Here is a 46,591-nt window from a genome sequence, read left to right as displayed (position 1 = left end):
GGTCCTTGAAGGGGGGAGAAGAGTGAAAGGACCGACGGAAAGCCCGCAGCGGCCGCTGGGATGGGCGCGCCCTCGGCAACAGGCACACAGCGACCGTCGGCGGCGGGCGTGGCGGGGAGGAGCAGCGGGGAGCCCGCAGCAGCCGGCCGGAGACCCACTGCGGCCGGCTGGAGGCCGCGGGCGGGCGGCCGGTGCCCGAGGCTCGCGCGGGTCGCCGTCGGCGTGCGAGCGGCGACCGCGCGAGCCCCGGGACGGCCCAGGGTCAGGGCAGTGGGGGCAGGGCCGGTGGGGTGGCTGCCGGGTGCTGCTCGATGGCGGCGAGGGCGAGCTCGATCGCCTTGTCGAGCTGCGGATCCCGCCCCGCCACCCGGTCCTGCGGCGTGATCACCACCTCGATGTCCGGATCGACCCCGTAGTTCTCCACCCCCCACCCCGGCCCGTCGAGCCAGAACGAGTAGCGCGGCTGCGTCACCCGGGTGCCGTCCACGAGCGAGTAGCGCGAGTCGATCCCGATCACCCCGCCCCACGTCCGCGTCCCCACCAGCGGCCCGATCCCGCGGTTCTTGATGCCCGCGCTCACGATGTCGCCGTCGGAGCCCGCGAACTCGTCCGTGACCGTCACCACCGGCCCCCGGGGCGAGTCGTCGGGGTAGCGTCTCGGCTGGTACCAGCGGGCGTGCGCCCAGCCGGTGACCTTGCGGGACAGCTTCTCCAGCACCAGCTCCGACAGGTGCCCGCCGCTGTTCTCGCGCACGTCCACGACCAGCCCCTCGAAGGCCATCTCGGTGCGCAGGTCGCGGTGGAACTGCGCCCACCCGGAGGCCACCATGTCGGGCACGTGCAGGTAGCCGAGCCGCCCGCCGGACGCCTGCCTGACGTGGGCCCGCCGGCTCTCCACCCACTCGTGGTAGCGGAGCTGGCCCTCGTCGGCGATCGGGCTGACCACGACCCGGCGCACGTCGCCGCCGGAGGCGTGCCGCACGGTGAGCTCGACGGGCTGGTTGGCGGTGCCGGCCAGCAGGGGCAGCGGGCCGCGTACCGGATCGACCGGGCGCCCGCCCACCGCGAGGATCGCGTCGCCGGCACGGATCGCGACGCCGGGCGCGAGCAGCGGCGAGCGGGCGGCGTGGTCGGACGACTCGCCGGGCAGGATGCGCACGACCCGCCACACCCCGTCGCCGTCCCTGGCCAGGTCGGCGCCGAGCAGCCCCTGGCGGCGCCGGGGGTCGGCGCCGGAGCCGTTGGCCACGGCGTAGGCGTGGGAGGTGCCCAGCTCGCCCTGCGTCTCCCAGAGCAGGTCGATCAGCTCGGAGTGGGAGCCGATGCGGTCGACCAGCGGCTCGTAGCGGTCGAGGACGCCCTGCCAGTCGACGCCGTTCATGTCCTCGCGCCAGAAGTGGTCGCGCATGAGCCGCCCGGCCTCGCGGAAGCCCTGCCGCCACTCGGCGATCGGGTCGATCTGGACGTTGATCCGGTCGAGGTCGATGGTGACGACCTCGTCGCCCTCGCTCGCGGCGCGGGTCTGCAGGCCGTTCTTGCCGTTGGTGACGAGCCTGGAGCCGTCGCCGCTGACCTCGAACGCGCGCACCTCCCTGGCCAGCTCGGCCTTGGCGCGCTTCTTGAGGTCATAGCGTTCGAGCACGGTCTCCGCGCTCTGCTCGGTGCCGTCGCCGAGCTGCCCGGTGAGCGGGTAGCGCAGCCAGAGCAGCGCGTCCTTGGCGGTGCGCAGGTTGCCGTAGCCGGCCGCGGGCACGGGCACCGGCACGACGCGGGAGGCCAGCCCGTCGGGATCGACCTCGGTGCGCGGCGGCGTGTCGTCCTTCTTGTCGTCCTTCGAGGGTTTGTCGTCCTCGCCGTTGAACCCGCGCCCCTGCAGCGAGGGGTCGAACGGCGAGGGCGTGGTGGCCTGCAAGGGCACGATGTACGGCTTGCAGCCCTGGGGGAAGGACAGGTCGAAGACGTGCGCGTCGTAGACCGGGTCGAACGTCCGGACCGACAGGAACGCCAGGTGCTTGCCGTCCTTGGTGAACACGGGGTCGTAGTCGGCGAACCGGGCGGGGGTGACCTCGATCACCGAGGTCCCGTCCACCCGCCCCATCCTGATCTGGGTCAGCCGCCGGTGGTGCGGGTGCTCCCAGGCCAGCCACCCGGAGTCGGGCGAGAACGCCAGCCCGCTCACGTCGCCCTCGTCGGTCCGGTCGAGCTCCCTGACGTTCTCGGTGGCGAGGTCAACGACCAGCAGCCGCCCGTCGTGCGTGGCCACGGCCACGTGCTTGCCGTCGGGCGCCGCGACCAGCTCCAGCACCCGCCCGAGCTGTCCGGCGGCCATGGTCCTGACCTCGCCGCCCGGGGTGCCGATCTCCAGCCCGTCCTCCCCGCTCGCGTCGGACACCCACATGGCCTTGCCGTCGGCGTCGAGCACCCGAGGCAGGCGGACGCGCACGCCCGGCTGTGCCCGCAGCGCGCCCGCGGGCCCGTCGCGGTGGGTGACCCAGTGCGCGGTCCCGCGGATCTCCACCGCGCTGGCCCGCCCGGTGACGTCCGGTGAGAACGAGCCGACCCGCGTGGGCACCAGCCGCCTGGCCCGCCCCGGTCGCGGCCCGCCCAGCCGGATCTCCAGCGGGTGGGGCTCATCGTCCAGGCTCTCCAGCAGCCACAGGTCCCCGGCGTGGCCGTAGATCACCCGCTCGCCGTCACTGACGGCGTGCCGGGCGTAGAACTCCTCGTGGGAGCTGTGCTTGCGCAGGTCGGACCCGTCGGGCAGGGCGGAGTAGAGGTTGCCGACGCCGTCGGCGTCGGACAGGAACACGATCCGGTCCCCGACCCAGCTCACCGACCAGTATTGCGCCGTGCTGTCGGCGAACAGCCTGGTGAACTCCCCGTCGCCCTCGGCGTCCACCCAGAGCTTGCCCGCCGTACCGCCCCGGTATCGCTTCCACTGCGAGGGCTCGCGCCAGATCGACGAGACGGTGGCCACCTTCCCGCCGCTGACGGCCGCCTCGCTCACCCACCCGTACGGCAGCCGCGTGGCCGGACCTCCGTCGAGCGGCACCGCGTACGCCCAGCGTCTGCTGCGGGAGCCCTCTCCCGTCGCGCTGACCGCGAGCACGTCGCCGTCCGCGGTCCACCCGCGGACCGAGGTCGTGGCGTCGCCCCAGTGGGTCAGCCGCTCGCCCTCGGCTCCGTCGACCTCGGCCGCGAACACCTCGGGAGCACCCTCTTTGGTGCTGGTCCAGGCGATGCGTGCGCCGTCGGGCGAGAACCTCGGATATGCCACCGGTACGCGGTCGGCGGTGAATCGCCACGCGCGTCCCCCGGCCCGCGGAGCGAGCCAGACATCGTCGTCGACGACGAAGGTGACCAGGTCATCGTGCAGGTGCGGGTATCTCAGATATGCGCCAGTTGCCACAGCTGCACACTAGTGCGAGATGCCAAGAGGAGCCCATGGATTCCTCCCCGGGCGGACGTACGACGGCCCGGGAATGACCAAGTCCGGGATGCGGATGTACGTGCAGGGAAGGGGGGATATGCCCGATTTCCCACCCTGTGAGGAATCATGAAGATCTTCGCCCGTACGCATCAGCTCCCGCCCCGCCTGGCCGCCGGGGCCTTCATCCTGAGCTCCGGGCTGGACCTGGCGCACGCCGACGAGGAGACCGCCGCCTCCCTGCACGGCATGGCCGCGGGCCCCTACCCGTTCCTGCGCCGCATGGACCCGGCCGTCTTCGTCCGGCTGCTGTCGAAGAGCCAGATCGCCGTCGGCACGGCGATGCTGGTGCCGTTCGTGCCGTCGTTGCTGGCGGGGGCGGCGCTGACCGGGTTCGCGGCGGGGCTGCTCGGCATGTATCTCGGCACGCCCGCGATGCGCCAGGAGGGCAGCCTGCGGCCGAGCCCCGGGGGCACCGCCGTCGCCAAGGACGTCTGGCTGCTGGGCATCGGCCTGGGCCTGATGGTCGAGGAGCTGCGCGCCCGCGGCCGCCATTGATCTCCGTTCTTTGACCGCTAACGTTGACAAAGTCGGGTAGCCCGGACGCATGGTACAAATCGGCTACACCTTGATGTCCGAACAGACCCCGGCCCGCGAGCTGGTCGACTACGCCGCCGCGGCCGAGCGGATCGGCTTCGACTACGCCGTCATCTCCGATCACTATTTCCCGTGGCTCGAGGAGATGGGGCACTCGCCCTACTGCTGGTCGGTGCTCGGCGCGGCCGCCCAGGTCACCGAGCAGTTGCCACTCATGACGTACGTGACCTGTCCGATCATGCGCTACCACCCGGCCGTGGTGGCGCAGAAGGCGGCCACGATGGGCGTGCTGAGCCAGGGCAGGTTCACGCTGGGCCTCGGCGCCGGTGAGAACCTCAACGAGCACGTCATCGGCGAGGGCTGGCCGCCCGTGGACACCCGGCACCAGATGTTCGCCGAGGCCGTGCAGATCATCAGGGAGCTCTTCAGCGGGGAGTACATCACCTACCAGGGCGAGTTCTACGACGTGGACTCGGCCAAGTTGTACGACCTGCCGGACACCCCCGTCCCCATCGGCATCGCCGCCTCGGGCGGTCAGTCGGCCGAGATCGCCGCGGAGCTCGGCGACGTGCTGGTGGTCAACGAGCCGATGCCCGAGGTGGTCCAGCAGTTCAACGCCGCCGGCGGGCAGGGCAAGCCGGTCTACGGGCAGCTCGCCATCGCGTACGACACCGACGCCGAGGCCGCCAAGCAGCGCGCGCACGAGCTGTGGCGCTGGGCGAGCGTCGGCGGCTGGAAGGTCATGGCCGAGCTGCCGGGACCGGTGAACTTCACCGCGGCCGCCGGCACGGTGCGCCCGGACGACGTCGCCCAGAACGTGCCCTGCGGCAACGACGTGGACGCCGTCGTGCAGAGCGTCCGGAAGTTCACCGAGGCCGGATACACGCACGTGGCGCTCGTCCAGATCGGGCACGACCAGCAGCAGCCCTTCTTCGAGTGGGCGGAGAAGGAGCTGCTGCCGGCCTTGCGCGAACTGTGACTACGGGACGATGTTGACCAGCTTGGGCGCCCGCACGATCACCTTGCGCGGCATGCCCTGGAGGTAGGGGGCGACCTTGTCCGAGGACAGCGCCAGCTCCCGCAGCTCGTCCTCGGCGATGCCCGGCGGCACCTCCAGCCGGTCGCGCACCTTGCCCGCCACCTGCACCACGCAGGTGACCGACTCCTGCACCAGCAGCGCGGGGTCGGCCACCGGCCACCCGCCGAACGCGACGGACCCGGTGCGGCCCAGCCGCTCCCAGCCCTCCTCGGCGGTGTAGGGGGCCACCAGCGACAGCATGACCGCCAGCGACTCGGCGGCCTCGCGCACCGCCGGGTCGGCGGGCCCGCAGCCGGAGTCGATGGCCTTGCGCGCGGCCGAGGTCAGCTCCATCATGCGCGCCACCGCGACGTTGAAGCGGTAGGACTCGACCAGCTTCGTAACCTCGTCGATCGTGTGGTGGGTCACCTTGCGCAGCTCGACGTCACCGTCCGCGAACGGGACGCCCGGCTCGCTGGCGACCTCCGACATCACGCGCAGCGCGCGGGCCAGGAACTTCTGCGACGCGGCCGGCGACAGGTCGGCCCAGTCGATGTCGTCCTCGGGCGGCCCGGCGAACACCATGGTCAGGCGTACGGCGTCCACGCCGAAGTCGTCGATCTGCTGGCCCAGGTCCACGCCGTTGCCCAGGGACTTCGACATGGCCTTGCCGCCGTTGATCACCTGGCCCTGGTTCAGCATGCGGACGAACGGCTCGGTGAAGTCCACCATGCCCATGTCGTGCAGGACCTTGGTGAAGAAGCGCGAATACAGCAGGTGCAGCACCGCGTGCTCGATGCCGCCGACGTACTGGTCGATCGGGCCCCACTTACGCACCTGCTCGGGGTCGAACGGGCCGTCGGTGTAGCCCGGCGAGCAGTAACGCAGGAAATACCACGACGAGTCGACGAACGTGTCCATCGTGTCGGTGTCGCGCTTGGCCGGCCCGGAGCACTTGGGGCACTCGACGTTGACCCACTCCGTGGCGCTGGCCAGCGGGGAGACGCCCTTGGGCGCCAGCGCCTCGCCGCGCAGGTCGGGCAGCGTGACGGGCAGCTGCTCGTCGGGGACGGGCACCTCGCCGCAGTCGGGGCAGTGGATGATCGGGATCGGCGTGCCCCAGTAGCGCTGCCGGGACAGCAGCCAGTCGCGCAGCCGGAAGTTGACCGCGCCGGCGCCCTTGCCCTCGACCTCCAGCATCTCGATGATCTTGGTGATCGCCTCGGTCTTGGCCAGGCCGTCCAGCGGGCCGGAGTTGACCAGCGTGCCCTCGCCGGGCGTGGCCTCGCCGGTCTCGCCCGGGTCGGCCAGGCCGGTGTGCACGACGACCTTCACCGGCAGGTCGAACTTGCGGGCGAAGTCCAGGTCGCGCTGGTCGTGGGCGGGCACGGCCATGATGGCGCCGTGGCCGTAGTCGGACAGCACGTAGTCGGCCGCCCAGACCGGGATGCGCTCGCCGTTGACCGGGTTGATCGCGTGGCGGCCCAGGAAGACGCCGGTCTTCTCCTTGTCGGTGGACAGCCGCTCGATGTCGCTCAGCTTGGCGACCTCGGCGCGGTAGGCCTCGAACGCCGGGCGCTGATCGTCGGTGACGATCTCGTCGGCCAGCGCGGCGTCGGCGGCGACCACGAAGAACGTGGCGCCGTACAGCGTGTCTGGGCGCGTGGTGTAGACGTGGACCGGCGCGTCGCGGCCCTCGATCTCGAACAGCACGTCGGCGCCCTCGGAGCGGCCGATCCAGTTGCGCTGCATGGTCAGCAGCCGCTCGGGCCAGCCCTCCAGCTGCTCCATGTCGTCCAGCAGGCGGTTCGCGTAGTCAGTGATCTTGAAGTACCACTGCGTCAGCTCGCGGCGGATGACGTCGGCGCCGCAGCGCTCGCACTTGCCGGCCACGACCTGCTCGTTGGCCAGCACCGTCTGGTCGTTGGGGCACCAGTTGACCAGGCCGCCCTTGCGGTAGGCCAGGCCGCGCTCGAAGAAGCGGTTGAACAGCCACTGGTTCCAGCGGTAGTAGTCGGGGTCGCTGGTGTGCAGGCGGCGCGACCAGTCGAAGGCGATGCCGTAGCGCCGGAACGAGGTGGCCTGCGTCTCGATGTTGGCGTAGGTCCACTCGGCGGGGTGGGCGTTGCGCTTGATCGCCGCGTTCTCCGCGGGCAGGCCGAAGGAGTCCCAGCCGATCGGGTGCAGGACGTTGTAGCCCTTCTGCATCCAGAAGCGCGCGACGACGTCGCCGATGGCGAACACCTCGCCGTGGCCCATGTGCAGGTCGCCGGACGGGTAGGGGAACATGTCGAGCATGTAGCGCCGCTCGCGGGTGTCCGCGGCGTCCTCGCTCGCCCGGTAGGTGTCCTGCTCCTCCCATCGCTGCTGCCACTTGGCCTGCAGCGCCTGCGGGTCGTACTCACTCACGGCTACTGTCCTTCTGGCTTGATTCGGACCCATAAGAAAACCCCTCGCGCACACAACGAGGGGTGAAGCCGCGACGGCGAGTGCTCAGGGCCGTCGCGGCCCGCTAAGAAGCAGGGTCGCGGAACGCACGTGTCAAGCCTAGCGCACGTCTTCGGCTGAATGCAGAAACTCGATCGAGGTCCGCGGGCACAATGGTCTCTTCAGGTCCGGTGAGACCTGATGGTGATGTATCCGTTGTGACCTCATTCGTCCCACAAGAATAGCCTTGTCGCCGTGGTATACCCAGCTGAGCCTGATCGACCGGAGGGCGGCCTGCCGTTGCAGGACCCGCCCACCGATCCACATGGCTTCGCTCGTTTCGCTGCGGAACCACCTGGGTCTCCTGGAAAATCCCATGAGATCATGCGTGACACGTCAAATCCGGATATAACGGGACATCCGGACACAACCTCGGGAGGGCCGGCAGCAATGGCAACGGAGAATTCCGGACCTCACCTGCCATCGTCCTGGCCGGAGGCACCACGACGCGACGCGGCGCCCTCCTGGCCGGACTCCCCCCCGGCCGAGGTCCCCACGTCCTGGCCCGAGTCCCCCAGGCCGGCCCAGCCGGAGCCGTCCTGGCCGGAGCCGCCGCGCAAGGACACCTCCTGGCCGGAGCCCCCGGGCGCCTCCCGCACCGGCCCGGCCGGCCCTTCGTCGTGGCCCGACGCGCCCGCGCAGGGACCGTCCTGGCCCGACGCGCCCCGCCAGAACGGGGGCCGGCCCGAGGGCTCGCCGCACGACGTGCCCATCGCGTGGCCGGACGCGCCGCCGCAGAGCACCGGGCCTGCCCCCTGGCAGGACGCTTCCGCGCACAGCACCGGGCCCGCCCCCTGGCAGGACGCTTCCGCGCCGGGCGCGGCGGGGCCGGCGCCCTGGCAGGACGCGTCCTCGCCGGGCCTCCCCGCGCCCCCGCCCGGCCAGCCGGTCGTCCCGGACCCGGTGCCCGCGTGGGCGCAGCCGCCCACCCCCTCCCCCGGCGCGTGGTCCAACCTCTCCAGCCCCGCCCCCTGGCCCCAGGCCGAGCGCGCGGCGGCGGCCGACCCGTCGGCCGAGCACACGATGATGTACGACAGCCTGAACGCCCCGGCCGGCAACCTGAGCCCCCCGCAGGCCGCCCCGCACACCGGCCCGCACACCGCGCCGCCGGCCGCCCCGCCGCAGGACGGGCCGTCCGGTCCCCAGCCGCCGCCCCAGGGCCACCCGGCCGAGGAGCGCACGGTCACCTACGCCCAGCACTCCGAGAACCTGCTGAACGACCGCGCCGTCCCCTCCACCCCCATGGACTCCGCGCACGTCGGCGCGCCTCCCGGCGAGGACCAGTCCGGCCGCCCCGGCTCGAACCTGAGCCGCGACCCCTCCGACCCGGAGCACCGGTTCGTCACGGCCGGCCAGATCAGCGGCTCCCGCACCCCGCCACCCGAGCGCCAGCAGGAGCTCTGGAACACCGTCTTCGGCGACAACTACCAGTCCATGGGCGAGCAGGACTCCTTGGACGACGACGAGCCGGGCAAGCCCATCTGGATCTACGCCCTCGGCGGCTCCGTGGCGATCGCGCTGGTCGCCGCGCTGCTGTGGGCGTTCCTGTGGGGGCCGCTGGCCGGCGAGAAGCCGTCGAGCGCGAACGTGGCGGGCGGCAAGGCCACGGCGTCGCAGGAGCCGAAGACCACCAAGACGTCGACCTCGATCGGCCCGCTGCCGAAATACTCCGGCCGGGCCGCCCCCGTGATCGGCCGCGTTCCCGTCGCCGCCGCCGGGGTCTCGATCCCGCGCCTGGGCGGCACGTGGCAGCTCGACCAGCGCGCCACGGTCAAGGGCACGTACGGCTTCGACAGCCGCCAGTACGTCCAGGTGGCGCCGGAGAAGTACGCCGAGCTGCTGGTCGGCCCGCTGTCGCCGAGGCTGGCCTCGTACTACGAGCAGGACAACCTGGAGCCGGTGATCAAGCAGGTCGTGCTGAGCGCCCGCAAGCGCTTCTTCCCGCCGGACAACAAGGTCCGCAAGATCGCCCAGCAGCCGATCAAGGTGAACGGCCAGACGGGGCGGCTGATCGCGTACTCGCTGACCTCGGAGACCGAGAAGGCCACGATCGTGACGATGGCCGTCAACACCGGCGCGAACGTGCCGGCCATCGTCTACATGTCGATCCCGTCGGACAGCAAGCAGCTCCTGCCCGACATCCGCACGGTGATGAACCAGATGAGGCTGGCCGGCCAGTCCTGACGGCCGCCGCTAGAAGCTGCACTCCATGTGCTTGATCCCGTTGATGAAGCTGGAGTGCAGCCGGTCCGGCCGGCCGCCCTCGATGGCCGGCACGCGGCGCAGCAGCTCGCGGAACATCACCGTGATCTCGCGCCTGGCCAGGTGGGCGCCGAGGCAGAAGTGGGGGCCGGGGCCGCCGTAGCCGACGTGCGGGTTGGGGTGGCGGGTGATGTCGAAGCGCAGCGGGTCGGCGAACACGGCCTCGTCCCTGTTCGCCGCCCAGTAGAACAGCACCGCCTTCTGGCCCTTGCGGTAGAGGTGCCCGTTCATCTCGAAGTCCCTGGTGACCTTGCGGCGCATGAAGTTCACCGGGGAGGCCAGCCGGACGATCTCCTCCACGGCCCCGGGCGCGCGGCCGTCGATGTCCTCCAGCCAGAGCGCGCGCTGGTCGGGGTTCTTGGTGAGCAGGCGCAGGCCGTACGATATGGCGTTGCGCGTGGTCTCGTTGCCGGCCACGACCAGCAGGATGAAGAACGAGCCCAGCTCCTGCATCGTCAGCCGCTCGCCGTCGATGTTGGCGTTGACCAGGGACGAGGTCAGATCGCCGGTGGGGTTGTCGGCGCGGTGGGCGGCCAGGTCCTGCACGAGCTGCTGCAGCTCCATGCCGGCGTTGAGCAGCCGCTCGGCGAGCTGTTCGAGGTCGCCGCCGGTGTATTCGGGGTCGAAGCCGCCGAGGATGATGTTGGAGCGGTCGAAGACGAACTGGTAGTCGCGCTCGGGGATGCCCATCATGTCGCAGATGATCTTCAGCGGCAGCCGGGCGGCGACCTCGGTCACGAAGTCGCAGCCGGGGCCCTTGGCCACCAGGTCGTCGACGATGCCGACGGCCGCCGACTCCACGTCGGTCTCGAACTGCTTGATCATCTTGGGCGTGAAGGCGCGGGAGACGATCCGGCGCAGCCGGGCGTGCCGCGGGTCGTCCATGTTGATCATGGAGCCGAAGTACTCGGCGAACTCCGCCGGCATGTCGGGGATGTTGGTCGCGCCGCCGTCGCCCGAGCAGAAGATCTCCGGGTTGCGGCTGGCCTCGAGGATGTCGGCGTGCTTGACGAGCGCGTAGTAGCCCGGGCCCTGCGGCGCGTACGACATCTCCATCTCCTCGAAGAAGGCCGGGGTGTCACGCGCGCGCAACCGCTCGAACGCCTCCTCGCGCTCGCTCATGGGCTTGGCCCAGAAGTCGCGGTCCGACAGGTCGAAGTCCAGGACGCTCATGACCCAATCATTGGAAAAGCAGCCACTTACGTCAATGGGTGCGACGTACACCGTACGTACGAAGGCGGAAAAAACCTGTGGCTCCCGGTGCCCCGCGTCCCTAAGGTGTCCTCCATGACCTTCTTCTACCTCCGCTAGCGATCCGCCGGCGGGTCGCGGACGACCCACCGCCGGCGATGCGGGACGGCCGAGCGACCGCCGTCCCGGGTCGCGACGTGGGAGAAGGACAGTTGGCTACCTTTGCCGTGGCCAGGGCCGTGCGTGGTATCGAGCCCCTGGTGGCCATGGAGATCAGACGTTCCCGCATCGGCGTGGTGCGCGGTGTGCGCCATCGCGAGGTGTGGTTCGAGGCCCCGCCGGGGGCCGACCTGCTGAGCCTGCGCACGGCGGACGACGTGCTGCTGGCCGCCGCCGTGGTCGACGGGATCGGCCACGACCGCTCGGCGCTGGGCCGGCTGGCCAGGGCGGCGCGCGAGCTGGACACCGGACCGCTGGCGCGGGCGGGCAACGGGCTGGAGGTGTCGGCGTCGTTCGTGGGACGGCGCAACTACACCAGGTTCGAGATCGAGGACGCGGTGGGGACGGAGCTGGCGCGGCCGCTGCGGGTGCCGTACCACTCACGGCGGGACGGCGGGCGGCCGCCGCTGGACGCGATGTCGTGGCGGGTCACGATCGAGGGCGACCAGGCGGTCATCGCGGTCCGGCCGGGACGGCGTCCGCTGCACCGCAGGACGTACAAGACGGCCTCGGTACGGGGCACGCTGCACCCGCCGGTGGCCGCCGCCATGGCGCAGCTCGCCCGGCCGGCCGGGGCCGGGACGGTGCTCGACCCGTGCTGCGGGGCGGGCACCACGCTCATCGAGGCCCGCGCGGTGGCCGGGCCCGGCGTGCGGATGCTGGGCTTCGACCACGACCCGGCCGCCGTCGCCGCCGCCACGGCCAACTCGGGGGAGCACCGGGCGTCGTTCGCCTGGGCGGTGGCCGACGGGGGGCGGATCCCGGTGGCCTCCGGGGGCGCGGACCGCGTGCTGGTGAACCCGCCCTGGGGCCGCCAGGTGCCGCCGGCCGGGCGGCTCGCGGGCGGCCTCGCCCCGCTGTGGCGGGAGGTCCGGCGGGTGCTGGCCCCCGGCGGGCTGGCCGTGGCGCTGGTCCACGACGAGATCCCGCGCGGGTTCGCGGTGGAGGAGACGATCCGGGTGAGCCTGTCGGGGCAGCACCCGGTGATCGCGGTCCTCAGCGTCTCATGAGGCCGGGCCGAGCCAGTCCAGGATGAGCCGGTTGACCTCGGCGGGCCGTTCCAGGTGGAGGAAGTGCCCGGCGCCCGCCACCTGCTCGGCCCGCGAGCCCTCCGGCAGGTGGTCGAGCGCGTTCTTCACCAGCTCGGCGCCCAGGCACCCGTCCTGGGCGCCGTGCAGGTACAGGACGGGACCCGCGACCCCCTGCTCGACCGCCGGGTAGCGGCCCGAGGGCGGCGTGGTGCCGAGCATGGCCCGGTAGTAGCCGATGGCCGCGCTCAGGTTCGCCGGGTCGCCGAGGCTGCGCCGGACGAACTCCAGGTCCTCACTGGCGTCGTAGCCGGGCGACCAGTCGCGCCAGAGGTTGTCGATGAAGCCGGGGGTGGCGGCGGCCGCCTCCGCCAGGCCGGTCTGGAAGAGGAAGATGTAGAACGAGCGCTTGAGCTGCTCGTAGTCGAAGAACACGCCCGCCAGCGAGCCCGGCGGCGGCACCGCGAGCGTGACGGCGCGCCGGAAGCGACCGGCCGTGGCGTAGACCGGGAAGCTGCCCCAGTCGTGGCCGATGACGACGGCGTCGTCACCGCCGTCGAGCTCCTCGTGCAGGGCGCGCAGGTCGGCGACCAGCGCCGCGTCCTCGTAGGCGCCGTCGGCCGGGACCTCCGTGGGCGCGTAGCCGCGCAGGAACGGCGCGACCGCGCGGTAGCCGCGCTCGGCCAGCGCGGGCATCAGGTGCCGCCAGGTGTGCGCGGTGTCAGGGAAGCCGTGCAGGCACAGCGCCAGCGGCCCCTCACCCAAGGACAGATACGCGAACTCCACCCCATTGGCGTGGATAGTCCTGATCTCCATGACTGCGAAACCTAGCATTCGACTCGCTCGGAGGGTGGCACAACACGTGGCACCCGCTGGTCAGAACGTGTAGCGGAGGTGCTTGACGCCGTTGATGAAGTTGGACAGCAGGAAGTCGGGCTCCCCCACGGCCCTGATGTCCGGCAGGCGGGTGAACAGCTCGCGGAACATCACGGTCATCTCCCTGCGCGCGAGATGGGCGCCCAGGCAGTAGTGCGGGCCGGGGCCGCCGAACCCGACGTGCGGGTTGGGGTCGCGGGTGATGTCGAACGTGTCCGGGTCCGCGAACACCGACTCGTCGCGGTTGGCCGAGTTGTAGAAGAGCAACACCTTGTCACCCTTCTTGTACGCGGTGCCGTTCATCTCGTGGTCGCGGGTCAGCGTGCGGCGGAACTGGATGACCGGCGTGGCGTAGCGGACGATCTCGTCGCAGGCGCCGACGATGCGGCCGTCGAAGTCGGCCAGCAACAGCTCGCGCTGGCCGGGGTGGTCGGTGAAGAGCTTGAGCCCGTACGCGATCGCGTTGCGGGTGGTCTCGCTGCCCGCCACCACCAGCAGGATGAAGAACGAGCCCAGTTCCTGCGAGCTGAGCCGCTCCTCGCCGTTGACCAGGAGGCTGACCAGGTCGCCCGTGGGCCGCCGGCGCCGCTCGTCGCCCAGGCGGGCGGCCAGGCGGTTGAGCGAGAAGCCGGCGTGCAGCAGCCTGACCAGGCCGCGGGCGACGTTGACGCGGCCGAACTCGGGGGCGATGCCGGTGTATTCGGAGTCGGCGTTGCCGAGGATGACGTTGGTCCGCCGCAACACCAGGTCATGAAATTTCGCGGGGATGCCCATCATGTCGCAGATGACTCGTACGGGGAGCCTGGCCGCCACCTGCGTGACGAAGTCGCCCGGACCCTCCTCGATCGCCCGGTCCACGATCTCCCTGGCCGCCCGCGCCAGGTCCTCCTCCATCTTCGACAGGATGCGCGGCGTGAACGCCCGCGAGACGATCCGCCTCAGCCTCGCGTGTCTCGGGTCGTCCATGTTGATCATCGAGCCGAAGTAGACGCTCAGCCAGCGCGGCATGTCGGGGATGCTGTTGGAGCACGGCTCGCTACTGAACACGGCCGCGTTCCTGCTGGCCTCGGTCACGTCGGCGTGGCGGACCAGGGCGTGGTAGCCCGGCCCGCCACCGATGAACGGCACCGTCTGCTCCGGCACGAAGACCGGGCGGTCGAGCTCGCGCAGCCTGCGGAAGGCCTCCATGCGCTCGGCCTGCGGCAGCCCCCAGAACGGGATCTGCGACAGGTCGAGGTCCGCGGGCATCGTCATACCGACGAGATTACGCAAGTGACCACTTACGTCAAGGCTTGCTCCCTCTGATCAGGTCGGCCCCCTTCTCGCCGATCATGATGGCGGGCGCGTGGGTGTGGCCGCGGTTCAGGGTCGGCATGATGGACGCGTCCACGACCCTGAGCCCCTGGACGCCGCGCACGCGCAGGGCCGGGTCCACGACGGAGTCCTCGTCGGCGCCCATGCGGCAGGTCCCGACAGGGTGATACAGGGTCTCGCCGCGCTCGCGTACCCACTGGGCGAGCTCCTCGTCGGTCTCCGGCGCCCAGTAGGGCGCCATCGGCCCGCCCGCGTACGGCCTCATCGCGGCGGTGGCGAACACCTGCTTGGCCATCCGCAGCCCCGCGATCAGGCGCCTGACGTCGGCCTCGGCGGTGAGGTAGCCGGGGTCGATCACCACGTCCCTGCCGCTCAGCCCGACCCGGCCGCGGCTCTCCGGCTGCAGCAGCACGACCCCGACGGTGAGCCCGTGGCCGGTCGGCGGGGTGAGGCCGTGGTCGATGAACGGCCCCGGCGCGAAGATCAGCTCGATGTCCGGCGCCGGCTCACCGTCCGAGGTCTTGATGAACGCGACCGCCTCCCCCACGTTCGTGGTGAGCATGCCGGAGCGCAGGACGATGTAGCGCAGCAGGTTGCTCATCGACTCGGCCTTGGTGAGCGTCACCGGCTGCTTGCACTCGATGAACACGCCGCTGGACAGGTGGTCCTGCAGGTTCCTGCCGACCTCGGGCAGCTCGTGCACGATCGGGACCCCGGCGTCGCGCAGCTCGTCGGGCGCGCCCACGCCGGAGCGCAGGAGCAGGTAGGGGGAGCCGATCGCGCCCGCGGCCAGGATCACCTCCAGCCGGGCCTTGATCTGGGCGCCGCCGCTGTGCTCGATGCCCGTCGCCCGCTTGCCGTCGAACGTCACCCGGTCCACCGTGGCGCCCGTGATCACGTGGAGGTTGGGCCGCGAGGTCGCGGGGCGCAGGTAGGCGTCGGCGGAGCTCCAGCGCCTGCCCCGGTTCTGGGTGACGGGGGTGGGGCAGTAGCCCTCGTTGGAGCGGCCGTTCAGCTCGCCGAGGCGGCTGAGGCCGAGCTCCTCGCACGCCCGCAGGAACGCGGCGGTGGTCACGTTGGGGCTGCGCAGCTCCGAGATGTACAGGGGGCCGGTGGTGCCGTAGACGCCGCCCTGGTTGGTGCCGACGCGGCGCTCGGCCCTGGTGAAGTACGGCAGGACGTCGTCGTAGGCCCAGCCCTGGACGCCCCACTGGTCGTAGTCCTGCTGGCAGCCGCGCACCCACATCTGGGCGTTGAGCGAGGAGGAGCCGCCGAGCACGCGACCCCTCGGCCAGTAGAGCTCGCGGCCGGACATCTCGCCCTGTTTGGCCGTGGTGTAGTTCCAGTCGTAGTCGGTCTTGAACAGTTTGGCGAAGCCCGCGGGCATGCGGATCTCCAGCTTGTCGTCCGTCCCGCCCGCCTCGACCAGCGCCACCGACACACCCGGGTCCGTGGATAGTCGGTTGGCCAGCACGCATCCTGCGGAGCCCGCCCCGACGATCACGTAGTCGTACTCCATGACCCCCTCCAAGGGGTAAGTAACTTCCTACTTGCTTACTCGACGTAGGCGGGCGCGTCCATATCCAGTTGTGGCACGCGTTGCCTCCGGTGGTCCGCGTTCAGCGGACCGCTGCAGGTGGCGATGAAATTGCCCCTACCAACCGGTATGCACGGCCTGCGAGGATGGCGCCGAAGCCGTTCAGAGGGAGGAAGGCGTCATGCTCAACTTGTCGGTCGTCTTGGAAGACAGCGCCAGGAACACCCCCGACCGCACCGCGATCGTCTTCGGCGACATGCGGCTGCCGTACTCCATGATCGACACGGTCGCCAACCAGGTGGCGAACCTGCTGGTGACGCGGGGCATCGGCAAGGGTGACAAGGTCGCGCTGGCCTGCCCCAACCTGCCGTATTTCCCGTTCGTCTACTACGGCATCCTCAAGGCCGGCGCGACGGTGGTGCCGCTCAACGTGCTGCTGCAGTCGCGCGAGATCGCCTACCACCTCGACGACAGCGACGCCAAGGCGCTGTTCTGCTTCGAGGGCACGCCCGAGCTGCCGCTGGGTGAGCGTGGCAAGGCCGGTTTCGAGGCGGCGCAGGGCTGCGAGCACTTCTTCGTGCTGCCCGCGACCCCGTTGGCGACCGAGTCGGAGTACGGCGAGTCGATCTGGGCCGCGCTCGGCGGGATGGCGGCGGAGTTCGAGACCGTGCAGACGGCGCCCGACGACACCGCGGTGATCCTCTACACCTCGGGCACCACGGGCCAGCCCAAGGGAGCCGAGCTCAGCCACCAGAACATGCTGATGAACTCCATGGTCAGCGACAAGATGTTCCCGCGGGAGGAGGGCGCGGCCGACACCTACCTGGCGGTGCTGCCGCTGTTCCACTCCTTCGGCCAGACCGTCGTCATGAACACGGGCTTCCTGCGCGGCGCCACCGTGGTGCTGATGCCGCGCTTCGAGCCCGGCGAGGCGCTGTCGATCATGGTCAAGGAGAACGTGACGTTCTTCGCCGGGGTGCCCACGATGTACTGGGGCATGCTCACGAAGATCCACGCCGAGGGTGCGGAGGTGCCGCGCTCGGTGCGGGTGGCCGTGGCGGGCGGCGCGTCGTCGCCGGTCGAGGTGCTCAAGGACTTCGAGCAGACGTTCGGCATCGGCATCCTGGAGGGCTACGGCCTGTCGGAGACGTCGCCGGTGGCCAGCTTCAACCAGCTCGGCCGGCCCACCAAGCCCGGCACGATCGGCACCCCCATCTGGGGCGTGGAGATGAAGCTGATCGACGGCGACTGGAAGACCGTCGAGGGCGAGGGCCCCGGCGAGATCGCCATCCGCGGCCACAACATCATGAAGGGCTACTACGGCCGCGCGGAGGCCACGGCCGAGGTCATGAAGGACGGCTGGTTCCGTACGGGCGACATCGCCACGCGCGACGCCGACGGCTACTACTCCATCATCGACCGGGCCAAGGACATGATCATCCGAGGCGGGTTCAACGTCTACCCGCGCGAGCTCGAAGAGGTCCTCATGACGCACGAGGCCGTGTCGCTGGCCGCCGTGGTCGGGGTCGAGCACGAGTCGCACGGCGAGGAGATCAAGGCGTACGTCATCCGCACCCCCGGGACCACGATCACCGAGGACGAGCTGATCGCCTGGGCCAAGGAAAACATGGCGGCCTACAAGTACCCCCGGATCATCGAGTTCCGCGACTCCCTGCCGATGACGGCCACGGGCAAGATCCTCAAGCGCGAGCTCCGGTAGCCGGCCGGTCTCCGATCCTCGAAGGCGCGGGCCCGGCCCGCGCCTTCTTCCTCGCCGGCCCATGGGATGCTCGCGCGACTCTGGTGGCGGGCCGGCCACGCGGGTGGCGGACGACCCGGAGATGGGACATCGCGGGCGGGCGCGGCGCGGGCCTGCTTATCCAGGTGAAGTGACCCCGGACGGGCCGATAGCTTGCTCGGTATGCGCGATCGGCCGGACGACTTCGACGAGGGGCTGCTGCGGCCCGCACTGGGCGAGTGGGAGATCGAGGCCGCCACGCTGGACTACGCGCCGGTCGGGTTCGGCGACTTCCACTGGGTGGCGGCCGACAGGGGCGGGCGGCGCTGGTTCGTCACGGTCGCGGACGTGCGGCGGCGCACGTTCGACGGCCTCCGGCTGGCCATGGAGACGGCGGCGGCGCTGCGCGAGGAGGCGGGCCTGGACTTCGTCGTCGCGCCGCTGCGCGCGGCCGACGGCACGACGCTGCGCCGCCTCGACCGCCACCGGTACGCCATGAGCGTGTTCCCGTACGAGGACGGCATCCCCGGCCACTTCGGCGACGAGCTGCCCGCCGGCGAGCGTGCCCTAATCATCGACCTGCTGGCCGAGCTGCACGCGACCCCGCCCCCGCTGCCCACCCCCGGCCGCCCGGTGGAGCTGACCGGCCGGGCCGGGCTGGAGCAGGCGCTGCGCGACACGTCCCTGTCCTGGCTCGGCGGCCCGTACGCCGGGCCCGCGCAGGAGCTGATCGCGGACCACGCCGGGGTGCTGCGGCGCGGGCTGGAGGAGTTCGACCGGCTGGCGGGCAGGCCCGGGGAGCCGGTGGTCACGCACGGCGAGCCGCACCCCGGCAACCTGCTGCGCGCCCCCGGCGGGCGGCGGCTGCTGCTGGACTGGGACACGGTCGGGATGGCCGTGCCGGAGCGGGACCTGTGGCTGGTGGCCGGAACCGACGACGACCTCGCCCGGTACGCGGAGGCGACCGGCCGCAAGCCCGACCCCGGCGCCCTGGCGCTCTACCGGCTGCGGTGGGCCCTCGACGACGTGGCGGAGTTCGTGGCGTGGTTCCGGGGGCCGCACGGTGCCACTCCGGACGCCGATCAGGCGTGGCAGGGCCTCACCGGCACGCTGCGCGAGCTGGCGAAACTTTCATCGTCCTGACCGCCTGAGCCGCGCCTCTTGGCAGCTCATCGCCTTCCGTCTCGCCCGGGCGCCCCTGGCTGTTGCGATGCCGAAATTTTCTGTGGACACTCGCAATGTTTCGGCGGACGAGCGAGAGGAACTCGATGAAGCTGAGAGCTCGAATAGCAAGCGCCGTGATCGCCGCCGCGGCACTGGTGGCCGCCGGGCTGATGGCCGCGCCGCCGGCCTCGTCCGCCCAGCTCACGGAAGTGACCGGCTTCGGTACGAACCCCACCAACTTACGCATGCACCTGTACGTCCCCGACGGTGTCCCCGCCCGGCCCGCGCTGCTGGTGGCCGTACATTACTGCACGGGTTCCGGCCCGGCCTTCCACTCCGGCACGGAGTTCGCCTCGCTCGCCGACCGGTACAAGTTCGTGGTCATCTACCCGTCGGCGACCAGGAGCGGCTCCTGCTTCGACGTCTCCTCGCCGCAGGCGCTGCGCCATGACGGCGGCAGCGACCCCGTCGGGATCGTCTCCATGGTCAGGTACGTCCAGCAGCGCCACAACGCCGACCCCGCCCGTACGTTCGTGACGGGCGCCTCCTCCGGCGGCATGATGACCAACGTCCTGCTGGGCGCCTACCCCGACGTGTTCAGGGCGGGGGCGGCGTTCATGGGCGTGCCGTTCGGCTGCTTCGCCACCACCGACGGCTCCAGCTGGAACAGCGCCTGCGCCAACGGCCAGGTCACCAAGACGCCGCAACAGTGGGGCGACCTCGTACGCGCGGCCTACCCCGGGTACACCGGCGCGCGGCCGCGCATGCAGACGTGGCACGGCACCGAGGACACCACGCTGCGCTACCCGAACTTCCAGGAGCAGATCAAGCAGTGGACCGACGTCCACGGCCTGAGCCAGACCCCCAGCCTCACCGACCAGCCCCGATCCGGCTGGGCCCGGACCCGGTACGGCGGCACGGGCACCATGGCCCCGGTCGAGGCGATCAGCCTCCAGGGCGTGGGCCACAGCCTGCCGCAGAGCGGGATGGCGGCCGCGGTGATCGACTTCTTCGGCCTCTCGGAGGGCGGCGACCCCACCACCACGCCGACCACCTCACCCACCCCGCCGACCGGGGCGTGCCGCGTCACGTACACGACGAACGCCTGGAACACCGGCTTCACCGCCGCCGTCACCATCGCCAACACGAGCACGACCCAGGTCTCCGCCTGGAACCTGGCCTTCACCCTGCCGGCCGGCCAGACGATCACCTCGACCTGGAACGCCTCGATCTCGCCGACCAGCGGCCAGGTGACGGCCAGGAACGCCTCCTACAACGCGGCCATCGCCCCGGGGGCGTCCGCGTCGTTCGGCTTCCAGGCCACGCACGGCGGCAACACCGCCCAGCCATCCTCCTTCACCCTGAACGGCACCACCTGCACCTGATGCGCCCCCTCTTGCCTGGCCCGGCGATCTGGTCAGGGGTCGCCGGGCCGGCTCCCTCCCTGAAAACTGCTTCACCTTTACCGGGTTCCCGCTTGCCCCGATGCCGACTGTAGCCATACGGTCACTTTAAGCAGTTGGGAGAGTCTAAGGAGATCACGTGGGCAGGCACGCGAAGCCCCACAATCCCAAGGAGCAGCCGCTGGAGTCACCAGAGGACTCCAGCACGGACGAGCACCATCCCAGCAGGGGGCGGCACGCCAAGGACAGGCACCATCGCATGGCGGCCGGACACGGCGAACAGGCCGATTCCTTGTCCACGTCCGCGGGATAGCGACGGAGCTTGCGTCAACCGCAAGCTCCGTTTCGCTTCAGGCACCGACCCGAGGTGCGGATCGGCGCCGCCTCAGGGCCAGTCGACGGCGGGCCGGAGCGGGACGCCGGAGCGGCCCTGCTGGTCGAGCTTGACGCCCAGCACCTGGTGGAGCTGGACCTTGTTGCGCTCGAAGCCCACGATGCACCCCGCCATGTACAGGGCCCACACCCGGGCCGTGCCCATGCCGACCTCCTGGACCGCGTCGTCCCAGTTGGCGTCCAGGTTGTCGCACCAGTGGCGCAGGGTCTTGGCGTAGTGCTCCCGCAGGTTCTCCTCGTGGCGGATCTCGAAGCCGGTGTCCTCCATCTGCCGGATCAGCCAGCCCACCGACTCCAGCTCACCGTCGGGGAAGACGTAGCGGTTGATGAAGCCGCCCTTGTTGAACGTCTTCTCCTTGCCGGTCGGCCGGGTGATGCAGTGGTTCAGGATGCGGCCGCCGGGCCTGAGCTTGCCGTACAGGAACTGGAAGTACGACGGCACGTTCGCCTTGCCGATGTGCTCCGTCAGGCCGATGGAGCTGACCGCGTCGAAGCCCGACTCCTTGACGTCGCGGTAGTCCATGAAGCGGACCTCCGCCAGGTCCTGCAGCCCCGCGTCGGCGATGGCCTTCTGCGCCCACTCCGCCTGCTGGCGGCTCAGCGTGACGCCGAGCGCCTTGACGCCGTAGTGCTTGGCCGCGTGCATGACCATGCCGCCCCAGCCGCAGCCGACGTCCAGCAGGCGCATCCCCGGCTCCAGGCCGAGCTTGCGGGCCACCAGGTCGAACTTGGCGTACTGGGCCTCCTCCAGCGTCGAGTCCTCCGTCGGGAAGCACGCGCACGTGTAGGCCATGGACGGCCCCAGGACCCACTCGTAGAAGCGGTTGGAGACGTCGTAGTGGTGGTGGATGGCCTCGGCGTCGCGCTGCTTGGCGTGCCGGGAGCCCAGCCTCGCCAGGGTGCTCTGGCGGATCTCCTGCGGTGGCGGCGGCACCCGCATGAGGAGCGGCTTGACGCCCAGCGACCGGACGGCGGCGACCTTCTCGGAGGTCGTCAGGTCGTTGGTGGTGATGTTCCACATCCGGTCCAGCAGCGCGTACAGGTCGCCGTGAACGTCAATGTGACCGGAGATGTACGCCCTGGCCAGGCCCAGTTCCCCCGGTGCCTGGGCCAGGTAGGCCACCGCGATCGGTGATTTGACCTCGAGGGCCAGGTCGGCGCCGTCCGGCCCGGCCTTGCTGCCGTCGTAGGCCATGAACGCGAGGTTCGCTTCCGTGCCGACGATTTTCTCAAAGATGGTTGCGAGAGCCATCAACTCACCTTCCCCGTACACACTTTTCGTACAGGTCCAGCAGGCGACCGTTCGGGTCGTATTCCCGCTTGACCGGCCAATAGGCGTCGCCGTTGTACAGCTGCCAGAACTGCTCACGGGCATAGAACGAGGTCGAGTAGAGCGACTTGTGGCCATCGAGGTCGTGTACAGAAGACTCGATGAGCCGGTTGTAGTAACCGTCGAACCGCCCCCGTGGCAGCGGCACCATTCCCCAGAAACCGAAATTGACGTAGAGCTTGCCCGGCTCGAGCGGGTAGAGCGGCCAGCGGGTCGAGGCCCGCAGCGGGCACATCCACACCGGGGTCATGCCCACCTTGTCGTGGAAGAACTCCAGGAACTCGGCCCCGCGCTCGACCGGGGTCTCGACGTCCTGGATGACCGACTCCTGCACCGGCTGGTCGCGCCACCTGTCGACGCGGGCGGTCAGGCCGTATTTCCGGTCGAGCGCCACCAGGCGCCGGTAGACGTCGGAGCGCATCCAGCGGCGCGGCATGAGCGAGCGGACCACCGGCTGCTGCACGCCGAAGGCGCGCGAGCACCAGAACCAGTCGGTGTCCCAGCGCCACAGGTAGTCGCGGATCGTCAGCCAGTCGCGGCTGCGCTGCCTGATGGACTGGTAGTAGATCCGCATCCCGGTGTAGTCGGAGATGTAGGGAGCGCGCTCGGCGAAGCGGCCGAGCGTGAGGTACATCTCACCGGGGGCGAAGAAGACGCCGTCCACGAAGTCGACGCTCTCGCCGTCGTACACCATGCTGTCGCAGATCTCCTGCATGGCCAGCATGCACTTGCCCGCGTCGGTGAACTTGACGTGGGTGAGATGCACGTACGGCTGGACCTTGCGGAGCTTGATCCGGATGCGCAGGGCGTAGCCGAGCGTCCCGTAGGAGTTGGGGAACGCGCGGAACAGATCGCGGTGCTCGTTGTCGTCGCGGGCCACGACGACGCGCCCGTCTCCGGTGAGGATCTCGAGCTCCTCGACCGACTCGTGCGGCAGCCCGTCCCTGAAGCTGGTGGACTCGATCCCGAGCCCGGTGACGGCGCCCCCCAGCGTGATCGTCTTGAGCTGCGGCACCACATAAGGCATGAGCCCGTGCGGCAGCGTGGCGTCCACCAGGTGCTCGTACGTGGTCATGCCCTGGACCTCGGCCGTCATCGTCTCGGGATCGACGCTGATGACCTCGTCGAGATCCCGGGCCGAGAGCTTGGCCGTCCGCCCGCCGTCGCGGAACCTGAAGAGGTTGGACGTGGACTTGGCCAGCCGGGGCGCGGCGTCGCCGGGGATCGCGGCGTACGACTGCCGGATCTGCTCTACTGCCCGTTGGTGTGTCGACATCGTCGTCGTCACGAAAGCACCCCCTTGAGCTGGTAGAGATCGTCCGTAAGACGGTATCTCCCATGAGCGATCCGGAACAGACCGGGGTCGTTAAAGACACGAAAACTGTTCATCGTGCCAGGTGGATCCCCTACGTGGTAGGCGATTCCGTAAACTTTCGGTTGATCACCGGCGATATTCCGTTAAGCACGCCGTCGACCTCCCGTCCCTCGACGGCGGCGGTCAGATTGTCCAGGGTGGCGGTGAGCAGGCGGCCGGTGGCCTCGGGGGTGACGCCGGCGACGTGCGGTGACAGCAGGACGTTCGGCAGCTCGCGCAGCGGGTCGCCGGCGGGCAGCGGCTCCACGTCGAAGACGTCCAGCGCGGCCCCGCCCAGCCGGCCCTCGCGCAGGGCGGCCACGAGCGCCGGCTGGTCTACCACGCCGCCCCTGGCCGCGTTGACCAGCAGGGCGCCCTGCTTCATGCGGCCGGGGTCGACCAGGCCACGGGTCTCATCCGACAGCGCGATCACGACGACCACGACGTCGCACGCGGACACGAGCGTCTCCAGGTCCTCGAATCCGGGGTCCGGGCGCGGGGTGCGCGTCCAGTAGGACACCTGGCAGCCGAGCGCGCGGAACATCTCCGCGCAGGTGGCGCCGATCGGGCCGTAGCCGACGATGCCCACGCGCCGGCCGCGCAGCTCGTGGGGCTGCAGCCCCTGCTGCGGCCACTCCCCCGCGCGTACGGCGGCGTCGGCGGCGGCCAGCTTGCGCGACAGCGACATCGTGGCGGCCAGGCACCACTCGGAGACCGCCACCGCGCTGACCCCGGGCGTGTTGGCCAGCGGCACCCCGGCCGCGGCCAGGGCGTCCAGGTCGTGGCCGTCCACGCCCACCGACGGCTGCTGCACGAACGCCAGCCGGGGCGCCGCCCGGACCGCCCCGGCGTCCATGACCAGCGTGCCCGTCCAGTCGCCGAGCACGATCTCGGCCTCCGGCAGCGCCGCGAGGAGCGCGTCGCGGTCACGGGAGGCGGGCACGCGCACCGCCACCCGATCGCCGAGCGGCGCCAGCAGGCGGCGCATGACCTCTTCGGGCAGCGGTGGCAGTGCGAGCAGGTTCCAGGGGCTCATGCCCCAACAGTAAAGCTGTTGATCACCTGTCGCATAAGGGCCCGGTTGCGCCGCCACTGGTTCTCGGTGACGGTCCAGGACAGCAGGTAGGCGGTGTCGCCGATGGCGACGGCCCGGCGTACCTCGTGGTAGCGGGTGCCCGGCCGCTGCCACGGCGCGTCGCCGGCCGCGCCCGCCGTCCAGGAGAACTCCCACTCCACCGCCGGCACGCCCTGGTGCGTCACCGTCCGCCGGGCGCGGTTGACGACGTTCTGGGCGGTCTCCGCGAGGGTCTCCTGGGAGTTGCGGATGAGCTGGCTCGGATCGAGGTTGGAGTAGACGGCCTCGACCCCGAGGTGGGCGTTGCCGTCCCTGCGGGTCCACTCCGTGTACGCCTCGGCGCGCGCTCCCCGCCAGCCGGTCGGCCGCATGATCGACCAGCCGTCCCGCGACCTCCACGCCCGCACGGCGGGCACGACCCTGCTCACGCTGGGCGTCGGTGTCGCGGAGGGCGTCGCGCCCTGCGTGGTCGGCGCGGCGGTCGGGGTGAGCGGGGCGGTCGCCGCGGCCGGCTGAGCGGTCGCGCGCGGCGTGCCCTCGGCCGGGGAGGCGATCCTGAAGTACGCGACCGCGCCGCCCGTCAGCACCAGCACCACCGCCGCGGCCGCCGCGAGCAGCGCCCGGCCGGGACCCTCGCCCTTCTTCCGCTCCGGCGGGTCGAGGTCGGCGGAGGCGGGCCTGGCCGCGGCGATGGCCGCCAGCAGCCGGTCGGCCTCCTCGGCGGTCACCCGGTCCTGGGGCTCCTTCCGGAGCAGCCCCTTCAGGATCGGGTGCATGGCCGGCGGGATCCGGCGGTAGTCGGGCTCCTCGGTGAGCAGCGCGTTGAGCGTGGCCATGGGGTCGCCGCGCTCGAACGGCGAGCGGCCGACCATGCACGCGTACAGCGTGGCGCCCAGCGACCACAGGTCGGAGGCCGGTCCCGCGTTCTCGGCGCGGACCCGTTCCGGGGCCAGGAAGCTCGGCGAGCCCGTGACCATGCCGGTCCTGGTCAGCGACGCGTCACCCTCGACCGTGGCGATGCCGAAGTCCATGAGGACGGCGCGGCCGTCGTCCGCCAGCAGGATGTTGCTCGGCTTGACGTCGCGGTGCAGGATGCCCGCCTCGTGGGCGGTCCGCAGCGCGGACAGCACCTGCCGGCCCAGGTCCGCGGCCTCTCGCACCGGGAGTGCGCCCGTGGTGAGCACGACCTGCTCGACCGACGGATGGCTGACCAGCTCCATCACGATCCACGGCCGGCCGCCCTCCTCGACCACGTCGTAGACGGCGACGACGGAGGGGTGGTTCAGCTTGGCCGCGGTGCGAGCCTCGCGGGCGGTCCTTAACAGCTGACGCTCCTGGTCGCCCGGCGACAGGCCGTCCGGCAGCAGCACTTCCTTGATGGCCACCTGCCGGTTCAGCAGTGTGTCGCGGCCTTCCCAGACCACGCCCATCCCCCCGCGGCCCAGTTCGCGCACTAACTGGTAGCGCCCTGCGATGAGCCGGTTGCTATCCGAAACCATGTCCTACCCCTGTATCGGCGCAAGCGCCTGATGCGGCATCGAACGCCTGCTGCAGACGGTCGCTGAACGCACCCGTCTTCAGACCACCCGAACAGTGGGCAAGTTTCCCATACCTCCCACCACTTCGCCGGGAGGTCGCCAAGGCCGCTTGCACCAGATCACCGAATGTTGTTCTACTGAGGCAGGGTCCAGAGCAAGGAGAAGTCGATGCCAGAGGTTCGCCGGGGTCCGCTGTCCGGGGTGCGCGTGCTGGAGCTCGCGGGGCTCGCACCGGGGCCGTTCGCGGGGATGATGCTAGCCGATCATGGGGCGGATGTCCTGCGGGTGGACCGGGTGAAGGCGGTTTCCGACCGTCCGCGGACGGATGTCATGGACCGCGGCAAGCACACGATCGGCCTGGACCTGAAGGCGCCCGAGGGCGTGGCGGCGTTCAAGGAGCTGGTACGCCACGCCGACGTCGTGATCGAGGTGTTCCGCCCGGGCGTGGCGGAGCGGCTCGGCATCGGGCCCGACGACCTGCACGCGGTGAACGAGCGGCTGATCTACGGCCGGATGACCGGGTGGGGGCAGGACGGGCCGCTCGCCCCGACGGCCGGGCACGACATCGACTACATCGCCGTCTCCGGCGTGCTGTCGATGCTCGGGCGCGAGGGGGACAAGCCGACGCCGCCGATCAACATCCTGGGCGACTTCGCCGGGGGCGGGCTCATGCTGGCGTACGGCGTGCTGCTGGCCCTGTTCGAGCGCGAGCGCACCGGCAGGGGCCGGGTGATCGACGCGGCCATGGTGGACGGGGCGGCGATCCTGTTCTCGATGTTCTACCAGGGGGTCCAGAGCGGACACTGGGGCCCGCGGGGCACGAACCTGCTGGACACCGGCGCCCCGCAGTACGACACGTACGAGACCGCCGACGGGCAGTACGTGGCCGTCGGCTCGCTGGAGCCGCAGTTCTGGGAGGCGATGGTGTCCCTCATGGGCCTGACCGACCTGCCCGACAGGAACGACCGGGCGCAGTGGCCCGCGCTGAAGGCCCGCCTGGCGGAGGAGTTCGGGAAGCGGACCCGGGCCGAGTGGGAGGCGGTCTTCGAGGGCTCCGACGCCTGCGTCTCGCCCGTGCTGTCCATGTCCGAGGCCGCCGGCCACCCGCACAACACCGCCCGCGGCTCCTTCGTCGAGATCGGCGGCGTCACCCATCCGACGCCCGCGCCCCGCCTGCTCGGCGTGCCCACCCAGGACCTCTCTCCCGCCACCCGCCTGGCCGATTTGTCCGGCTGGGGCCTGTCGCAGGAGGAGGCGGACAAGCTACGCGGCCAAGGAGTGCTGGCATGATCGACTTACTCGACGGCGACCTGTACGCCGGTGACCCCACCCCCGTGTACGCCTGGCTGCGCGAGCACGCCCCCGCCTACTACGACGCGGCCAACGGCCTGTGGGGCATCTCCCGCCACGCCGACATCTCGGCCGTCGAACGCGACCCGCAGCTGTGGACCAGCACCGTCGGCTACCGCCCCCAGTTGCCCTCAGAGCCGTCCATGATCGGTCTGGACGATCCCGAGCACGCCGAGCGCCGCCGGCTCGTCTACCGCCGTTTCACGCCCCGCCACGTACACGAGCGCTACGCCGCCCGCGTCCGCGAGGTCGTCGTCGAGCTGCTCACCCGCGCCCTGGAGAAGGGCGCCGTGGACGTGGTGCCCGAGCTGGCGGCGCCGCTGCCGGCCCGGATGATCGGCTGGCTGCTCGGGTTCCCCGACGAGGACTGGCCCAGGCTGAAGCACTGGTCGGAGACCACCATCGTCGCGGGGGGCGGCCTGCGCTACGTGACGCACGAGGCCGCCGTGGCCGCCGGCGAGTACGGGCAGGCGGTGCTGGAGCTGGCCGCCGAGCGCCGTGCCCACCCGCGCGACGACCTGCTGTCCGTGTGGTGCGCCAGCCCCGGCTACGACGACGAGAGCCTGGCCAACGACGCGCTGCTGCTGCTCGACGGCGGCGCCGAGACCACCCGGACGGTCATCGCCACCGCGATCGACGCGCTGATCCGCCATCCGGACCAGTGGCGGCTGCTGCGCGAGGACCGGGGGCTCGTCGAGGGGGCGGTGGAGGAGTTCATCAGGTGGACCACGCCGATACTCAACATGTGCCGCGCGGCCACCCGTGACACCACCCTGCACGGGCAGGAGATCCGCGAGGGGCAGCAGGTGCTGCTCATGTACGGGTCGGCGAACCGGGACCCCGAGGTGTTCACCGACCCGGACGTCTTCGACGTGACCAGGAAACCGGGCGGGCACATCGCGTTCGGCCTGGGCACGCACTTCTGCCTGGGCGCCGCGCTGGCCAGGCTGGAGCTGCGGATCTTCTTCGAGGAGTGGCTCGACCGGGTGGGTACGGCCTCCTACGCCGACGCGGAGGGTCCGCGGATCCTGCCCAACGCCTTCGTCAGGGGCGTGACGTCGTTCCCTGTCGTGCTGCGTAGTCCTTGAGCCTGATCGAGTCGTGCAGCCGCACGCCCTTGCTGCCGGCCTTGACCGCGGCCCTGGTCAGCGCGACGGGCAGGCGGTTCACCAGGCGCGCTCCCCGGGTCAGCGCCCACAGGTCGAACCTGCTGCCGGGCACGATGCCGCGGGCCGCGCGGACGGCGAAGGCGCGGCTGCGGCGCACGTACTCGCCGAGTTCGGCCTCGTACGCCGGGAAGGCCCGCGTGTGGTCGCCGCCGTGCGCGGCCAGCTCGCCCGCCAGCACGTACGCCCCCACGACCGCCAGGCTCGTGCTCCCCCCGACCGCCGGCCCCGGGCAGTAGCCGGCGTCGCCCACCAGCGTCACCCGGCCGCGCGACCAGGTGTCCAGGCGGAGCTGGGTGATCGAGTCCATGTAGAACGCCGGCGCGCGGTCGATCTCCTCCAGGATCCTCGGCACCTGCCAGCCCAGGCCCCCGAAGCGCTCGCGCAGCAGCTCCTTCTGCCGGGCGACGTCCCGGTGGTGGTAGTCGAGCGGCTCCGGGGTCCTGAACAGGAACCCCGCCCGCGCGTCGTCCATGTGCACCGCGCTGTACAGAGCCGCCATCCAGCCCACCCCGGCCATGCCCTCCATCCGATCGTCGAGCCCGAGGAAGTCCGGCACCGTGGCGACGGCCAGGTAGGCGCCGATCCACGTGGTGAAGCGCGACTCGGGGCCGAAGACCAGGCGGCGGACGTTGGAGTGCAGGCCGTCGGCACCCACCACGAAGTCGTAGGCGCCCGTCCGGCCGCTGTCGAACGCCACCTCCCCGTCGTCGGAGACGGACGCGATGGAGTCGCCGAAGACGTAGTCCACGTCGTGCCGGGTCGCCTCGTAGAGAATCTCGCTCAGATCGTCGCGCATGATCTCGACGTGCCGGTCGGAGACGGCGGCCATCACGCGCCGCAGCTCCAGCTCCACCGGACGGCCGCCGCCGTCCGTGTGCAGGGTGAGCCATTGCGTGCCGGTCTTGGCGGCCAGCACCGGCTCCAGGACGCCCATCCGCTCGACGATGTCCATCGCCGGCCTGAACAGATCGACCGCGTGGCCACCCGCCTTCCTGAGCGCCGGGGCCCGTTCGACGACGGTGACCTCGAAGCCGTACCTGCGCAGCCAGTACGCCAGCACCGGCCCCGCCACGCTCGCACCCGAGACGAGAACCTTCATCGCCCTCTCCTTACCTATCGTTAAGTAAGCACGCTAGCACGACGGCTTACTTAACGGTAGGTAAGGGATAGTCTTGGCCCATGCCCAGTGACACCAAGGCACGCATCCAGGCGGTGGCGCGCGAGCTGTTCGTGCGGCAGGGCGTGCAGAACACCAGCCTCCGCCAGATCTCCGAACGGCTGGGCATCACCAAGCCCGCGCTCTACTACCACTTCTCCTCACGCGACGACCTGGTGCGCAGCATCGTGCAGCCGATGGTGGAGGACATCGAGCGCTTCGTCCGCGACCGCCGCTCCGGCGGCCCGCGACAGCTGCTGGACGACTACTTCGAGCTGATCTGGCGGCACCGGGACGTGCTCGTGATGATGATCCGCGAGCTGTCCACGCTGAGCTATCTGGACCTGGGCACGCGCATGTTCGAATGGCGGCGCGAGCTGATCGCCATGCTGCTGGGGCCCGAGCTGACGCAGGCGCAGCACATCCGGGCGACGGTGGCGCTGGGCGGCATGTCGGACTGCGCGGTGGAATATGCGCACCTGCCGCTGGAGGAGGTCAAGCCGACGGCCGTCGAGGCGGCGGCCGTCGTGCTCGGCATCTGACTCAGACCGCGATGTAGAGATCCACCCCGTCGGGGTGGTGCACCTCCAGATCCGTCGTGAACGCCCGCGACGGCGTGCCGCCCGACTCGGTGTGCTTCCACAGCTGCTGCCACGCCTCCACCAGCGCCTGCGGCATCTGACCGCGGACCTCCAGCTTCAGCGCCTGCCCGGCCGGCACGCGCACCGCGACCATGCCCTCCGGCAGCCGGGGCACGGTGCGCACCCCGGTGCCGACGATCTGCGTGTAGGCGCCGTGGTGATCGCTCTCGTAATCGGTCAGCACGGCATAAAGATTCTCGTCCACGCGACCGGGAACATGCGCGAAAGCCCCCGGCGCGCCCGCCCGCTGCCAGAGCGCCGGAAGCCTGGCCCGGCCCGGATCCATTTCGTCGGCGTTGGTGGTGCGTACGGCGAAGCCGACCACTACCAGCTCGGCCCGTTCGATGACGTTCACAGGCCCTCCCCTCCCCCAAAAGTGTCCCGGCCGATCATAAGCCCCCGAGAAAGGGGGAAACCCCTTGTTGAACCTGTCACCACATAAGATGGATGAACGTGAAATTTCTCAACGACCTCGAGCCCCATTACGACCTGACCTATAGCGACGTTTTCATGGTCCCGTCGCGTTCTGCGGTCGGTTCCCGGCTCGCAGTCGATCTCTCGACGAACGACGGCACGGGCACCACCATCCCGATCGTCGTGGCGAACATGACCGCGGTCGCCGGCCGGCGCATGGCCGAGACCGTGGCCCGGCGGGGCGGCATCACCGTCATCCCGCAGGACATCCCCCTGGACGTCGTGGCGAACGTCGTCGACTGGGTCAAGAAGCGCGATCTCGTCCACGACACGCCGCTCACGCTCACCCAGCACGACACCGTCGGCGAGGCCCTGCAGTTGCTGCCCAAGCGGTCGCACAACGCGGTCGTCGTGGTCGACTGGGAGAACCGGCCCGTCGGCGTGGTGACCGAGGCCGACTGCCAGGGCGTGGACATGTTCACCCAGCTCTCGCACGTCATGTCGAGCGAGCTGCTCACGCTGCCCGCCGGGCTCGACCCGCGCGGGGCCTTCGAGCGGCTGCACGAGGGCCGGCACCGGCTGGCCCCCATCGTGGACGAGGACGGGCGGCTGGTCGGCATCCTGACCCGTACGGGCGCGCTGCGCGCCACGCTCTACGAGCCGGCCGTGGACGCCCAGGGGCGGCTGCGCATCGCGGCCGCCGTGGGCGTGAACGGCGACGTGGCCGCCAAGGCCAAGGAGCTGCTCGAGGCCGGCGTCGACTGCCTGGTCGTGGACACCGCGCACGGCCACCAGGACAAGATGATCTCGGCCCTGCGCGCCGTCGCCGCCCTCGATCCCGGCGTGCCGGTCGCGGCGGGCAACGTGGTTACCGCCGCCGGCGTGCGCGACCTGGTGGCCGCCGGGGCGGACATCCTCAAGGTCGGGGTGGGGCCGGGCGCCATGTGCACCACCCGGATGATGACCGGGGTGGGGCGGCCGCAGTTCTCGGCCGTGCTGGAGTGCTCCGCCGAGGCGCGCCGCCTGGGGCGGCACGTGTGGGCCGACGGGGGCGTACGGCATCCGCGCGACGTGGCGCTGGCGCTGGCGGCCGGGGCGTCGAACGTGATGATCGGGTCCTGGTTCGCGGGCACGTACGAGTCGCCGGGCGACACGCACACCGACGCCAACGGGCGCAAGTACAAGGAGAACTTCGGCATGGCCTCCGCGCGGGCCGTCCGGCTGCGGACCGCCGAGGACTCGGCGTTCGACCGGGCCAGGAAGTCGCTGTTCGAGGAGGGCATCTCGACGTCCAGGATGTACCTGGACCCGAAGCGGCCGAGCGTGGAGGACCAGATCGACGCGATCGTGGCCGGGTTGCGGTCGTCGTGCACGTACGCGGGGGCGTCGAACCTGGAGGAGTTCCACGCGCAGGCGGTCGTCGGGATCCAGAGCTCGTCCGGGTACGCGGAGGGCATGCCGCTGCACCAGAGCTGGTAACCGGCTCGTACCGGCTCAGGTCCGGCGCCACCCGCCCGCGGCGTTGATCCCGCCGTCCACGTGCACCGTCGTCCCCGTCACGAACCTCGCCAGGTCGCCGGCCAGGAACACGGCCGCCCCCGCCGCGTCGCAGGGCTCGCCGAGGTGGCCGAGCGGCGGGATGCGTACGGGGTCGTACGGCAGCGGGCGGGCCAGCATCCGCTCGCGCACGCCCGACTCGCCCTCGGTCCGGAGGGCGTCGGGCGCGATCGCGTTCACCCTGATGCCCTTCGGGGCCAGCTCCAGCGCCAGCGACTTCGTCAGGCTCTCGACGGCCGCCTTCATCGCCGCGTACACCGCGAACCCCGGCGCCGCCTGGTGCGCCTCGCTCGAGGTCACGTTGATGATCGACGCGCCCGGGCGCATCATCGGCAGCAGCCGCCGGATCATGCCGGTGACCTGCGTGAAATTCTCCTCGATGAGGACCTGCTCGCCGCGCGGCGAGGTGTCGGCGAACCCCGCGTGGAAGGTGCCGCCCGCGTTGTTGACCAGCACGCCGACCCGGCCCCAGCGCTCGCGTACGGCCTGGGCGAACACCTCCACCGCCACCGGGTCGCGCACGTCGAGCGTCATCGCCAGCTCGGCGTCCGGCTTGTCGCGGTCGCAGACGGCGACGTGCGCGCCGAACGCGGCGAACGCCTCGGCGATCGCCAGGCCGATCCCCCTGGCGGCTCCGGTGACGACGGCCACGCGGCCGGTGAGCAGGAACGCGTCGGGAGAAAGGGCGGCCATGAACGATGACGATATCCCGACCGCATAGAGTCGTCGGGTCCATTCTCATCGTCAACAATGCCAACAGGAGCACTTCGTGGCACTCGAAAAGCCCGAGATCGACTTCCCGGGTGGCAACCCGCCCGCGGACCTCGAGATCGAGGATCTGACCGTGGGCGACGGCCCGGAGGCCAAGCCCGGCCAGAACGTCAAGGTCCACTACGTGGGCGTCTCGTTCTCGACCGGGGAGGAGTTCGACGCGTCGTGGAACCGCGGCCAGCCGTTCGACTTCCCCCTGGGCGCCGGGCGCGTCATCGGGGGCTGGGACCAGGGCGTCGCGGGCATGAAGGTCGGCGGCCGGCGCAAGCTGGTCATCCCGCCGCACCTCGGCTACGGCCAGCGTGGCGCCCCGCCGCGCATCAAGCCGAACGAGACGCTCATCTTCGTCGTCGACCTGCTCGGCGTCAGCTGACGTCCGCGGACGTCAGCTGAGGTCCGCACGGCGTCGCCTGACGGCCGCACGGCGTCGGCCCATGCGGGGCCGGCGCCGCCCCCCACCGACACTCAGCGGATACGCCGAGATCGGGTGGGGAAAATGTCGCCGCCGTGAGGCACCATAGGCGTGTGCTTCTGATCGACGTGGTCCGGGTTTCCGAGGCGGTGACGCGCACGTCCGCCAGGCTCGGCAAGATCGGCCACCTGGCGGAGCTGCTGGGCCGGGTGGGCCCGGACGAGGCGGAGATCGCCATCTCCTACCTCTCGGGCGAGCTGCCCCAGCGGCAGGTGGGCGTGGGCTGGCGCACGCTGGAGGACGTCCCCGAGCCCAAGCTGGCCGCCACCGCCACGCTGACCGCGGTCGACGAGCTGCTGAGCCGGATCAAGGCCGTCTCCGGGCAGGGCTCGCAGGCGGCGCGCAAGGCTCTGGTCGCCGAGCTGTTCGCGGGCCTGACGAGCCAGGAGCAGCAGTTCATGCGGCGGTTGCTGCACGGGGAGCTTCGGCAGGGCGCGCTCGACGGCGTGATGATCGAGGCCGTGGCCAAGGCGTCCGGCGCGCCGTCGGCCGACGTGCGGCGGGCGCTCACGCTGCGCGGCTGGCTCCCCGCTGTCGGGGCGGCCGCGCTGACCGGCGGGGTGCCGGCGCTGCACGCGTTCCGGCTGGAGGTGGGGCGGGCGGTCTCGCCCATGCTGGCGGGCAGCGCGCCCAACGTGGCCGCCGCGCTGGAGAAGGCGGGCACCCCCGCCGCGCTGGAGTGGAAGCTCGACGGCGTGCGCGTGCAGGCCCATCGCTCCGGCCCCGAGGTGCGGGTCTTCACCCGCACCCTCGACGACATCACGCCGCAGGTGCCCGAGGTGGTCGAGGCCGTCCTGGAGATGCCGTCCGACGACCTGGTCCTCGACGGCGAGGTGCTGGCCCTGCGACCGGACGGCCGGCCGCACCCCTTCCAGGTGACGGCGAGCCGCGTCTCCAGCAAGACCGACGTGGCCCGGTTGCGCGAGCGGACGCCGCTGAGCGTGTTCTTCTTCGACGCCCTGCGGGTCGACGGCGCCGACCTGCTCGACCTCCCCTACTCCCGGCGCCAGGAGGCCCTCGCCCATGCGGCCCCGCAGGGCCTGCTGACGCCGCGGCTGGTGACGGGCGACGTGGCTGAGGCGGAGAAGTTCTTCACCGACGTGGTGAAGGCCGGGCACGAGGGCCTGGTCGTCAAGTCCCTCGCCTCTCCCTACGCGGCCGGGCGGCGGGGGGCGGGCTGGATCAAGGTCAAGCCGCGCCACACGCTCGACCTGGTGGTCCTGGCGGCCGAGTGGGGTCACGGCCGCCGCGAGGGCAAGCTGTCCAACCTCCACCTGGGCGCCCGCGACCCCGAGGGCGGGTTTGTGATGCTCGGCAAGACCTTCAAGGGGCTCACGGACGAGCTGCTGGCCTGGCAGACCGAGCGCTTCCTCGAGCTGGCCGAGGGCCCCACCGACGAGTGGACGGTCACGCTGCGGCCGGAGCTGGTCGTGGAGATCGCCTTCGACGGGGTGCAACGCTCGCCCCGCTACCCCGGGGGCATGGCCCTGCGCTTCGCCCGGGTGCTGCGCTACCGGCCGGACAAGCGGGTCGAGGACGCCGACACGGTCGAGACGGTGCGCTCGCTCATGCTGTAGGCAAGGTGTGTCAGCGGTGCCGCCCTGACGTGCGGGCTGTGGCGGGAGACGAGGGCCGCGGCAGAGGATCACACCGCACCGAGACAGCGGGCGAGGCGACGCCGTGTGTCGCCACCTGCGCAGGAGGCCTGCCCTGCCAGGAGAGATCTCACCCTGGGACGACACCCAAGAACGTGGCAGGCGGCACCCGGACGCCCATCCAGCCCTGCCATGCCTCCCCATCAACCCGATGCAGCGGTCGAACGGGTCTCCATACACCTCACCGATCGCCCCTGTTCCCACGTTCTCCGGAAACCCGAAGATCCACGGCGTACGCTCAGCGGTCTGGGCAAACTTGCGGCATAAGTGAGATATATCACTTGATGTCCCATTAAGTTACCTTTACCGGCTCTTTGTCCCTTATGTTCGTCCTCACTGCGCGGGACCCCCCGTCCCGCCCGCGGATCGGCCGCCGAGCGCCCCCACCCCCTCCCGGCCCGGCCTTTCCCTGCCCTATCCCCTAGCTAGGACCGTGGTTTACCTTGGGCCAGCACTCCCGCACGCCGTCCCCCCAGGACCGCAAAGCCCCAGCGAGCAAGCGCCGCTGGACCACCGTCGCAGCCGGCGCTGCCGTCCTCGCCGCCGCCTCGACCACCGCCTGGGCCGCCATCGGCAACGACGACTCCCCCAAGCGCACGGCGGTCGTCAACCCGCCTCCCTCCACCCCCGGCACCGCCAGGACGACCCCGAACCCGGCCGCGGCCTCGAACGAGGCCGCCCGCCACCACACCCCGAAGCCGTCATCCCCGGCCCCCAAGCCCCCGGCAGCCGCCCAGCCGAACGCGACGGCCTCCCCGGCCACCACCAGGTCCCCACAGCCCGCCAAGACCACGGCCCCGGCCAAGACCTCGGCGACCCCGGAGAGCTCGGAAACCGCCGAGACCTCCGTGAGGTCCCGGACCACGAAGCCCAAGTTCCGCGTGCTCTCGTCCGGCGCCTGCGGCGCCTCCTACTACGGCGAACCCCAGATGACGGCCAGCGGCGAACGCTTCAACCCCGCCGCCATGACGGCCGCCCACAAGACCCTGCCGCTGGGCAGCAAGGTACGCGTCACCAACCCGAACAGCGGCGATTCCGTCACGGTCCGCATCAACGACCGAGGCCCGTACATCGGCGGCCGCTGCCTCGACCTGTCCAGGGCCGCCTTCGCCGCCATCGGCAACATCAGCGCAGGGGTGATGCGCGTCAAGTACGAGGTGCTCGGCCGCTGACCACCGCCCGCCTCGCATGGCCACCGCCCGCCTCGCATGGCCACCGCCCGCCCGCGTGGCCTCGCGGCTCCGTGTCGCGGCCTCGCTTGGCCATTGCGCGTCTTCGTGTGTTCAGTTCCACACACCATCCCCTTCGCCCCACCTTGCGGAAACGATCTCCACGCAGCACGCAGAGCTCATCTCCGGCTACGTGAGACGACAGGAGCAACCACAAAAGGCGGCGATCGCGGGAGGCTCGTGACGGCCGGCACACAGCGATCACGCGCTACCGGAATAGGCACACCGGTTGAACGGCGAGCGGCGGATCAACCCTTAGTCGTTACATTTGCGCAGGTCAAAAGGCGAAAGTCGCAATCCGGTGGTCGTGGAAAAGCCGTCCGCCCCGCCGAGGCCAGGGGCCTTCGCGGGGCGGAAATTCAGGCTGTGGTGGCGGAAAGGTCATCTCCGGTCGGTGGCGGCGGTCACTTCACCATGCGAATCGTCAGCGGGTAACGGAAATTGCCCTCGGTCAGCGCCGCGACGCCACCGACGATGGAGAGGATCACGGCCGCGACCCAGATGAACGGCACGAGCACGATGCCGATGAAGGTCAGCGGGAGAAGTACCGAAGCCCCCACCACGGTGATCTGGAAGTTGAGCGCCTCCAGGGCGTGCTTGCGGATGTAGGGCGAGGTCTTGCCGCCGGTGAGCAGCAGGAGCAACGGCCCGACGATCGGGAAGCCGACGACGGAGAGCAGATGGGCGAGGGCGCCGCCGAGGCGCTCGTTGCTCTCCGTCGGACCGTGGGTTCGGACCGGTGGCGGCAGCGGGGCGGGCCGGACAACGGCCTCCGAGCCGTACAGCTCGCTCATGATGGGCATCAGATCACCGTGCGTGCGCGCCGTCATGGCACGCTCCAGCCGGTCGTCGAACTCGAGCTTGTCGAAGCGGCCCTCCGCGTACGCGGCCTTGACATGCTCGACCACGTTCTCTCGGTCCTGGTTGGTGACGCGCAGTTGAGCTGGCGGCACCTGTCCCGGCCCGGGGGTTTTCGGTACCCCAGCCATAATCGCCATGCCTCTCCTTAGAGAATCGGACTGTCACCACTCATACTGCGTCCCGCGAACGTCAGGTGCCATCGGGAGAATCCCGGATTTGTCCCCTAGATCATCCCCGACGCGGGGGCTCCAGACGGTATAAAAAGGATTCATGAGATGGCGAGACCGCTACGGCATTCGTCGACTGCGCGGCCGAAAGATCGCGAAGTTCGACCGCGAGGCGACAGACGCCGACATCGAGGCGCTCATCGCCTTTGCTCGTTCACGGCGTGGTGTCGAGTTTTACGTCGAGCCAGAGACTTTTGCCACTGACACGACCGCCGTCGCGGTGGCCGACGACGGCGAGTGGACCAGGCGCAGGGTCGGCTCCCCCGCGGTGATCCACAAGGTCGCCCGCGATCTTGCGTTGCCCGTGTACGACGTTCAGCTCACTGGATATCCGCAGCGTATGCGCGCCTACAACGAGCGGCGCAGGAAGGAAGAAGGCGGAGGCGGCCTCTAGGCTTCCCCTTCGGTAGCTGGGCCGACCGACCTGCTTGTCAAGACACACCACGGCTCTCGAACCCCCTCGGCATGGCGCGCGCATGCACGCTGTCGGGCCCCTCCCCCATCGCATGGATGCACGCCACCGGGTCTCTCTGTACGGAACTCGTACAGGACGTCGGCCCCATGCCCCCGGGTTCCCGTCCCAACAGCGTGCGGGGTGCGCGAAATGTGGGCCCGATGGCGTGCAGCTTCGTGGCTCGGGGTTGGGTTCCGACGGCGTGCGCCAGTGCGCGCCTCAGGGTCCCAACGGGGTTCGTATAGCTGTGAGGCGTGGGGAGAGGCGCCGCCGTGCGTCATCGCGGCACGAGGGCAGTCGTGCGAGCTTGGTCCAGCCCTGGGGTCGGAAAACGCAGCCGAGAGGGCGATGCGTGTGGGTTGGTGGCTATTCGAGGGTGGGAGGTAGGTCTTCCTCGTCGAGGAGGTTGACCAAGGGGAGCAGCCAGGCGGCGTTGGCGGGGCCCATGGTGGCGTCCAGCTCGGCGGGGGTCGGGAGGCGGTCGCGGAGGATGGCTGGGGAGAGGAGGTTCTGGAGGGCGTGCATGAGGAGGTTGGCCATCGAGTAGCCGGGGTCGGTGGTGAGGGCGCGTTCGAGGGCGATGGTGGCCTGGACGCTGTTGCCCGCACGCCAGGCGGCCATGGCCAGCAGGGACGCCGCCGGGGGCATGAAACGGGGCTCCAGCCGGCGGGTCAGGTCTTTCCAGAGCAGGGAGTGGGATTCGTGCATGAGGGTCCACGCCTCGTCGCGGACCCTCATGATCGCTAGGTCCAGGCCCAGCCTCGCCACCGCCGCGTCGTCCAGGCGGCCGCCCTCGGCATGGGCCGCCAGCGCGGATCGCACCCTGGCCAGGCCGTCGGACACGAACCGGGTGGCGAAGGTGTCCAGGTCTGTGGCGGCCATGAGCTGGGCCCGGAACTCCGCGATCGCCTCGGCCGTGGCCCGGCGCATCGCCATCCGGACGGGGCCGGTGACGGGGGCGAGCGTGCGCTCCAGGGCCTCGCGATCCGGGAGGGCCACCAGGCCGCACACCGTCGCCTCGGCCGATATCTGGCTGGTGGACAGGTCGTACGGGGTGCCTTCCGCTGGACAGCATGTCGCCAGCTGGCAGACGTATGACCAGTAGCGGCCCTCATGCGCTCGCAGGGCCTCACCCACGTGAACCCCCGCCTTGGTCGCGAGCAGCCTGGCCTCGTCAGCCGCCGGGGTGACCAGCTCTCCGGGGCCGTAGCCGACGATGACGATCTCCGTGATGCCCTCGCGGTCGAAGAGGGGGGTCATGGGGTCGAGAGTGCCCGGCGGGAACGGCAGGCTCCACCTGGCCACCATCTTCGCCTGACCGCGAGCCAGGCCGATGACGATGAGGCTGGCGGTGGGATGGAACCCGACGAGGTAGGGGACGGCGGCCAGGATGTCGGTCGGGCTGGTCAGGGTGAGGCAGGGCTGCGAGTCGATGGCGGGGGAGGTGGATGGGGAGGGGGAGGGGGAGGGGGAGGTGGATACGGGAGAGGAGGGGGCGCCGGAGCCGGATCTGGGGCTGGGGATGGAGACGGAGCCGGCGTTCTGGACGGAGGCATAACCGGGGTTGGGGGTTGAGTGGTTGGTTGTCATGGGCCCATAGGGTGCCGGGCCTGGAGAGGGCCGTGCAGGGCCGAACCGGGTTCTGTGGAGGACGAGGTGTTGTCCACAGTCTTGCGCACGGGTAACAGGGCTGTGCGCTGCCTTGGGAGAGGGCGGGGGCAGGCTCGTCCGGACGATCCCCACGAATCCTCTGCCGCCAGGCGCTAGGAAACCGGGGCCAGACGAGCGCGTACGAGCAGTGCGGCGCCCGCCACCGCGGCCGGCATGGCGATGACGGCCACGAACGGCACCAGGAACAGGACGAACACCGCCACCCCGAACCCCAGCGCGCCCGCCTTGTTGGACCTCAGGAGGGCGAAGCGCTGCTTGCGGGCCATCCCGCGGCGCTCCAGGGCCAGCGTCGTGAGCTCCACCGTCAGGAAGAATCCGGAAACGGCGGCGCCCAGGACCGGCACCACCGTCTGCCCCACCACCGGCACGAAACCCAGGATGAACAGCGGGATCGTGAACAGCAGCACGTAGAAGAGCGTCACCAGGCTGTCCCGGATCGAGCGCGGCAGCGTACGCCACCACGGCTGCTCCTCCGCGCCCTCCAGCGGATCCACCGTGGCCGACAGCCTCTCGTAGAACGGCTCCCCGATCGCCAGCGTGAGCGCCGCGAACGTCAGCACCGCCAGCGCCAGCCCCCCGAGGAACAGCGCGATCCCCACCAGCGTGCGGAACGACTCCCGCCAGCTCCACGAATCCGCGAACGGCGTCAGGAACTCGGCCACGGACGACGCGTTCGTGCCGAGGAAGACCAGCGCCACCACGTAGACGGCGAACGCGATCAACGCCGGGATCAGACCGAACAACCACCACCGGGTGTTCTTGGCGACCCAGCTGAACCCCTGGAAGAAAAAGCCGACACCGGCCATGAAGTCGCGCACTGATCGCATGCCCGGCAGGCTAGCGCCAGAACGACGTGACCGCGTAGCCCAGTTCGGCGAACAGCTCGCGCAGCAGCGGGAGGGAGATGCCGAGCACGTTGCCGTGGTCGCCCTCGATGCCCTCCACGAACCAGCCGCCGCGCCCGTCGATGCTGAACGCCCCGGCCAGGCCGAGCGGCTCGCCGGTGGCGACGTAGGTGGCGATCTCCTCCTCCGACGGCTGGCCGAAGTGCACGACGGTGGTGGCCACCTCCGCCACCTGCCGGCCGGCGGTCACGTCGATCACGCAGTGGCCGGTGACGAGGCGGCCGGTGCGGCCGCGCATCAGCCGCCACCGCTCCAGGGCCTCCTCGGCCGTGCCGGGCTTGCCGTAGGGACGTCCGTCGAGCTCCAGGATCGAGTCGCAGCCGATGACCAGCCCCTCTTCGAGCCCCTCCGCGACCGCCTCGGCCTTGGCCCTGGCCAGCACCAGGCTCAGCGCGGCGGGCGAGTGGGCGGAGAAGGCGTCCTCGTCGACGCCGCTGACGATCACCTTCGGGTCGAGCCCGGCGCTGCGCAGAAGGGCCAGGCGGGCGGAGGAGGCAGAGGCCAGAACGATCACCGGCCTAGCCTACCGGTCACCAGTCGGGGTTCGACGTCCCCGGAGCGACCTCCCGCTCCGTCCGGTACGGCTCGTACGGGCTGCTCTGCCGCGGTACGGCCCCGCCGAAGATGTTGCCCAGCATCCCCCCGAGCAGCTCGCCCAGCCCGCCGGGGATCGACGACTGCTCGCGGTTGAGGTCGTCGGCCACGGCCCCGGCGTCCATGTCCCGGCTGGCGGCCCGGTTGGCCAGCAGCGACATGATCATCGGGGCGATCAGGGGCAGCAGCTTCATGATGGTCCCGGAGTTGACCCCGGCCAGCTGCGAGAGCTCTGCCGCGGCCTGCTCGGTCCCCTGGCCGCCCAGTACGTGACCGAGGATGCTGTGCCCGTCACGGGTCAGCGAGGCCACGTCGCCGTTGAACGGGTCGGCGTCCATGTGGTCGTCCAGCGCCCCGCGCAGGGCGTCGGCGCCGTCCGGGTGTTCGGCGTTGCGGGCCATGCCGCCGACGATGGTGCCCGCCACGGCCTCGACGACCTTGCGGGCCGTGAGGGTGTCCGTGCCGAGCATCCCGGCGATCTGTTCCAGTCCTGAGTCTCCGAGCCCGGCGAGAAGCTCGTCATTCAGTGTCACGACGGTCCCCCGATCAGTGTGTCTCGGGTGACCTGCCCTCGCCGGGCCAGGGCGAACGTCCGGATTGTCCTAATTATCGGAAAAGGTCACCGCAGGGCCGCCCCCAGGAGCGGAGGCCGCCACGCCGTTCTCGGAGGCCCCGGCGACGGCCGGGCGGACCTCCGCGGCTGCCGTCCGGGACAGGCCCGCGGCCGCGTACGCGCCGGCCTCGTCGAGCGTCTCGTGCTCCAGCAGGGCCCCGACGATCCCGTCCAGCTTGTCGCGGTTGTCGGTGAGGATCTGGATCGCGCGCTCGTAGCACTCGTCCACGATCCGCCGCGCCTCCTCGTCCACCATCGCGAGCGTGACGGGCGAGGCCTGCGGCGGCTGGCCGTCGTTGGGCAGGATGGTCAGCGGGCCGACCTTCTCCGACATGCCCCACCGGCCGACCATGCCACGGGCGATCATGGTGACCTGTTCGAGGTCGTTCTCGGCGCCGGTGGTGATGACGCCGTACACGACCTGCTCGGCCGCCATGCCGCCGAGCGCGCCGGTGATGCGGCCGCGGAGATACTGCTCGTCGTAGGCGTAGCGGTCGGTGTCGGGGGTGGAGAGCGTGACGCCGAGCGCCCGGCCGCGCGGGATGATCGAGATCTTCCTGACCGGGTCGGCGCCCGGCTGGAGCATGCCGAGCAGCGCGTGACCGGCCTCGTGGAAGGCGGTCCTGGTGCGCTCCTCCTCCGGCATGACGATGCTGCGGGCCGCGCCGAGCTGCAGCTTCTCCAGCGCATCGGCGAAGTCGGCCATCGTGACCTTGTCCTTGCCGCGCTTGGCGGCCAGCAGGGCGGCCTCGTTGACCAGGTTGGCCAGGTCGGCGCCGGTCATGCCGGGCGTGGTCTTGGCGAGCTGGTCGAGCACGACCGCGCCGTCGAGCGGCACGCTGCGCGTGTGCACGCCCAGGATGGCCGTGCGGCCGGCCGCGTCGGGCAGGCCCACCTGCACCGTACGGTCGAAGCGCCCGGGACGCAGCAGCGCCGGGTCGAGGATCTCGGGACGGTTCGTGGCCCCGATGACGATCACGCCCTCGGCGCCGGAGAAGCCGTCCATCTCGGTGAGGATCTGGTTGAGCGTCTGCTCGCGCTCGTCGTGGCCGCCGATGCCGCCGGCCCCGCCGCGGGCCCGGCCGATGGCGTCGATCTCGTCGATGAAGACGATCGACGGCGCCACCTTCCGCGCCTCCTCGAACAGGTCGCGCACGCGCGAGGCGCCCACGCCGACGATCATCTCGATGAACTCGGAGGCGCTGGCCGAGAAGTACGGCACCTTGGCCTCGCCCGCGACCGCCCTGGCCAGCAGCGTCTTACCGGTGCCGGGAGGGCCTGCCAGCAGCACGCCCTTGGGCAGCTTGGCGCCCAGCCTGCGGTATTTGTCGGGGTCCTTGAGGTAGTCGACGATCTCGACGAGCTCGTTCTCGACCTCGTCGATGCCCGCGACGTCCTCGAACGTGACGCGCACCTGCCCGGCCTCGACCGGCTTGGCCGCCTTGGACTTGCCCAGCCCGCCCAGGCCGCCGCCCATCATGCTGGCGCCGCGCCGCATGATCCAGATCCACAGACCGGCCAGCAGCAGCACGGGCAGCAGCGACAGCATCAGGTTGGAGAAGAAGCCGCGCGTGATGGGCTTGGAGGTGATCTCGACCTGCCCGGTGGAGAGCTGCTGGTCGAGCTGGTCGGTGTTGGCGAAGGCCGGGATCTCGGTGGCGAACCTCGTGTAGGAGGCGCCGCCCTCGGGGTTCTTCGCCGCCGACCGCAGGTCGCCCTCGACCGACAGGCCCTCGGCGTAGATGTCCTTGACGTTCTTGGAGTTCACCTGGTTGGTGAACTCGGTGTACGAGATCGTCTCGACGGATCCGCTGTCGACGAACGACGAGACCACGAAGAAGCCCGCGTACACCACGAGCAGGGTGACGACGAAGCGCCACCAATTGATCTTGGGCCGGCCTCCGGGTGTGCCTGGCAGGCCCTCCGAGCGCCAGGGCGGCTTGCCCTTGCCCTTGTCCTGAGCCTGCGGCGGTCCAGAGCGTTCCACGGCGTCAACTCCCCCACATCGCCGCATTCATGATCTTTCTAGCCTAGAACACGCACCCCTGAGGCCACGCGGCCGATGTCACGCCACTGCTTGCGCTGCGAGTCTGGCACTGTGACGAACGCAAGTCCGGGCTTGCTCATTCCCCCGTCCATGACCACGACGGCCGCCCGCGAGGCGTGCTTGCCGTACGTGACGCGGTAGGCGAGCATCCAGCCGCCCTTGACCGGCTGCGAGGCCAGCCAGGTGATCCGGGAGCCCTTGGGGTGGTGGTTGAGCGTCCAGCGGGCGGCCAGCAGCGCCGTGTCGCGCGGGGATTTCTGCTCCATGATCGGCAGCGGGCAGGTGACGAACATGCCGCGCAGGCTCGTGCCGCGCTGCTTGGGCAGCACCTGCTTGGTGGTGAACGGCGCCGCCCCGTACGACTTCCACGGCCCCGGCAGCCGCGGCACGGCCAGGCCGCTGCGCGTGTCCTTGACGAACCGCCGGCCGGGCGAGGCCAGGGGCATGCGCTTGACCCCGCCGGTGAGCTTTGGGACGCGCGGGTCGGCGTACAGGGCCTCCATGGCCGTGTAGCCGGGCGCGAGCGACGAGCCGGGGCTCGGCGTCACGCGCTGCCCCGGGGCGGCGCTGGAGGCGGGGCCAGAAGACGGCCCGGAAGATGGCAGGGGAGAGGACTGCGCCGGGCTGGGCGACGGTGCTGGGCCGGACGAGGGCGGTGCGGCCGGCGGCGCGGTTACCGGCCCCGCCATCACCTCGTCCGGCTCCGACGGGAGCACCAGGACCACGGCCACGGCGACGGCCGCGACGGCGGCCACCACGGCCAGCCCCCGATACACCACCCGCATGCGCAGATCGCCTATGCGGGAGCGCCTGGGCGGAGAAGCGGGGACCCCGGGCTTCGCAGCGGTTCTCACTCGGGAACCCTTGATCTCATCTTCCCCATCGAGCACGACGGGAGCGTACGACAAATCACGCCATTGCGCTTATGAAGCAACCGAAGTGCAATCATGACGATGTGGAACAGGTTGAGCTGCGATTCGACCACGCCTCGCAAGCGTCACAAACGCACACAAACCTCTCAGCGATCCGGCAGAGCTCAACGGGCCTGTGGATCGCCGGCGACGAGACCGCGACCTTCGAACACCTCACATGGACGGGCGACCACTACGGCGCCCAGCGCACGTTCCGGCTCGACGACTACGTCACCCTCCCGGCCGGCCCCGAGGACGAGGCCGACATCGAGGGCATGGCCCGGGCGAACGGCTACCTCTGGCTGGTCGGCTCGCACGGCCTCAAGCGCAAGAAGGTCAAGTCCAAGGACCCGGAGAAGGCCGCCGAGCGGCTGGCCACGGTCATCAGGGAGGAGAACCGCTTCATCCTCGCGCGCCTCCCCCTGAGCCACGACACCGAGGCGCCGGGGCCTGGCTCGATCCTGGCGGGGTCGAACAACCTGACCGCCCACCTCAAGGACGACCCGCACCTGGCGCCGTTCCTGGCGCTGCCGGGCAAGGACAACGGCTTCGACGTCGAGGGCATCGCGGTCACGCCGGACCGCGTCTACCTGGGGCTGCGCGGTCCCGTGCTGCGGGGCTGGGCGGTGGTGCTGGAGCTGCGGATCGAGGACGCGGGCAAGGGGCGGCTGCGGCTGCGGGAGCCGTACCGCAAGCACTTCCTGGACCTGGGCGGGCTCGGCGTGCGGGACATGTGCCCGGACGGCGACTCGCTGCTGCTGCTCGCCGGGCCGACCATGGACCTCGACGGGCCGGTACGCGTGCTGCGCTGGCGGGTCGGCCGGAAACGGCCGGGCATCGTCCCGGCGGACGAGCTGGAGGCCGTGGTGGAGCTGCCGTACGGCGTGGGCTGCGACCACCCGGAGGGGCTGGCGCGGCTGGCGGACGGCCGGCTCATGATCGTCTACGACAGCCCGTCGCCGGCCCGGATCACCCCGGCCGGCGGCGTGCTGGCGGACGTGTTCACGATCTAGCGACGCGCCCGCGGAGCCAGGGGGCGTCGGCGACGAACGTGCACGAGCCCGGCTCGATCTCGGTGAACCCCGCGTCGCGGACCACGGGCAGCCCGGAGGCGGCCATGGCGTCGAAGTCACCCCGCGCGGTGGCCGTGCGGACGGACACCGCCAGGCCCCACTCGCGCCAGGCCGCCCGCTCCTCGGCGTCGCTGGCCCACCAGGCGAGCTGGGCGGCGTGCCCGGCCTGGGCCATGGCCTTGCCGGCGGACATCTCCAGCGCCGGGTTCGCCCACAGCACCGGCGGCTCGGCCGGCCCGGGGCCGGCGGTGTCGGTCAGCTCGGTGCCCGACACCTGCAGCCGGGCCAGGTCGCGCGGCCAGTCGTCGAGCGGCACGGGCGGGTGCACGCGCACCTCGGCCGTACGGTGCTCGACCGTGCGGCCCGGCAGCGCGAGCGCCCTGCTCCACTCGGCGCCCCTGGCCCGGCGCACGACCTTGCGGATCTTCCCGGTGGACTGCCAGGCGTGCAGCTCGGCGGCCCACTCCCCCGGGTCGTCCAGCAGGCTCAGCACGGCCATGGCGGCCGCCTCCAGGGCGTCGGTGCGCTCAGGAGGAGTGGCCCGCTCGATCCTGACGACCAGCGGCAGGACGTACAGCTCTGTGTTCGGTTCCGGGTTCATCGCCCTCTAGCATGCCCGATGGCCAGGGACATGCCGGCGGCGAGGAGGCAGAGGGCGCCGGCGCCGTACCAGGCCAGGTCGTAGGCGCCCAGGTGGTCGCGGGTGAGGCCGGCGCCGACGGCGGCGATCGCCGCGCCGACCTGGTGGGAGCCGAACACCCAGCCGAACACCACGGCTCCGTCGGCGCCGTAGATCCGGCGGCACAGCGCCACCGTGGGCGGCACGGTCGCCACCCAGTCCAGGCCGTAGAACACGATGAAGATCAGCAT

The 46,591-nt window shown here is 70.9% G+C and carries 38 protein-coding genes (1 of these 38 only partly in view); 16 read left to right on the top strand and 22 right to left on the bottom strand.

Annotated elements, in window-relative coordinates; translation table 11 throughout:
• Positions 1-262 precede the first annotated feature (262 nt).
• Positions 263-3,409 (bottom strand): S41 family peptidase, encoded by a 3,147-nt coding sequence (locus ACTWPW_RS20005; protein ID WP_443169543.1) that lies wholly within the window; start codon positions 3,407-3,409, stop codon positions 263-265.
• A gap of 147 nt (positions 3,410-3,556) precedes the next feature.
• Here ACTWPW_RS20005 and ACTWPW_RS20000 point away from each other — a divergent pair, with 147 nt between their 5' ends.
• Positions 3,557-3,985, top strand: coding sequence for a hypothetical protein (locus ACTWPW_RS20000; protein ID WP_375115255.1), 429 nt, complete (start codon positions 3,557-3,559; stop codon positions 3,983-3,985).
• 49 nt (positions 3,986-4,034) lie between these two features.
• Positions 4,035-5,003 (top strand): TIGR03557 family F420-dependent LLM class oxidoreductase, encoded by a 969-nt coding sequence (locus ACTWPW_RS19995; protein WP_443169542.1) that lies wholly within the window; start codon positions 4,035-4,037, stop codon positions 5,001-5,003.
• Here ACTWPW_RS19995 and leuS read toward each other — a convergent pair whose 3' ends face one another.
• Positions 5,004-7,484 carry a leucine--tRNA ligase gene (gene leuS, locus ACTWPW_RS19990; protein WP_375115253.1) on the bottom strand — a complete coding sequence of 827 codons (2,481 nt, stop codon included), beginning with the start codon at positions 7,482-7,484 and terminating at the stop codon, positions 5,004-5,006.
• 435 nt (positions 7,485-7,919) lie between these two features.
• Here leuS and ACTWPW_RS19985 point away from each other — a divergent pair, with 435 nt between their 5' ends.
• Complete coding sequence (locus tag ACTWPW_RS19985; protein ID WP_443169541.1) at positions 7,920-9,713, top strand: hypothetical protein; 1,794 nt, start codon at positions 7,920-7,922, stop codon at positions 9,711-9,713.
• Between the two features lie 9 nt (positions 9,714-9,722).
• Here the strand turns inward: ACTWPW_RS19985 and ACTWPW_RS19980 are convergent, their stop codons facing one another.
• On the bottom strand, positions 9,723-10,964 hold the full coding sequence (locus ACTWPW_RS19980) for a cytochrome P450 (RefSeq protein WP_375115251.1): 1,242 nt from the start codon (positions 10,962-10,964) through the stop codon (positions 9,723-9,725).
• Between the two features lie 230 nt (positions 10,965-11,194).
• Here ACTWPW_RS19980 and ACTWPW_RS19975 point away from each other — a divergent pair, with 230 nt between their 5' ends.
• Entirely contained in the window at positions 11,195-12,211 is a 1,017-nt protein-coding gene (locus ACTWPW_RS19975) for a methyltransferase domain-containing protein (RefSeq protein ID WP_443169540.1), read from the top strand.
• On the opposite strand, the gene ACTWPW_RS19970 is transcribed toward ACTWPW_RS19975, so the two are convergent.
• The 3 genes from ACTWPW_RS19970 to ACTWPW_RS19960 are packed head-to-tail and all read right to left on the bottom strand — an operon-like array spanning position 12,206 to position 15,938.
• A complete protein-coding gene (locus tag ACTWPW_RS19970; RefSeq protein WP_375115249.1) occupies positions 12,206-13,045 on the bottom strand; it encodes an alpha/beta fold hydrolase in 840 nt (279 codons plus the stop codon). The two genes, ACTWPW_RS19975 and ACTWPW_RS19970, sit on opposite strands and share 6 nt — an antisense overlap.
• Positions 13,046-13,105: 60 nt before the next feature.
• Positions 13,106-14,359, bottom strand: a complete 1,254-nt coding sequence (locus ACTWPW_RS19965) for a cytochrome P450 (protein ID WP_375115248.1) — start codon at positions 14,357-14,359, stop codon at positions 13,106-13,108.
• A gap of 31 nt (positions 14,360-14,390) precedes the next feature.
• A complete protein-coding gene (locus ACTWPW_RS19960; protein WP_443169539.1) occupies positions 14,391-15,938 on the bottom strand; it encodes a GMC family oxidoreductase in 1,548 nt (515 codons plus the stop codon).
• 199 nt (positions 15,939-16,137) lie between these two features.
• Between ACTWPW_RS19960 and ACTWPW_RS19955 the strand changes: the two genes are divergently transcribed.
• From ACTWPW_RS19955 to ACTWPW_RS19945, 3 genes are all read left to right on the top strand, one after another.
• Positions 16,138-17,676 (top strand): long-chain-fatty-acid--CoA ligase, encoded by a 1,539-nt coding sequence (locus ACTWPW_RS19955; RefSeq protein ID WP_443169538.1) that lies wholly within the window; start codon positions 16,138-16,140, stop codon positions 17,674-17,676.
• A 201-nt stretch (positions 17,677-17,877) separates the two neighbouring features.
• Complete coding sequence (locus ACTWPW_RS19950) at positions 17,878-18,837, top strand: phosphotransferase (RefSeq protein ID WP_443169537.1); 960 nt, start codon at positions 17,878-17,880, stop codon at positions 18,835-18,837.
• A 125-nt stretch (positions 18,838-18,962) separates the two neighbouring features.
• On the top strand, positions 18,963-20,243 hold the full coding sequence (locus ACTWPW_RS19945; protein WP_443169536.1) for an extracellular catalytic domain type 1 short-chain-length polyhydroxyalkanoate depolymerase: 1,281 nt from the start codon (positions 18,963-18,965) through the stop codon (positions 20,241-20,243).
• Between the two features lie 403 nt (positions 20,244-20,646).
• Here the strand turns inward: ACTWPW_RS19945 and ACTWPW_RS19940 are convergent, their stop codons facing one another.
• The 4 genes from ACTWPW_RS19940 to ACTWPW_RS19925 all read right to left on the bottom strand — a co-directional run bounded on the left by ACTWPW_RS19940 (position 20,647) and on the right by ACTWPW_RS19925 (position 25,912).
• A complete protein-coding gene (locus ACTWPW_RS19940) occupies positions 20,647-21,906 on the bottom strand; it encodes a class I SAM-dependent methyltransferase (RefSeq protein ID WP_375115243.1) in 1,260 nt (419 codons plus the stop codon).
• Between the two features lie 4 nt (positions 21,907-21,910).
• Positions 21,911-23,260, bottom strand: a complete 1,350-nt coding sequence (locus ACTWPW_RS19935; protein ID WP_364113409.1) for an FAD-binding oxidoreductase — start codon at positions 23,258-23,260, stop codon at positions 21,911-21,913.
• Between the two features lie 130 nt (positions 23,261-23,390).
• Positions 23,391-24,374 carry an NAD(P)-dependent oxidoreductase gene (locus ACTWPW_RS19930; protein ID WP_375115242.1) on the bottom strand — a complete coding sequence of 328 codons (984 nt, stop codon included), beginning with the start codon at positions 24,372-24,374 and terminating at the stop codon, positions 23,391-23,393.
• Positions 24,371-25,912 carry a serine/threonine-protein kinase gene (locus ACTWPW_RS19925; RefSeq protein ID WP_375115241.1) on the bottom strand — a complete coding sequence of 514 codons (1,542 nt, stop codon included), beginning with the start codon at positions 25,910-25,912 and terminating at the stop codon, positions 24,371-24,373. The genes ACTWPW_RS19930 and ACTWPW_RS19925 overlap by 4 nt, the downstream gene beginning before the upstream one ends.
• A 207-nt stretch (positions 25,913-26,119) precedes the next feature.
• On the opposite strand from ACTWPW_RS19925, the gene ACTWPW_RS19920 reads away from it, so the two are divergent.
• Together ACTWPW_RS19920 and ACTWPW_RS19915 are read left to right on the top strand one after the other, a co-directional pair.
• Positions 26,120-27,241 (top strand): CaiB/BaiF CoA transferase family protein, encoded by a 1,122-nt coding sequence (locus ACTWPW_RS19920; RefSeq protein ID WP_375115240.1) that lies wholly within the window; start codon positions 26,120-26,122, stop codon positions 27,239-27,241.
• Complete coding sequence (locus tag ACTWPW_RS19915) at positions 27,238-28,389, top strand: cytochrome P450 (RefSeq protein ID WP_375115239.1); 1,152 nt, start codon at positions 27,238-27,240, stop codon at positions 28,387-28,389. The genes ACTWPW_RS19920 and ACTWPW_RS19915 overlap by 4 nt, the downstream gene beginning before the upstream one ends.
• On the opposite strand, the gene ACTWPW_RS19910 is transcribed toward ACTWPW_RS19915, so the two are convergent.
• Positions 28,346-29,569: an FAD-dependent monooxygenase gene (locus ACTWPW_RS19910; protein ID WP_443169535.1), complete on the bottom strand. Its 1,224-nt coding sequence runs from the start codon at positions 29,567-29,569 to the stop codon at positions 28,346-28,348. The genes ACTWPW_RS19915 and ACTWPW_RS19910 overlap by 44 nt on opposite strands.
• A gap of 80 nt (positions 29,570-29,649) precedes the next feature.
• Here ACTWPW_RS19910 and ACTWPW_RS19905 point away from each other — a divergent pair, with 80 nt between their 5' ends.
• Positions 29,650-30,168, top strand: a complete 519-nt coding sequence (locus ACTWPW_RS19905; RefSeq protein ID WP_443169534.1) for a TetR/AcrR family transcriptional regulator — start codon at positions 29,650-29,652, stop codon at positions 30,166-30,168.
• 1 nt (position 30,169) lies between these two features.
• Here the strand turns inward: ACTWPW_RS19905 and ACTWPW_RS19900 are convergent, their stop codons facing one another.
• The gene (locus ACTWPW_RS19900) at positions 30,170-30,622 is read right to left on the bottom strand and encodes a GyrI-like domain-containing protein (RefSeq protein WP_364113175.1); all 453 of its coding nucleotides are present in this window, start codon (positions 30,620-30,622) and stop codon (positions 30,170-30,172) included.
• Positions 30,623-30,720: 98 nt separating this feature from the next.
• Here ACTWPW_RS19900 and ACTWPW_RS19895 point away from each other — a divergent pair, with 98 nt between their 5' ends.
• Positions 30,721-32,160 (top strand): GuaB1 family IMP dehydrogenase-related protein, encoded by a 1,440-nt coding sequence (locus ACTWPW_RS19895; protein WP_375115236.1) that lies wholly within the window; start codon positions 30,721-30,723, stop codon positions 32,158-32,160.
• 15 nt (positions 32,161-32,175) lie between these two features.
• On the opposite strand, the gene ACTWPW_RS19890 is transcribed toward ACTWPW_RS19895, so the two are convergent.
• Entirely contained in the window at positions 32,176-32,931 is a 756-nt protein-coding gene (locus tag ACTWPW_RS19890; RefSeq protein ID WP_443169533.1) for an SDR family NAD(P)-dependent oxidoreductase, read from the bottom strand.
• A gap of 76 nt (positions 32,932-33,007) precedes the next feature.
• Here ACTWPW_RS19890 and ACTWPW_RS19885 point away from each other — a divergent pair, with 76 nt between their 5' ends.
• The 3 genes from ACTWPW_RS19885 (at position 33,008) to ACTWPW_RS19875 (ending at position 36,308) form a co-directional block, all read left to right on the top strand.
• The gene (locus tag ACTWPW_RS19885; protein ID WP_375115234.1) at positions 33,008-33,382 is read left to right on the top strand and encodes an FKBP-type peptidyl-prolyl cis-trans isomerase; all 375 of its coding nucleotides are present in this window, start codon (positions 33,008-33,010) and stop codon (positions 33,380-33,382) included.
• A gap of 152 nt (positions 33,383-33,534) precedes the next feature.
• Entirely contained in the window at positions 33,535-35,058 is a 1,524-nt protein-coding gene (locus tag ACTWPW_RS19880; protein ID WP_375115233.1) for an ATP-dependent DNA ligase, read from the top strand.
• Between the two features lie 521 nt (positions 35,059-35,579).
• The gene (locus ACTWPW_RS19875; RefSeq protein WP_443169532.1) at positions 35,580-36,308 is read left to right on the top strand and encodes a septal ring lytic transglycosylase RlpA family protein; all 729 of its coding nucleotides are present in this window, start codon (positions 35,580-35,582) and stop codon (positions 36,306-36,308) included.
• A 461-nt stretch (positions 36,309-36,769) separates the two neighbouring features.
• Here the strand turns inward: ACTWPW_RS19875 and ACTWPW_RS19870 are convergent, their stop codons facing one another.
• Entirely contained in the window at positions 36,770-37,363 is a 594-nt protein-coding gene (locus tag ACTWPW_RS19870; RefSeq protein WP_375115231.1) for a DUF1707 and DUF4870 domain-containing protein, read from the bottom strand.
• 133 nt (positions 37,364-37,496) lie between these two features.
• On the opposite strand from ACTWPW_RS19870, the gene ACTWPW_RS19865 reads away from it, so the two are divergent.
• Positions 37,497-37,847, top strand: a complete 351-nt coding sequence (locus tag ACTWPW_RS19865; protein ID WP_375115230.1) for a hypothetical protein — start codon at positions 37,497-37,499, stop codon at positions 37,845-37,847.
• Between the two features lie 426 nt (positions 37,848-38,273).
• Here the strand turns inward: ACTWPW_RS19865 and ACTWPW_RS19860 are convergent, their stop codons facing one another.
• The 6 genes from ACTWPW_RS19860 to ACTWPW_RS19835 all read right to left on the bottom strand — a co-directional run bounded on the left by ACTWPW_RS19860 (position 38,274) and on the right by ACTWPW_RS19835 (position 44,522).
• Positions 38,274-39,497, bottom strand: a complete 1,224-nt coding sequence (locus tag ACTWPW_RS19860; protein ID WP_443169531.1) for a DUF4192 domain-containing protein — start codon at positions 39,495-39,497, stop codon at positions 38,274-38,276.
• Positions 39,498-39,670: 173 nt separating this feature from the next.
• Positions 39,671-40,405: an EI24 domain-containing protein gene (locus ACTWPW_RS19855; protein WP_443169530.1), complete on the bottom strand. Its 735-nt coding sequence runs from the start codon at positions 40,403-40,405 to the stop codon at positions 39,671-39,673.
• Positions 40,406-40,415: 10 nt separating this feature from the next.
• Entirely contained in the window at positions 40,416-40,997 is a 582-nt protein-coding gene (locus tag ACTWPW_RS19850) for a Maf family protein (protein ID WP_375115228.1), read from the bottom strand.
• A 16-nt stretch (positions 40,998-41,013) separates the two neighbouring features.
• On the bottom strand, positions 41,014-41,610 hold the full coding sequence (locus tag ACTWPW_RS19845; protein WP_375115227.1) for a DUF937 domain-containing protein: 597 nt from the start codon (positions 41,608-41,610) through the stop codon (positions 41,014-41,016).
• 69 nt (positions 41,611-41,679) lie between these two features.
• Positions 41,680-43,677, bottom strand: coding sequence for an ATP-dependent zinc metalloprotease FtsH (gene ftsH / locus ACTWPW_RS19840; RefSeq protein ID WP_443169529.1), 1,998 nt, complete (start codon positions 43,675-43,677; stop codon positions 41,680-41,682).
• 38 nt (positions 43,678-43,715) lie between these two features.
• Complete coding sequence (locus ACTWPW_RS19835; RefSeq protein WP_443169528.1) at positions 43,716-44,522, bottom strand: hypothetical protein; 807 nt, start codon at positions 44,520-44,522, stop codon at positions 43,716-43,718.
• A gap of 170 nt (positions 44,523-44,692) precedes the next feature.
• On the opposite strand from ACTWPW_RS19835, the gene ACTWPW_RS19830 reads away from it, so the two are divergent.
• Positions 44,693-45,661: a DUF3616 domain-containing protein gene (locus ACTWPW_RS19830; protein ID WP_443169527.1), complete on the top strand. Its 969-nt coding sequence runs from the start codon at positions 44,693-44,695 to the stop codon at positions 45,659-45,661.
• On the opposite strand, the gene ACTWPW_RS19825 is transcribed toward ACTWPW_RS19830, so the two are convergent.
• The gene (locus tag ACTWPW_RS19825) at positions 45,651-46,322 is read right to left on the bottom strand and encodes a peptidyl-tRNA hydrolase (RefSeq protein WP_443169526.1); all 672 of its coding nucleotides are present in this window, start codon (positions 46,320-46,322) and stop codon (positions 45,651-45,653) included. The genes ACTWPW_RS19830 and ACTWPW_RS19825 overlap by 11 nt on opposite strands.
• Positions 46,319-46,591 carry the 3' portion of an MFS transporter gene (locus ACTWPW_RS19820; protein WP_443169525.1) on the bottom strand. Its footprint extends 996 nt past the window's final position, so only the last 273 of its 1,269 coding nucleotides appear in the window; the start codon falls outside the window, past its right edge; its stop codon occupies positions 46,319-46,321. The genes ACTWPW_RS19825 and ACTWPW_RS19820 overlap by 4 nt, the downstream gene beginning before the upstream one ends.

The sequence above is a fragment of the Nonomuraea sp. KM90 genome (assembly GCF_052246675.1).
Taxonomy (GTDB): Bacteria; Actinomycetota; Actinomycetes; order Streptosporangiales; family Streptosporangiaceae; genus Nonomuraea.
Note: the sequence above shows the minus strand (reverse complement) of the source record. Positions and strands in the feature narration are given on the sequence as shown.

Bases quoted from the DNA above. Each gene is read 5' to 3' on its own strand.
- ACTWPW_RS20000 (WP_375115255.1), top strand. From the start codon at position 3,557: ATGAAGATCTTCGCCCGTACGCATCAGCTCCCGCCCCGCCTGGCCGCC.
- ACTWPW_RS19995 (WP_443169542.1), top strand. From the start codon at position 4,035: ATGGTACAAATCGGCTACACCTTGATGTCCGAACAGACCCCGGCCCGC.
- leuS (WP_375115253.1), bottom strand. From the start codon at position 7,484: ATGGGTCCGAATCAAGCCAGAAGGACAGTAGCCGTGAGTGAGTACGAC.
- ACTWPW_RS19985 (WP_443169541.1), top strand. From the start codon at position 7,920: ATGGCAACGGAGAATTCCGGACCTCACCTGCCATCGTCCTGGCCGGAG.
- ACTWPW_RS19980 (WP_375115251.1), bottom strand. From the start codon at position 10,964: ATGAGCGTCCTGGACTTCGACCTGTCGGACCGCGACTTCTGGGCCAAG.
- ACTWPW_RS19970 (WP_375115249.1), bottom strand. From the start codon at position 13,045: ATGGAGATCAGGACTATCCACGCCAATGGGGTGGAGTTCGCGTATCTG.
- ACTWPW_RS19965 (WP_375115248.1), bottom strand. From the start codon at position 14,359: ATGACGATGCCCGCGGACCTCGACCTGTCGCAGATCCCGTTCTGGGGG.
- ACTWPW_RS19960 (WP_443169539.1), bottom strand. From the start codon at position 15,938: ATGGAGTACGACTACGTGATCGTCGGGGCGGGCTCCGCAGGATGCGTG.
- ACTWPW_RS19955 (WP_443169538.1), top strand. From the start codon at position 16,138: ATGCTCAACTTGTCGGTCGTCTTGGAAGACAGCGCCAGGAACACCCCC.
- ACTWPW_RS19950 (WP_443169537.1), top strand. From the start codon at position 17,878: ATGCGCGATCGGCCGGACGACTTCGACGAGGGGCTGCTGCGGCCCGCA.
- ACTWPW_RS19945 (WP_443169536.1), top strand. From the start codon at position 18,963: ATGAAGCTGAGAGCTCGAATAGCAAGCGCCGTGATCGCCGCCGCGGCA.
- ACTWPW_RS19940 (WP_375115243.1), bottom strand. From the start codon at position 21,906: ATGGCTCTCGCAACCATCTTTGAGAAAATCGTCGGCACGGAAGCGAAC.
- ACTWPW_RS19935 (WP_364113409.1), bottom strand. From the start codon at position 23,260: ATGTCGACACACCAACGGGCAGTAGAGCAGATCCGGCAGTCGTACGCC.
- ACTWPW_RS19930 (WP_375115242.1), bottom strand. From the start codon at position 24,374: ATGAGCCCCTGGAACCTGCTCGCACTGCCACCGCTGCCCGAAGAGGTC.
- ACTWPW_RS19925 (WP_375115241.1), bottom strand. From the start codon at position 25,912: ATGGTTTCGGATAGCAACCGGCTCATCGCAGGGCGCTACCAGTTAGTG.
- ACTWPW_RS19920 (WP_375115240.1), top strand. From the start codon at position 26,120: ATGCCAGAGGTTCGCCGGGGTCCGCTGTCCGGGGTGCGCGTGCTGGAG.
- ACTWPW_RS19915 (WP_375115239.1), top strand. From the start codon at position 27,238: ATGATCGACTTACTCGACGGCGACCTGTACGCCGGTGACCCCACCCCC.
- ACTWPW_RS19910 (WP_443169535.1), bottom strand. From the start codon at position 29,569: ATGAAGGTTCTCGTCTCGGGTGCGAGCGTGGCGGGGCCGGTGCTGGCG.
- ACTWPW_RS19905 (WP_443169534.1), top strand. From the start codon at position 29,650: ATGCCCAGTGACACCAAGGCACGCATCCAGGCGGTGGCGCGCGAGCTG.
- ACTWPW_RS19890 (WP_443169533.1), bottom strand. From the start codon at position 32,931: ATGGCCGCCCTTTCTCCCGACGCGTTCCTGCTCACCGGCCGCGTGGCC.
- ACTWPW_RS19870 (WP_375115231.1), bottom strand. From the start codon at position 37,363: ATGGCGATTATGGCTGGGGTACCGAAAACCCCCGGGCCGGGACAGGTG.
- ACTWPW_RS19865 (WP_375115230.1), top strand. From the start codon at position 37,497: ATGAGATGGCGAGACCGCTACGGCATTCGTCGACTGCGCGGCCGAAAG.
- ACTWPW_RS19860 (WP_443169531.1), bottom strand. From the start codon at position 39,497: ATGACAACCAACCACTCAACCCCCAACCCCGGTTATGCCTCCGTCCAG.
- ACTWPW_RS19855 (WP_443169530.1), bottom strand. From the start codon at position 40,405: ATGCGATCAGTGCGCGACTTCATGGCCGGTGTCGGCTTTTTCTTCCAG.
- ACTWPW_RS19835 (WP_443169528.1), bottom strand. From the start codon at position 44,522: ATGCGGGTGGTGTATCGGGGGCTGGCCGTGGTGGCCGCCGTCGCGGCC.
- ACTWPW_RS19825 (WP_443169526.1), bottom strand. From the start codon at position 46,322: ATGAACCCGGAACCGAACACAGAGCTGTACGTCCTGCCGCTGGTCGTC.